This window comes from Vibrio campbellii CAIM 519 = NBRC 15631 = ATCC 25920, from assembly GCF_002163755.1.
Classification (GTDB): Bacteria; Pseudomonadota; Gammaproteobacteria; order Enterobacterales; family Vibrionaceae; genus Vibrio; species Vibrio campbellii.
The window spans coordinates 403,701-461,371 of the sequence record NZ_CP015863.1 but is presented as its reverse complement, the minus strand read 5'-3'; the positions used below and the strand labels follow the sequence as shown (position 1 = coordinate 461,371).

General features: G+C 45.8%; 51 protein-coding genes (1 of these 51 only partly in view). 22 read left to right on the top strand and 29 right to left on the bottom strand.

Features of this window, described 5'->3' with window-relative positions:
- Together glmS and A8140_RS02310 are read right to left on the bottom strand one after the other, a co-directional pair.
- Positions 1 to 791, bottom strand: the 5' portion of a protein-coding gene (gene glmS / locus A8140_RS02315; RefSeq protein ID WP_005528636.1) for a glutamine--fructose-6-phosphate transaminase (isomerizing). Its footprint begins 1,042 nt before the window's first position; the window shows 791 of its 1,833 coding nt (coding positions 1-791); it begins with the start codon at positions 789 to 791; its stop codon lies off the left edge, out of view.
- A gap of 115 nt (positions 792 to 906) precedes the next feature.
- Positions 907 to 1,668, bottom strand: a complete 762-nt coding sequence (locus A8140_RS02310; protein ID WP_005430429.1) for a DeoR/GlpR family DNA-binding transcription regulator — start codon at positions 1,666 to 1,668, stop codon at positions 907 to 909.
- A 433-nt stretch (positions 1,669 to 2,101) separates the two neighbouring features.
- Between A8140_RS02310 and pykF the strand changes: the two genes are divergently transcribed.
- Both pykF and A8140_RS02300 read left to right on the top strand, forming a co-directional pair.
- Positions 2,102 to 3,514, top strand: a complete 1,413-nt coding sequence (pykF, locus tag A8140_RS02305) for a pyruvate kinase PykF (RefSeq protein WP_005528633.1) — start codon at positions 2,102 to 2,104, stop codon at positions 3,512 to 3,514.
- 151 nt (positions 3,515 to 3,665) lie between these two features.
- On the top strand, positions 3,666 to 4,343 hold the full coding sequence (locus A8140_RS02300) for a GntR family transcriptional regulator (protein ID WP_080619496.1): 678 nt from the start codon (positions 3,666 to 3,668) through the stop codon (positions 4,341 to 4,343).
- 98 nt (positions 4,344 to 4,441) lie between these two features.
- On the opposite strand, the gene A8140_RS02295 is transcribed toward A8140_RS02300, so the two are convergent.
- The 8 genes from A8140_RS02295 to A8140_RS02260 all read right to left on the bottom strand — a co-directional run bounded on the left by A8140_RS02295 (position 4,442) and on the right by A8140_RS02260 (position 15,303).
- Entirely contained in the window at positions 4,442 to 6,322 is a 1,881-nt protein-coding gene (locus tag A8140_RS02295) for a sensor domain-containing diguanylate cyclase (RefSeq protein WP_005528628.1), read from the bottom strand.
- Between the two features lie 112 nt (positions 6,323 to 6,434).
- Positions 6,435 to 6,929, bottom strand: coding sequence for an acetolactate synthase small subunit (ilvN, locus tag A8140_RS02290; RefSeq protein ID WP_005430438.1), 495 nt, complete (start codon positions 6,927 to 6,929; stop codon positions 6,435 to 6,437).
- A gap of 1 nt (position 6,930) precedes the next feature.
- Positions 6,931 to 8,655: an acetolactate synthase 3 large subunit gene (locus A8140_RS02285; RefSeq protein WP_005528626.1), complete on the bottom strand. Its 1,725-nt coding sequence runs from the start codon at positions 8,653 to 8,655 to the stop codon at positions 6,931 to 6,933.
- A gap of 448 nt (positions 8,656 to 9,103) precedes the next feature.
- Positions 9,104 to 10,912, bottom strand: coding sequence for an AMP-dependent synthetase/ligase (locus A8140_RS02280; RefSeq protein WP_005528624.1), 1,809 nt, complete (start codon positions 10,910 to 10,912; stop codon positions 9,104 to 9,106).
- A gap of 299 nt (positions 10,913 to 11,211) precedes the next feature.
- Positions 11,212 to 12,171 carry a LysR family transcriptional regulator CalR gene (gene calR, locus A8140_RS02275; protein ID WP_005528622.1) on the bottom strand — a complete coding sequence of 320 codons (960 nt, stop codon included), beginning with the start codon at positions 12,169 to 12,171 and terminating at the stop codon, positions 11,212 to 11,214.
- Positions 12,172 to 12,701: 530 nt separating this feature from the next.
- Positions 12,702 to 13,748 carry an MJ1255/VC2487 family glycosyltransferase gene (locus A8140_RS02270; RefSeq protein ID WP_005528620.1) on the bottom strand — a complete coding sequence of 349 codons (1,047 nt, stop codon included), beginning with the start codon at positions 13,746 to 13,748 and terminating at the stop codon, positions 12,702 to 12,704.
- Between the two features lie 3 nt (positions 13,749 to 13,751).
- On the bottom strand, positions 13,752 to 14,300 hold the full coding sequence (locus A8140_RS02265; RefSeq protein ID WP_005528618.1) for a phosphatase PAP2 family protein: 549 nt from the start codon (positions 14,298 to 14,300) through the stop codon (positions 13,752 to 13,754).
- A 211-nt stretch (positions 14,301 to 14,511) separates the two neighbouring features.
- Positions 14,512 to 15,303 carry an SH3 domain-containing protein gene (locus tag A8140_RS02260; protein ID WP_005528616.1) on the bottom strand — a complete coding sequence of 264 codons (792 nt, stop codon included), beginning with the start codon at positions 15,301 to 15,303 and terminating at the stop codon, positions 14,512 to 14,514.
- A 570-nt stretch (positions 15,304 to 15,873) separates the two neighbouring features.
- On the opposite strand from A8140_RS02260, the gene leuA reads away from it, so the two are divergent.
- The 5 genes from leuA (at position 15,874) to A8140_RS02225 (ending at position 21,603) form a co-directional block, all read left to right on the top strand.
- Entirely contained in the window at positions 15,874 to 17,421 is a 1,548-nt protein-coding gene (gene leuA / locus A8140_RS02245) for a 2-isopropylmalate synthase (RefSeq protein WP_005528614.1), read from the top strand.
- An 86-nt stretch (positions 17,422 to 17,507) separates the two neighbouring features.
- Positions 17,508 to 18,599, top strand: coding sequence for a 3-isopropylmalate dehydrogenase (gene leuB, locus A8140_RS02240; RefSeq protein ID WP_005430431.1), 1,092 nt, complete (start codon positions 17,508 to 17,510; stop codon positions 18,597 to 18,599).
- A 73-nt stretch (positions 18,600 to 18,672) separates the two neighbouring features.
- On the top strand, positions 18,673 to 20,073 hold the full coding sequence (leuC, locus tag A8140_RS02235) for a 3-isopropylmalate dehydratase large subunit (protein WP_005528612.1): 1,401 nt from the start codon (positions 18,673 to 18,675) through the stop codon (positions 20,071 to 20,073).
- A gap of 11 nt (positions 20,074 to 20,084) precedes the next feature.
- Positions 20,085 to 20,687 carry a 3-isopropylmalate dehydratase small subunit gene (leuD, locus tag A8140_RS02230; protein ID WP_005528610.1) on the top strand — a complete coding sequence of 201 codons (603 nt, stop codon included), beginning with the start codon at positions 20,085 to 20,087 and terminating at the stop codon, positions 20,685 to 20,687.
- A gap of 133 nt (positions 20,688 to 20,820) precedes the next feature.
- Positions 20,821 to 21,603, top strand: coding sequence for a DUF547 domain-containing protein (locus A8140_RS02225; protein ID WP_005528609.1), 783 nt, complete (start codon positions 20,821 to 20,823; stop codon positions 21,601 to 21,603).
- 139 nt (positions 21,604 to 21,742) lie between these two features.
- On the opposite strand, the gene djlA is transcribed toward A8140_RS02225, so the two are convergent.
- Complete coding sequence (gene djlA, locus A8140_RS02220) at positions 21,743 to 22,603, bottom strand: co-chaperone DjlA (RefSeq protein WP_005528607.1); 861 nt, start codon at positions 22,601 to 22,603, stop codon at positions 21,743 to 21,745.
- 269 nt (positions 22,604 to 22,872) lie between these two features.
- Between djlA and lptD the strand changes: the two genes are divergently transcribed.
- The 6 genes from lptD (at position 22,873) to apaH (ending at position 29,632) form a co-directional block, all read left to right on the top strand.
- Complete coding sequence (gene lptD, locus A8140_RS02215; protein ID WP_005528605.1) at positions 22,873 to 25,218, top strand: LPS assembly protein LptD; 2,346 nt, start codon at positions 22,873 to 22,875, stop codon at positions 25,216 to 25,218.
- Positions 25,219 to 25,278: 60 nt separating this feature from the next.
- Positions 25,279 to 26,562, top strand: a complete 1,284-nt coding sequence (gene surA / locus A8140_RS02210) for a peptidylprolyl isomerase SurA (RefSeq protein ID WP_005528603.1) — start codon at positions 25,279 to 25,281, stop codon at positions 26,560 to 26,562.
- Positions 26,552 to 27,550 (top strand): 4-hydroxythreonine-4-phosphate dehydrogenase PdxA, encoded by a 999-nt coding sequence (gene pdxA, locus A8140_RS02205; RefSeq protein WP_005430439.1) that lies wholly within the window; start codon positions 26,552 to 26,554, stop codon positions 27,548 to 27,550. The genes surA and pdxA overlap by 11 nt, the downstream gene beginning before the upstream one ends.
- A complete protein-coding gene (rsmA, locus tag A8140_RS02200) occupies positions 27,547 to 28,356 on the top strand; it encodes a 16S rRNA (adenine(1518)-N(6)/adenine(1519)-N(6))-dimethyltransferase RsmA (RefSeq protein WP_005528601.1) in 810 nt (269 codons plus the stop codon). Before pdxA ends, rsmA begins: the two co-directional genes overlap by 4 nt.
- A 76-nt stretch (positions 28,357 to 28,432) precedes the next feature.
- Complete coding sequence (apaG, locus tag A8140_RS02195; protein ID WP_005528600.1) at positions 28,433 to 28,813, top strand: Co2+/Mg2+ efflux protein ApaG; 381 nt, start codon at positions 28,433 to 28,435, stop codon at positions 28,811 to 28,813.
- A gap of 12 nt (positions 28,814 to 28,825) precedes the next feature.
- Complete coding sequence (gene apaH / locus A8140_RS02190; RefSeq protein ID WP_005528598.1) at positions 28,826 to 29,632, top strand: bis(5'-nucleosyl)-tetraphosphatase (symmetrical) ApaH; 807 nt, start codon at positions 28,826 to 28,828, stop codon at positions 29,630 to 29,632.
- A gap of 73 nt (positions 29,633 to 29,705) precedes the next feature.
- Here apaH and folA read toward each other — a convergent pair whose 3' ends face one another.
- From folA to rplU, 6 genes are all read right to left on the bottom strand, one after another.
- Positions 29,706 to 30,185, bottom strand: coding sequence for a type 3 dihydrofolate reductase (gene folA, locus A8140_RS02185; RefSeq protein ID WP_005528595.1), 480 nt, complete (start codon positions 30,183 to 30,185; stop codon positions 29,706 to 29,708).
- A 9-nt stretch (positions 30,186 to 30,194) separates the two neighbouring features.
- Entirely contained in the window at positions 30,195 to 30,668 is a 474-nt protein-coding gene (locus A8140_RS02180) for a threonine/serine exporter family protein (protein ID WP_005528593.1), read from the bottom strand.
- Entirely contained in the window at positions 30,668 to 31,468 is an 801-nt protein-coding gene (locus tag A8140_RS02175; protein WP_005528591.1) for a threonine/serine exporter family protein, read from the bottom strand. The genes A8140_RS02180 and A8140_RS02175 overlap by 1 nt, the downstream gene beginning before the upstream one ends.
- Positions 31,469 to 31,584: 116 nt before the next feature.
- A complete protein-coding gene (gene cgtA / locus A8140_RS02170; protein ID WP_005430443.1) occupies positions 31,585 to 32,760 on the bottom strand; it encodes an Obg family GTPase CgtA in 1,176 nt (391 codons plus the stop codon).
- A 211-nt stretch (positions 32,761 to 32,971) separates the two neighbouring features.
- Positions 32,972 to 33,229, bottom strand: coding sequence for a 50S ribosomal protein L27 (rpmA, locus tag A8140_RS02165; protein ID WP_005383095.1), 258 nt, complete (start codon positions 33,227 to 33,229; stop codon positions 32,972 to 32,974).
- A gap of 20 nt (positions 33,230 to 33,249) precedes the next feature.
- The gene (rplU, locus tag A8140_RS02160) at positions 33,250 to 33,561 is read right to left on the bottom strand and encodes a 50S ribosomal protein L21 (RefSeq protein ID WP_000271393.1); all 312 of its coding nucleotides are present in this window, start codon (positions 33,559 to 33,561) and stop codon (positions 33,250 to 33,252) included.
- 257 nt (positions 33,562 to 33,818) lie between these two features.
- Here rplU and ispB point away from each other — a divergent pair, with 257 nt between their 5' ends.
- The gene (ispB, locus tag A8140_RS02155) at positions 33,819 to 34,790 is read left to right on the top strand and encodes an octaprenyl diphosphate synthase (protein WP_005528588.1); all 972 of its coding nucleotides are present in this window, start codon (positions 33,819 to 33,821) and stop codon (positions 34,788 to 34,790) included.
- An 84-nt stretch (positions 34,791 to 34,874) separates the two neighbouring features.
- Here ispB and A8140_RS02150 read toward each other — a convergent pair whose 3' ends face one another.
- Entirely contained in the window at positions 34,875 to 35,066 is a 192-nt protein-coding gene (locus A8140_RS02150; RefSeq protein WP_005430528.1) for a hypothetical protein, read from the bottom strand.
- A 123-nt stretch (positions 35,067 to 35,189) separates the two neighbouring features.
- Positions 35,190 to 36,125: a malate dehydrogenase gene (mdh, locus tag A8140_RS02145; RefSeq protein WP_005430569.1), complete on the bottom strand. Its 936-nt coding sequence runs from the start codon at positions 36,123 to 36,125 to the stop codon at positions 35,190 to 35,192.
- Between the two features lie 359 nt (positions 36,126 to 36,484).
- Between mdh and argR the strand changes: the two genes are divergently transcribed.
- From argR to A8140_RS02125, 4 genes are all read left to right on the top strand, one after another.
- The gene (argR, locus tag A8140_RS02140) at positions 36,485 to 36,955 is read left to right on the top strand and encodes a transcriptional regulator ArgR (protein WP_005430583.1); all 471 of its coding nucleotides are present in this window, start codon (positions 36,485 to 36,487) and stop codon (positions 36,953 to 36,955) included.
- Positions 36,956 to 37,338: 383 nt separating this feature from the next.
- On the top strand, positions 37,339 to 38,307 hold the full coding sequence (locus tag A8140_RS02135; RefSeq protein ID WP_005430525.1) for a TAXI family TRAP transporter solute-binding subunit: 969 nt from the start codon (positions 37,339 to 37,341) through the stop codon (positions 38,305 to 38,307).
- A 305-nt stretch (positions 38,308 to 38,612) separates the two neighbouring features.
- Positions 38,613 to 41,192, top strand: a complete 2,580-nt coding sequence (locus A8140_RS02130; protein ID WP_005528585.1) for a TRAP transporter permease — start codon at positions 38,613 to 38,615, stop codon at positions 41,190 to 41,192.
- A 44-nt stretch (positions 41,193 to 41,236) separates the two neighbouring features.
- Positions 41,237 to 41,674: a universal stress protein gene (locus A8140_RS02125; protein WP_005430588.1), complete on the top strand. Its 438-nt coding sequence runs from the start codon at positions 41,237 to 41,239 to the stop codon at positions 41,672 to 41,674.
- A 75-nt stretch (positions 41,675 to 41,749) separates the two neighbouring features.
- Here the strand turns inward: A8140_RS02125 and thiQ are convergent, their stop codons facing one another.
- From thiQ to mpl, 5 genes are all read right to left on the bottom strand, one after another.
- Positions 41,750 to 42,454: a thiamine ABC transporter ATP-binding protein gene (gene thiQ / locus A8140_RS02120; RefSeq protein ID WP_005528583.1), complete on the bottom strand. Its 705-nt coding sequence runs from the start codon at positions 42,452 to 42,454 to the stop codon at positions 41,750 to 41,752.
- The gene (gene thiP, locus A8140_RS02115) at positions 42,454 to 44,040 is read right to left on the bottom strand and encodes a thiamine/thiamine pyrophosphate ABC transporter permease ThiP (RefSeq protein ID WP_080619495.1); all 1,587 of its coding nucleotides are present in this window, start codon (positions 44,038 to 44,040) and stop codon (positions 42,454 to 42,456) included. The genes thiQ and thiP overlap by 1 nt, the downstream gene beginning before the upstream one ends.
- Positions 44,041 to 44,054: 14 nt before the next feature.
- Positions 44,055 to 45,047 carry a thiamine ABC transporter substrate binding subunit gene (gene thiB / locus A8140_RS02110; RefSeq protein WP_005528579.1) on the bottom strand — a complete coding sequence of 331 codons (993 nt, stop codon included), beginning with the start codon at positions 45,045 to 45,047 and terminating at the stop codon, positions 44,055 to 44,057.
- A gap of 251 nt (positions 45,048 to 45,298) precedes the next feature.
- Positions 45,299 to 45,937: a flavin prenyltransferase UbiX gene (locus A8140_RS02105; protein ID WP_005450501.1), complete on the bottom strand. Its 639-nt coding sequence runs from the start codon at positions 45,935 to 45,937 to the stop codon at positions 45,299 to 45,301.
- Positions 45,937 to 47,295 carry a UDP-N-acetylmuramate:L-alanyl-gamma-D-glutamyl-meso-diaminopimelate ligase gene (mpl, locus tag A8140_RS02100; protein WP_005528577.1) on the bottom strand — a complete coding sequence of 453 codons (1,359 nt, stop codon included), beginning with the start codon at positions 47,293 to 47,295 and terminating at the stop codon, positions 45,937 to 45,939. The genes A8140_RS02105 and mpl overlap by 1 nt, the downstream gene beginning before the upstream one ends.
- Positions 47,296 to 47,609: 314 nt before the next feature.
- Between mpl and fbp the strand changes: the two genes are divergently transcribed.
- Positions 47,610 to 48,626, top strand: a complete 1,017-nt coding sequence (fbp, locus tag A8140_RS02095; RefSeq protein WP_005528576.1) for a class 1 fructose-bisphosphatase — start codon at positions 47,610 to 47,612, stop codon at positions 48,624 to 48,626.
- 125 nt (positions 48,627 to 48,751) lie between these two features.
- Positions 48,752 to 49,282: an inorganic diphosphatase gene (ppa, locus tag A8140_RS02090; RefSeq protein ID WP_005528574.1), complete on the top strand. Its 531-nt coding sequence runs from the start codon at positions 48,752 to 48,754 to the stop codon at positions 49,280 to 49,282.
- An 80-nt stretch (positions 49,283 to 49,362) separates the two neighbouring features.
- Here ppa and A8140_RS02085 read toward each other — a convergent pair whose 3' ends face one another.
- The 4 genes from A8140_RS02085 to tamA all read right to left on the bottom strand — a co-directional run bounded on the left by A8140_RS02085 (position 49,363) and on the right by tamA (position 55,810).
- Positions 49,363 to 49,722 carry a DUF2799 domain-containing protein gene (locus A8140_RS02085; RefSeq protein WP_005528573.1) on the bottom strand — a complete coding sequence of 120 codons (360 nt, stop codon included), beginning with the start codon at positions 49,720 to 49,722 and terminating at the stop codon, positions 49,363 to 49,365.
- Between the two features lie 122 nt (positions 49,723 to 49,844).
- Positions 49,845 to 50,192, bottom strand: coding sequence for a gamma-glutamylcyclotransferase family protein (locus A8140_RS02080; RefSeq protein ID WP_005430563.1), 348 nt, complete (start codon positions 50,190 to 50,192; stop codon positions 49,845 to 49,847).
- A gap of 33 nt (positions 50,193 to 50,225) precedes the next feature.
- Positions 50,226 to 54,098: an autotransporter assembly complex protein TamB gene (gene tamB / locus A8140_RS02075; protein WP_005528571.1), complete on the bottom strand. Its 3,873-nt coding sequence runs from the start codon at positions 54,096 to 54,098 to the stop codon at positions 50,226 to 50,228.
- Positions 54,095 to 55,810, bottom strand: a complete 1,716-nt coding sequence (tamA, locus tag A8140_RS02070) for an autotransporter assembly complex protein TamA (protein ID WP_005528569.1) — start codon at positions 55,808 to 55,810, stop codon at positions 54,095 to 54,097. Before tamA ends, tamB begins: the two co-directional genes overlap by 4 nt.
- A gap of 166 nt (positions 55,811 to 55,976) precedes the next feature.
- Between tamA and msrA the strand changes: the two genes are divergently transcribed.
- Positions 55,977 to 56,615, top strand: a complete 639-nt coding sequence (gene msrA, locus A8140_RS02065) for a peptide-methionine (S)-S-oxide reductase MsrA (RefSeq protein ID WP_005528567.1) — start codon at positions 55,977 to 55,979, stop codon at positions 56,613 to 56,615.
- 49 nt (positions 56,616 to 56,664) lie between these two features.
- Here msrA and A8140_RS02060 read toward each other — a convergent pair whose 3' ends face one another.
- Positions 56,665 to 56,865, bottom strand: coding sequence for a DUF1107 domain-containing protein (locus tag A8140_RS02060; RefSeq protein WP_005528565.1), 201 nt, complete (start codon positions 56,863 to 56,865; stop codon positions 56,665 to 56,667).
- A gap of 216 nt (positions 56,866 to 57,081) precedes the next feature.
- On the opposite strand from A8140_RS02060, the gene A8140_RS02055 reads away from it, so the two are divergent.
- Positions 57,082 to 57,633, top strand: coding sequence for a YtfJ family protein (locus A8140_RS02055; RefSeq protein WP_005528563.1), 552 nt, complete (start codon positions 57,082 to 57,084; stop codon positions 57,631 to 57,633).
- Positions 57,634 to 57,671: the final 38 nt, after the last annotated feature.

Here is a 57,671-nt window from a genome sequence, read left to right as displayed (position 1 = left end):
AGCGCTGTTGGTTGCTCGTAAATTTCTTTCTGCATGAAGTGACGGTATTGACCTTTATCACCCGCATCGTGTTCAGCGTTTGATTCGATAATTTCACGCTCAACACGCTCACCAGCTGCGTCAAACACAGTCACTTCGCGACGAGTGATCTCTGCAACATCACCTTCTTCTAGATACATAAAGCGACGTGTCACGTTAAGCAGTGCAAGTTGGTCAGAAGCAAGGAAGTTTTCACCCACACCAAAACCAATAACGATTGGGCTACCTGAACGTGCTACTACAATACGTGAAGGATCTTTACGATCTAGCGCTACTGTGCCGTATGCGCCATCCAGTTGTTTTGCTGTCTTCTGTACCGCTTCTAGTAGCGTTTCTGAAGTGCGAAGTTCCCACTCAACCATGTGTGCGATAACTTCAGTATCTGTTTGAGATTCGAAAACGTAACCGCGAGATTGAAGCAGTTCACGTAGCTCTTCGTGGTTTTCGATAATACCGTTGTGTACCACCGCGATGTCACCAGACATGTGTGGGTGCGCGTTTGCTTCTGATGGCTCACCGTGAGTAGCCCAACGAGTGTGTGCGATACCCGTACCACCAACGACTTTCGCTTGGTCTACTGCGTCAGCCAACTCTTGAACCTTACCTAGACGACGAATACGCGTTAGGTTGGTTTCGCCATCAACAATCGCGACACCCGCAGAGTCATAACCGCGGTATTCCAGGCGGCGTAGGCCTTCAACCAAAATTTCTGCAACGTCTCGTTGTGCTACTGCACCTACGATTCCACACATGTGCTTATCTCCGTTTATTGTTTTGTTCTTCCCTGACCATGATTTCAAATAGAGGCAGCAAGCAAAGGCCTTTATCCAGAGGGAAGTGAAATATGAAACTGTTTACTTAATTAGATTAGGCGCAAATGACTTTTACGCCATGTTGTTCAATCTTTGCTCTGTGTTCTGGCTGCAACTCTGCATCAGTAACCAACACGTCAATTTGGTCCCAAGCGAGTTCTAAGTTCGGGATCTTGCGCCCCACTTTCTCAGACTCGATCATGACGATGACTTCACGAGACACCTCCGCCATGACTTTACTTAAGCCAACCAATTCATTAAACGTTGTGGTTCCGCGCTCTAGATCGATACCGTCGGCACCGATAAATAGCTGGTCAAAGTCGTAAGCTCTCAATACAGATTCGGCTACTTTGCCTTGGAAGGATTCTGAGTGCGTATCCCAAGTTCCGCCTGTCATTAACAGGGTTGGTTCGCTCTCTAATTCGTTAAGTGCATTGGCGACATGCAACGAGTTGGTCATAACAACCAAGCCTCGTTTGTCGTTTAATTGCTGAATCAGCGCCGCAGTCGTACTGCCACTGTCGATCACAATTCGGTTATGTTCACGAATCAGTGATGCGGCTGCTTTTGCTAGACTTAACTTTCGACTCGAAACAATTGGACTCAATTCTTCATGGATAACTTCCGTTGGAATAGAGATTGCGCCACCATAACGGCGCAAAAGTTGTCCGTTTTTCTCCAAAGAAGCTAAGTCCTTTCTAATCGTGACCTCTGAGGTTTCAAATTTCTGTGCTAGCTCATCAACGCTAACTTCCCCAAGCTCATTTACTAGGTTAGAAATGGCGTGTCTTCTTAGTTGAGTGTTTCGTTTCGACATTTATGCTTTGATTTTAAGTTTCGGTTTGAAATTTATTATAGTCAAAACGAAACTTTTAAGTCCATTTATTTCGATCCAAAAAATTAATATTTCTCGATAAAACCTTGTCCTAAGACAATTCTTAAACAGTGATATTGGATTCATTCGGTGGTAGAATTCGCCACCGAAAAGAAAAAAAATTACAGAATTGACGGTTATTTTTTTGCAACTTTCTGCATATAAAGTGGGATTAGTCACAAAAAGGTAACCATAATCGCCGATATTTTAGTCATAAAATGACTAAACTTGGTGAAAGACTTACAGAATCTGAAGTTCCAATAATGTGGCGGAAAATCGGTGGGTGGCAGGCACTAAATGTCACCAAAAACGCCCCTACTTCAGACTAAACAACCGACTTTCAAATTGTAACTATACTTACCGGAGAGTATCTTCCATGAAAAAGACCAAAATCGTTTGTACGATTGGCCCTAAAACTGAATCTGTAGAGAAGCTAACTGAACTAGTAAACGCAGGCATGAACGTAATGCGTCTTAACTTCTCTCACGGTGACTACGCAGAGCACGGCACTCGTATCGCGAACTTCCGCCAAGTAATGGAAGCTACAGGCAAGCAACTTGCAATCCTTCTAGACACTAAAGGTCCAGAAATCCGCACAATCAAACTAGAAGACGGCAATGACGTTGATCTAGTAGCTGGTCAAGAATTCACTTTCACAACTGACATCTCAGTTGTAGGTAACAAAGACAAAGTTGCAGTAACGTACGCTGGTTTTGCTAACGACCTAAACGTTGGTAACACTATCCTAGTAGACGACGGTCTAATCGAAATGGAAGTGCTTGCAACTTCTGAAACTGAAGTTAAGTGTAAAGTTCTTAACAACGGTGCTTTAGGCGAAAACAAAGGTGTTAACCTTCCTGGCGTTTCTGTAAACCTACCTGCACTATCTGAAAAAGATAAGAACGACCTTAAATTCGGTTGTGAGCAAGGCGTTGACTTCGTAGCTGCTTCTTTCATCCGTAAAGCTTCTGACGTTCAAGAAATCCGTGAAGTACTTGCTGCAAACGGCGGCGAGAACATCCACATCATCTCTAAGATCGAAAACCAAGAAGGTGTTGATAACTTCGACGAGATCCTAGAGCTTTCTGACGGCATCATGGTTGCTCGTGGTGACCTAGGTGTTGAAATCCCAGCAGAAGAAGTAATCTTCGCTCAGAAAATGATGATCGAGAAGTGTAACCGTGCACGTAAGATGGTTATCACTGCAACTCAAATGCTTGATTCTATGATCAACAACCCACGTCCTACTCGTGCGGAAGCAGGCGACGTTGCTAACGCTGTAATGGACGGTACTGACGCAGTAATGCTTTCTGGTGAAACAGCTAAAGGTAAGTACCCAGTTGAAGCGGTAACTATCATGGCTCAAATCGCGAACCGTACTGATTCAGCTCTAAAAGCTGAGCTAGGTTCTCGTCTAGACAGCCCACGTCTACGCATCACTGAAGCAGTATGTAAAGGCGCAGTAGATACAGCTGAGAAACTAGCTGCTCCACTTATCGTTGTTGCAACTGAAGGCGGTAAATCTGCACGTTCAGTACGTAAGTACTTCCCAACTGCAAACATCCTAGCACTAACTACTAACACTAAGACTGCTGCACAGCTAGTTCTAACTAAAGGTGTTACTCCAGTAGTTGTTGATTCAATCGACAGCACTGACGCATTCTACGTAGCAGGTAAAGAACTTGCTCTAGAATCTGGCCTTGGTAACAAAGGCGACATCGTTGTTATGGTTTCTGGTGCTCTAGTAGCTTCAGGTACAACGAACACAGCTTCTGTACACGTTCTATAAGACTGAAGAATTCAATCATCAGTTCAATAAAAAAGAGGGCTTCAGCCCTCTTTTTTTATATATTTAATCTTGCCCTCATAATCAGTACGCTGTATTATCAATCACAACCGAACCACGTACCGTTTAGTTGTCGTCACGATAATAAAATTTCATGAGGTTGCTTGTGTCTAGTCCTACCCTTACCGACAAAGTTTCGAAAATGATCTGTCAGGACATCCTGACGGGTGAATTAAAACCAGGTCAAAAGCTTGTGGTTGCTGAGCTGAAACAGAAATACAACGTTGGTGCATCACCTATCCGCGAAGCACTTGTGCAACTGTCCTGGAGCAAGTATGTCAAACTTGAACCACAAAAAGGCTGTTGGGTTGCACCTGTATGCAAAAAAGAATTGAACGACCTATACGAAAGCCTTCGTGTGGTCTCTTCTGTACTGCTTAAGAAAGCAATTTTAGCGGGGGATGAAAGCTGGGAGCTGGACGTGCTGACTTCATACCACAAGCTATCACGCCTGAACTTTGATGAGACATTCTGCTGGAAAGAGTGGGAAGAGCGTCATTATCAATTCCACGTTTCTCTACTCGAAGGTGCCGATTCAAAGAACATGTTTGAGTTCTTTAGCGATCTGATTAACCAAATCAAACGCTACCGCTATTTTGCAATGCAAGCGGTAAGCTCAGAGAAAGATGCCCTATTCAATATCGATGAGCATGAGATGATCATGAAGTTGGTGCTTGCAAAGAACAGCGAAGAAGCCATGGATCTTTTAGATAAGCACTTACTAAGCTCAATGCAACGCATTGAAACGGTACTAGAGCTAGAGCCTGCTTAATTATATCGCCCAATAGATAGTAAAAAATCGGGGCTATCCCGATTTTTTTGTTTTGGAGAAACGCCTTCAGTGATGAACGTTTCCCACGGCTTACTTAGCTAAGCAATGTCATCGAAACAGTGACAAATAGACACTCGGTTACGCCCTGCACTTTTTGATTCGTACAGGGCAATATCTGCGCACTTATAGCTACGAGTGCGATCGGCAGTTAAATCACTATAACCAACACTTACCGTCACTGAGCCATCACCACTCAACTCGACAGCCACTCTCAAGCGATTTAATACCACTTCCGCTTCTTGTATCGTCGTGTGCGGCATGAGCACTGCAAACTCTTCACCACCAACTCGAGCAACGAAGTCAGTATTCCTTACTCCGCTAAGTAATGTTTCCGCCACGCTGCAGATGACTCGGTCTCCTTCATCATGGCCCATCTCATCGTTGATACGCTTAAAATGGTCAATATCAAACAGCGCTAAACAAGTGGTTGGCGTATTCGGATAACGCTCTAGCATATTGGCATGCTGAGCCAACTGATCTTCAAACTTGCGTCGGTTCCAAAGATTGGTTAATCCGTCACGTTCACTTAAGTTACGCAACTTTTCTTCCAGTTCTTTACGCTCTGAGATATCCACTAACGAGGTTATGTAATAACTGACTTTACCCGACTTCACCATAATGGCCTGAATACGCATAATGGCCGTAAACACATGATTAAGCTTAGTGCGGCAACGCACTTCCCCTTCCCATACTTGCTCCACGCCCAGTTTGTTCCAAATCGCGAGAATGTTTTCTAGGTCTTCAGGAATAAAAATTAGATTATGGGCATTCCAACCTCGTAATCGAGAAGACGAATAACCCATCATGTCTTCAAACTCCTGGTTCACCATCATAATGCGGTGTGAAGTATCTGAAATAACGACGGCAGTCATCCCATCTAGCGCAGCTCTCGCTAATTTAGACTCGATACTATGGCGACGGTAATGCAGTGCAAGAGAGGTAACCGGAAGTGCAAACACCAGCATTAAGCTGAGCACAAAAAACGCTTCTTGGACTAAGTCATCAATATCACGGTCCGCTCTCTCGAGCAGTTGTTCTTGCGAAAGATCGATAATTAAGTGGAGAGGCTCACCTGGTACGAAGGCAATCGTATTGAATACAGTCAGGTTTTTACCGTTGTACTCATAGCCCATCTTCTCTGAGCCCATGTTTTGCCAAACATCGGGTTGCAATAAGCCAAAATTAAATCGAGAGCGATCTGGGATACTATCGCCATAAAGTTTTCCAGAGTATGGGCTTGCAACGTAGTAACCCGCTTGATTGAGCAACTCAATATTGAAGTCTCTGACCGGTGAGTAGTTCAAGCGAGACGATAGGTATTGCACATCGATATTCAGCACCAGGTAACCTTCACGTACACCATCCATTGCGACCGGCATCATAATGCGAACCGATGGTCTGTAAGGATATACAAGCGCGCCATTTTCTTGCTCTAGATCGATCCCCCAAGAGCCAATCTGATCATTTTCCAGATTCTGCGCATATTGGAAATATTCTCGGTCTGATTTGTCTTGTAGCGTGCGGGCTGCGGCGGCCGTTCCAGTTTTGAAATCGTAATTAATCCGTACATTCTCTCGACCTTCGAGGTTGAGAAAACGGATTTGCCGGTACCATTTTTGGTTTACGGCAACCGAACTCCACACCTCTTCTAAGATGGCGAGATTCTTTGGATTTGGATGACGTAAGTAGTCGTAAAGGCTTTGACTGTGACCGAGAAGATCACTAATGGAGGAGATCTGATCTTGAACGTTGTTATATTCGCGCTCAGAGTAAGCTAACTGGTGAAGGGCCTCTTTCGCGGTATTCTTGACGTTACTCGCTAGCAGAGTTTGATATTTCTGGTAGTAGTAGATTGAGATGAGCGCGCTAAAAAATAGCGTCGTCGCCAGCAAGGCGCTGACTAACTTCCTGACTTTCACGCGTTCTACTACTCACATTGTTTACGAAAACGTCAATTATATCATTATTTGTTGTTTTCTAAACAAAAAGCCATCGATGAACGATGGCTTTTCTGAAATACACTTGGTTTCATTAAGGTTTAAGGCAACGCTCTCCACGAGCAATACCAACCACACCACTACGAGCTACTTCCACGACTTCAGTTACTTCAGAAATCGCTTGGATGAAAGCATCCAGCTTCTCACTCGTGCCCGCTAACTGAACTGTATACTGAGAAGCGGTCACATCCACAATTTGGCCACGGAAGATATCAGCCGTGCGCTTAACTTCAGCGCGAGCAAAACCACTTGCTTTTACCTTCACCATCATCAGCTCGCGCTCAATATGCTCGAACTCTGTCACTTCTTGAACTTTCAGCACATCAATCAATTTGTGCAGCTGCTTTTGGATTTGCTCAAGCTGCATTTCATCGGATGTGGTCGTGATGTTCAAACGCGATAACGTTTCATCATCGGTTGGTGATACGTTCAAAGACTCGATGTTATAACCACGCTGCGAAAACAGACCAACAACACGAGACAAAGCACCAGGTTGGTTTTCCATTAGCAAAGAAATAATGTGTCTCATATTAAGTACGCTCCGTTTTGCTTAGCCACATCTTGTCCATACCCTCGCCTTTGATCTGCATTGGGTAAACGTGTTCGGTTTCATCTACGTTGATGTCGACAAACACCAAACGATCTTTCATGTCTAACGCTTTTTGTAGACCCGCTTCAAGCTGATCTGGCGTTTCGATACGAATACCGACGTGACCATAAGCTTCTGCAATCGCTGCAAAATCAGGAACAGAACTCATGTATGAATTGGAGTGACGACCTTGGTAAATAATGTCTTGCCACTGTTTTACCATGCCTAGGAATCGGTTGTTCAGGTTGATGATCTTCACAGGTATGTCGTATTGCATTGCAGTCGACAACTCCTGAATATTCATCTGAATACTCCCGTCACCAGTCACCACCACCACTTCTTCTTCTGGCATCGCGAACTTCACGCCCATACCAGCAGGCAGACCGAAGCCCATGGTGCCAAGGCCACCAGAGTTGATCCAACGGCGTGGCTTATTAAATGGGTAGTAAAGCGCCGCAAACATTTGGTGCTGACCAACATCAGACGCCACGTAAGCATCACCATTGGTCAGCTTGTGTAGGGTTTCAATCACCTGTTGAGGCTTGATACGCTCAGGAGAGGTTTCGTAGGCCAGACACTGACGATCACGCCATACTTGGATCTCTTCCCACCACTGGGTGATCGCACCTTGATCGTTGCTGCTGCCTTGCTCTTTCAATAGGCCCATCATGGTTGCCAAGACTTTATCCGCCGAGCCTACGATTGGCAGATCCACTTTCACGTTTTTAGAAATGGAAGAAGGATCGATGTCAATGTGCATCACTTTGGCATTCGGACAGTACTTCTCTAGGTTGTTGGTGGTACGGTCGTCAAAACGGACCCCAATACCGAAGATAAGATCCGCTTCGTGCATCGCCATATTGGCTTCATAGGTACCATGCATGCCTAACATGCCCAGCGAGTTTTTATGCGTACCAGGGAAAGCACCTAACCCCATCAATGTACTTACCACAGGCAAGTTCAATTCATCTGATAGCGCTTGGATGTGCTCATTGGCACCAGAAATAACGGCACCACCACCGATGTACAATACAGGCTTCTTCGCCTCAACAAGCGACTTCAATGCTTTTTTGATCTGACCTTTGTGACCTGATGTCGTCGGTTTGTATGAACGCATCGAAATGCTTTCTGGATACTCGTAAGGAAGCTTGATTTGCGGGTTCAAAATGTCTTTTGGCAAATCAATCACAACCGGACCAGGACGGCCAGTTGTCGAGATGTAAAACGCCTTTTTGATCGTCTCTGGAATGTCTTCTGCTTTTTTTACTAAGAAGCTGTGTTTCACTACTGGGCGCGATACACCCACGATGTCACACTCTTGAAAGGCATCATTACCAATCAGGTTGTTTGGCACGTTGCCTGAAATGACGATCATTGGAATGGAGTCCATGTACGCCGTCGCAATACCCGTGATGGTATTGGTCGCGCCTGGACCCGAACACACCAGTACTACACCCGGCTTACCCGTTGCTCGGGCATAGCCATCCGCCATATGAGTGGCAGCTTGTTCATGTCTTACTAGTACGTGTTTGATTTGATCGGTTTTGGCGTGCAGGGCATCGTAGATATCTAAAACGGAACCACCTGGGTAACCAAAGATTTGTTCTACGCTCTCTTCGATCAGAGATTGCACTACCATCTCTGCGCCTGACAACATTGCTGTCATAATTGCTCTCCTTACCAGTTTTCCTCACCGTAAGGCCAACGGTTTGGTCTGGTTTTACATAGTCTAGGTCTTATTCGTAGCCTAATAGAAATACTTCCACTTTTTCAGCTATGTCTTACGCCTGTCATAACAAAACGCAAGGTAACACAACAAATGTAACGTTTTATTATCAACGGGTCTAATGAGAGGTAAATCAAATTTTAAACAAGATGCTTTAAATTAGAACAAAGTCAGGGTTAGACGCTACCAATAGAGAGCATTTTAGAATCAACAAAATATATACACTGAAAATAAAGTGAATAATTTTACTAAAAATAGCGACCCAGAGTGTTTTTTTCTCTTTGTAGAGAGGAAAGAAGTGTGAAAAGCGGTCATAAAAAATCCCCAGCAGCACAATATTAGGCAACTGGGGATAATTTCATCAATCTGAAATCTAAGTCAGCTTAAGTTACTTTTTATCTGACTTTTCGTTGTACATTTCTTCGATTTCATCTTGGTATTTGTCGTTGATGACTTTTCGACGAAGTTTTTGTGTTGGGGTCAACTCACCATCATCCATCGAGAACGCTTTCGGCAACAGTTTGAATTTCTTAACCTGTTCAAACTTAGCCAGTTCTTTCTGAAGGTCATTAACACGCTTCTCAAGCATCTCGACAATTTGGTGGTGTTTGATCAACTCAACACGATCGTGGTACTTGATGTTCAGCTCTTTCGCGTACTGTTCTAGCGAGTCATAACAAGGAACGATAAGCGCGGATACAAACTTACGTGTATCAGCAATAACCGCGATCTGCTCGATGAAGTGGTCTTTACCAATCGCACCTTCTACGACCTGAGGTGCAATGTACTTACCGTTTGAGGTCTTCATCAGTTCTTTAATACGATCAGTAATGAACAGGTTGCCATTCTCATCAATGTAGCCTGCATCACCCGTCTTCAAGAAACCATGCTCGTCGAATGTCTTCTCGGTCTCTTCTGGCATTTTGTAGTAGCCACGCATCACCATTGGGCCACGAACTAAGATCTCATTATTTTCGCCGATCTTAACTTGCGCACCCGGCATTGCCATACCGATAGAGCTTGGATCAAAACATTGGTCATCCCAACATGAAACCGTTGCTGTGGTTTCTGTCATGCCGTAGCCAAGCTTCACGTTGATGCCAATTGCGTGGAAGAAGCGACCAATTGTTTCATCCAACTTCGCACCACCACATGGCATGAAGTTAATGCGGCCACCAAGTAATGCACGTAGCTTGCTCAGAACCAGTTTATCCGCCAGAGCATACGACTTGCGCAGCATCAACGATGGCTTGCGACCTTCTTGATGACATGCCGCCATCTTCGCGCCCATGTTTACAGCCCAAGTGAACATGATCTTACGCTGAACAGGTGCTCGAGACACTTTCTCATGAATAGCAGAGAAGATTTTCTCATAGAAGCGAGGTACTGCACTCATGACTGTAGGGCGTACTTCGCTCAGCGCATCACGCACTTGCATCGTGTCTTGCAGATAACAGTTAGTTCCGCCCTTGTAGAGCACGTAGAATGTCCACGCACGTTCAAATACGTGTGATAGTGGTAGGAAACATAGCGATACGTCGTCTTCCGTCAAGCTTAGGCGTTGATCGTGACCTTCAAGCTGCGCAGAGATGTTAGCGTAATCCAACATCACGCCTTTTGGCTGACCTGTCGTGCCCGAAGTGTAAATCAGAGTCAGTAAATCATCTTCTTGTGCTTGCTCTAAGCGAACCTCAAGCTCAGCGTGCTGGCTATTGTCCCCCTTGGCAATAAAGTCTTGCCAAGACATCGCAAAGGCATGCTCACCCAGATCAATGTCGTCTGACATTGCAACGATAAGCTCAAGCTGCTGACATTCGTCGTAGATGCTAACTGCTGCATCAAACTGTGGCTGCTCACCAACGAACAGCACTTTTACGTCTGCGTTATCGATGATGTAAGCAGACTGTGCTGCCGTGTTAGTTGGGTAAATCGGTACAGTCACGCCACGCAATTGCAACGCTGCAAAGTCAGCAATCGTCCACTGCGGCATATTGTTTGAGAAGATACCGATCTTATCTTGAACGCCCAATCCCTGAGCCAAAAGCGCAAGTGATAAAGCATCTACTTGCTGACCAAATTGCTCCCAAGTAATACCTTGCCATGTGTCGCCGACTTTATGTTTAAGCGCAACACGAGTACTACCCTTCGCAATTTGTTCACGAATACGTTTTACGATATGAAAATCTAACTTGGCCATTCTTTACATTACCTTTTGGCTTACAGGCGTAAGCTATTTGAGCGCACAAGTGTAACCTCGAAGCTTAAAAACGCAACTGACCATTATCAAACTTATTATTATAAAGAGACGACTATCACTAATGAGAGCATAGCTCATGTTTGAGTGATGAAGGTTTAATCAACTTAAGTCGCTGTTTCAGTTGTCATTTGGTGGATATAAAAAGACCCCGAAAGACGGCAATCTCTCGGGGCCAAGGAATTGTAAAAATTGATGATTACAAATCCAGTCTGACCAGTTAGTCAGGCTAAAAAATCGGCTTATTTAAGTGCTACCACTTCACCACAAGTGATCATTAGCTGATCACGTAGCCAGATGTGACCTTTGTCTTTCTCACTTGACTCGTGCCAGCTTAGATAACCGCTGATTTCTTTGTTTTCAAATGGGAAATCTAGGATTTGCAGTCGGTCGCTGTTTACTGCGTTTTCTGCCATCCAACGTGGTGCGATAGTTATAAGCTCAGACTGACTTACTACGTAAAGCAGGTTGCTTAGGCTTGAACCTTCGTACGCTGCTTGGCAATCAAGCTCGCGGTACGCTTGCTCAGAGAAGCTGCGTTGACCATGTACGCGTGAAAGTTTCGCGTGTTTTTCGTTGATCAGTTGCTCAGCTGATACACCACCTTGAATGCGAGGGTGCGTCTTAGAAGCAATCACAACTAACTCATCTTTGAAGATTTCAGTGCTTGAGAAACCTTGGTCATCGAAACGAGCGTAGTCGATTACGAAGTCGATTTCTTGGTAGCGCATACGCTCTGAAAGAAGGCGATCAAATTCCGCATCTAGGTGAAGTTGTACGCTTGGCGCCTGCTCATTGATGTTCGCCATAATGCGAGGTGCGAAACGCATGTCACATGGGCTACAAATCGCGAGCTTAAATAGACGAGTTGAAGACTCAGGTTGGAATACTGAGCTCGGCAATTCGTTGCGGATAAGTTGCAGTGCTTGGCGGATTGGGCCAAACAGCTGACGAGCGCGTTGAGTTGGTTGAATACCACGACCCTGACGCATAAATAGCTCATCATTAAACATCACTTTTAGGCGAGCAACCGCGTTGCTTACCGCTGGTTGTGACATACCTAGATTGTGTGCTGCACGAGTAATGTTTTGCTCTTGCATCACAGCATCAAATACAGTCAATAGATTTAAATCTACACCACGCAATGTGCTTTCCATACGGTAGCTAGCAATTGCGCTCATCGCGTCTTTTTTATCTAACATGGAGTGCGCCTCTTATGTAATCGTCAACTTGGTTCAATGAATTCTTAACGAATAGAATCCCTTCGCACACAGACGACCGTGGCTGGATTCGAATCATTTGTAAGGAATAGAAAACCGAATTTGTATTATATTTATCGTCCGGATATTTCCGGCTTGAACCGTACTATCAACTAATCGATTAAGGTTTATCAACTAGATTGATATTTAATCATTAAATTTTAGCCAATTAGGTATTTATTCGTTAATTATCATGGCCTTAAGAAAACATAAAAAAGTATAAAACAACGAATTCAGAGATTTCTGACAACTTATTTAGCAAGTAAATGACAATCTACAGGTAGCACTTTATTCATTTACTGAGATTATCTTTCGCATTTCGATTCAAAAGGCAGTATCAATAGTTCGGTTCACAAAATGCACAAATCAGTTAAAGAGGCAGCGAAATTACCGTGAATAGAAATGATCGTAGGGGCATAAAAATGCAGCCAATCAGGTCATGAATGACTGCGAGTATTCAATACCAAAAGCGGCTAAAGACTGGATACATAGCTAGGAAAATCGACCTGCTCCCAGAGCTGCTCAGAGAGCTTTTCAGTTGTATCCCAAGCCCCTTGCAATACCCAACTGGCAATCGCTTTTGCCACATCGGGATACTTCACACTTTCTGCTTGTTGTTCCTTTAGCCACTGACGCACTATCGAGATATCGAGATTGTCCATCGAAGTCGCCAGCCCAAGGTCTTCCAAAGTGGCGACATTACTCTGCTGTTCGAATTGCCCAGCTAACGGTTTGAGCAAAAGTTTCTTACCTAACGAAAGTGCCTCTGATGGCAGTTCAAAACCACCATTGGCAATCACACCACTGCAACGCTGCAGATGATGTTGGAAGTTGGTATGGCATAAAGGTCTCAACTCGATGTTTTCAATTCGCTCACACTCAATCACATTCGGGTGATAGCAAACAAAACTCTGCTGATTGAAATGAAACAGCAAGTCACTGATGTCTTCTATAGATTCAAACGGCAGATAAACCAACACAAAATCTTCATTGCCTGAGGCATGGTCAAGAGTATGTACAATCGGAGGAAGAATAGGTTGGTCAAAGTGATACCAATGTAGCCCTAGATGATGCTGAGAAGGGGCAAAATGTTCGATCACGGATTTATCAAACCAACTCGCCCCTTTCTGTGGTACAGGATAGCGAAAGGCATTCTGGTGACTGATGCCGATACATGGCTTGTTTTGCTTGCGTGCAGCCCAAGCAGAGACTGGCTCAAAGTCGTTAATAACTAGATCATAAGAAGAGAGATCAAGATGCTGTACTTCTTTGAAAAACTGGAGCAGATTGTTGTTCAGCGCCGTTTTGGTGTAGTTCACTGAGCCCTTTTCTGTGACAAAAGTGAAACCACGCCTTGTCTGATAGTCACCAAATGCTTCCATCGAGAAGTACTTGTCTGGTTCACGGCCTGAGAAGAGAAAGTCCACCTGCACCTCGTGTGCTTTAAATGCCTCACTCATTGCTCGTGCCCGAGCAATATGGCCGTTTCCTGTACCTTGGACACCGTAAAGGATTTTCATCAATTAGCCTCCCACTATGGCTAGCGCAATGGAACCACAAAGGCTGCCTAACAGCGCGCCGATGATGATATCTGTGAAAAAATGCACTCCAAGCAGAATGCGAGAAATACCAATTAGCCCTGCCCAAACAAAAGCAAACGTGCCCAGTTCAGGATAAAAATGATTGATGAGCGTCGCCATCACGAAACCTGCAGCCGTGTGGCCTGAGGGGAGACTGTAGCGATCAGAGGGGGTTATAAACGCAGGAAGCAATGCGCTAAGTTCTTCAGGACGACGGCGTTTAAAACTGTTTTTTAACGCCCAGTAGATTGGCAGCTCTATGGCAAACGCAATGAGTCCAGCGAGCAAGAACCATTGCCCTTGCTGCTTATCAAGAAACCACGCTAGCAGGCCCAGCACCAAGTAGAGATGCCCATCTCCACTGTGTGATACGCCTTTACTGATATTAGCGACTTGTTGATTGAAGCGGTGCTGCAAACACACACTGGAGAATGCCAAATCGAATTTAGCAATACTTGCTATTGGTTGGGTTATTGTCTCTAAAGCTCGCATGTAACTGTCCTTTACTTTGACAACGACTTTGTATGAAAAGTAGGCGTTGAAAGTGACAACTACATGACGGGAACTTGGACAATTAATGACAACGACCAAGCATAGAGAGAAGAGCAGAAAAAAGGGACAAAAATAGCTTTATAGAAAAGCTCGGCGATAACTGAATTATCGACCGAACTTGCCACCCTAGGGTGTTATCTATGATTTGTCGTTAGGACGGGTTGGCGTTCGCCACTGGCACATCGATATACCAGACTTTGCGTTGCTTTCGACAAGCTCTCAGCGCGCCCTTCGTGATGTGACCATCTTTGGTCAACTCGTAGCTCAGGTCACGGCAAGTGTAGCTACCGAACAACTCATTATCTTTGGATTTCTCTGCTGATGGAGCCTCACTACTTAGCAAAGGGTTCGGCTTGATGGAAAGAATATCGCGATTTACGACGTTACTGCGCGCATAGTCTTTATGTACATAACCGCAGATCATGCCTTTTTGTTCAACCAAGAGCCAAGGTTCACCCTCCACTTTCGCTAAGGCATTAAACACTTCCCCTTTACTTAACTCCCCCAACTTCTCTCCTTGTAAGTTCGGTTCAGCGCGCAGGTTGAGTGTGGTTTTAGAACGATAGGACACATCCATAAATTCAAGTGTACTGGAGGTATCCACCCCCTCGACAACCGGGCGACTCACTTCAGCCTCTTTCCATTGATTTGGCTGAACGCGAATCTTCCACCAGGTGTAAGTGTCGGGATCTTTGCCTTTAAACTTATCACGGTTATCTGATTCCAATGCCACCAGCATCTGGTTCAAAAATGACTCTCGACCATCTTCACTCAAATACTGATCCATTTGATGATTGATCGCCATAACACTTTTTGCATGGTCATCTTTCATCACAGAAGAAGTCGTTTGTGTCGGTGCTCCAAACTGCAACAGCTGGCAACCAGACAAAGAGATCACCGCTAAAGCCAGAGCAGAACGTCCAAATTGTTTTGCCAAATTCATTAATCCCTAACCTGTTTGTGCTAAAACTCTACAAATGCAACCGCTCTACTATAAAACGCTCTGATAGAAAGATACCAACCAATTGATCCCTTTGTGTGATAGCTCGCAAAGCATGCGGTATAAAACCGTCCTCTCCAGCGCTCTTCTCATCATTAAGACACCAGCCCCACGGCTTTGTGAGACTCACGCACCTCACCTTCTGAACGAAATAAAAACAATTCATGCTACGAATACTCACCAACATCTGAACTGCCTAAGAAAGTCATTAACAGAAATCCACTCATCCGATATGAATAAAAAATCGACTTTAGGGTTGACGTGTTCCATTGAGTGCGGTACTAATTTGTTAACTTTATTTTGTGGAATGCTTAACAACTATGTCAGCACGTTTTTCTATCCTGCTTAGCCTCCTCCTGATCGTGACCAATTCGCGCGGGTAGGCTGTGGAAGAAAAATAACCACACCAATTTCTAAGAAACCCGCATGCAAATGCGGGTTTTTTTATATCTAAATACCGGAAGTAAACGATTAAATTGCACGAAAAGTGCAGAAATCATGAAGGAAGCAAACATGAACGATCAGGTCATTATATTCGACACCACATTGCGTGATGGCGAACAAGCGTTGTCAGCAAGCTTGACGGTTAAAGAAAAACTGCAAATTGCCTATGCGCTGGAAAGGCTAGGCGTTGATGTTATCGAAGCGGGTTTTCCTGTTTCTTCTCCGGGTGATTTCGAGTCCGTACAAACCATCGCAAAACACATTAAAAACAGCCGAGTTTGTGCCCTTTCGCGTGCCGTTGCGAAAGACATCGATGCTGCCGCTGAAGCACTAAAAGTCGCAGATGCATTCCGAATCCACACTTTCATCTCAACTTCGACTGTTCACGTTCAAGACAAACTGCGCCGCAGCTACGACGATGTTGTAGAAATGGGCGTGAAAGCCGTAAAACACGCACGTAACTACACCGATGACGTTGAGTTTTCTTGTGAAGATGCTGGTCGCACCCCTATCGACAATCTATGTCGTATGGTTGAAGCGGCTATCGATGCTGGCGCAAGCACCATCAATATCCCAGATACCGTTGGCTACACAGTACCAAGTGAATTTGGCGGCATCATTGAGACCCTATTCAGCCGCGTACCAAACATCGACAAAGCGATCATCTCTGTTCACTGCCACGATGATTTGGGTATGTCTGTTGCCAATTCTATCGCTGCCGTTCAAGCGGGCGCTCGTCAGGTAGAGGGCACTATCAACGGTATCGGTGAGCGTGCGGGTAACTGTTCTCTTGAAGAAATCGCGATGATCCTAAAAACACGCCAAGAGTTCATGGGTGTGCATACCGGTCTAAAACACGACGAAATCCACCGTACCAGCAAGTTGGTCAGCCAGCTTTGTAACATGCCAATCCAGAGCAACAAAGCTATCGTTGGTGCTAACGCGTTCAGCCACTCTTCAGGTATTCACCAAGATGGCATGCTAAAGAACAAAAACACTTACGAGATCATGACGCCTGAGTCGATTGGTCTTAAGAACCAAGCATTGAACCTAACCAGTCGCAGTGGCCGTGCTGCGGTTAAGAGCCACATGGACGCGATGGGCTACAAGGAAGAAGAGTACAACCTAGATGCGCTGTACGAAGACTTCTTGAAGCTTGCTGACCGCAAAGGTCAGGTGTTCGACTACGATCTAGAAGCGCTAATGCACTTCTCGAACTTGCGCGAAGAAGACGACTTCTACAAGTTGAACTATCTAAGCGTGCAATCTGGCAGCGTAATGGCAACCACCAGCGTCAAAATGCAATGTGGCGATGAAGAAATGTGTGAAGCTGCCGTCGGTAATGGCCCAGTTGATGCGCTATACCAATGTATCTACCGCGTGACAGGTTACGAAATCGTCCTAGACAAGTTTGACCTAACCGCAAAAGGCGAAGGTGAAGATGGCCTGGGCCAAGCAGATATCATCGCCAACTACAAAGGCCGCAAGTACCACGGCACTGGCGTTTCTACCGACATTGTAGAAGCATCTGGCCAAGCGCTATTACACGTTATCAATAGCATTCATCGTGCCGATAAGATTGAAGAGATGAAGCAAAAGAGAATTGCAACGGTTTAATCATTAATTCAAGGAGCTTGAGTCCCGCAACGCAGGCTCCAACCAAATTCATTTTTAGACAAGCTCAAAAAATTTAAAGGATTAACATGACAGACAAATCATACAAAATTGCCGTTTTACCAGGCGACGGCATCGGCCCAGAAGTAATGGCGCAAGCACATAAAGTGTTGGATGCAATCGAAAAGAAGCACGGCATTGCGTTTGAGCGTGACGAGCACGATGTAGGTGGTATCGCGATCGATAATCACGGTTGCCCACTTCCAGAAAGCACAGTAAAAGCGTGTGAAGAGTCTGATGCAGTCCTATTCGGCTCAGTTGGCGGTCCTAAGTGGGAACACTTGCCACCAAATGACCAACCTGAACGCGGTGCCCTACTACCACTACGCAAGCACTTCCAACTGTTCTGTAATCTACGCCCAGCACAAATTCACTCAGGTCTTGAAGCTTTCTCACCACTACGCGCAGACATCTCAGGTCGCGGCTTTGATATCGTTGTTGTTCGTGAACTAACAGGCGGTATCTATTTCGGCCAACCGAAAGGTCGTGAAGGTGAAGGGCCGACAGAAAAAGCGTTCGACACTGAGGTGTACCACCGCTACGAGATTGAACGCATTGCAAAAATTGCCTTTGAGTCTGCTCGTCTACGTCGTAAGAAAGTGTGCTCAATCGACAAAGCGAACGTTCTACAAAGCTCTATCCTATGGCGTGAAGTGGTCGAAGAAATCGCAAAAGACTACCCAGATGTCGAGCTATCACACATGTATATTGATAACGCAACCATGCAGCTTATCAAAGACCCAGCACAGTTCGACGTAATGCTATGTTCAAACATCTTCGGCGACATCATTTCTGATGAGTGCGCGATGATCACTGGCTCTATGGGTATGTTGCCATCAGCAAGCCTAAACGAAAGCAAATTCGGTCTGTACGAGCCAGCTGGTGGCAGTGCACCAGATATCGCAGGTAAGAACATCGCTAACCCAGTGGCGCAAATCCTATCTGCGGCACTGATGCTGCGTTACAGCCTAGGTGAAGAAACGGCGGCACAAGACATCGAAACGGCCGTTTCAAAAGCACTATCTGCAGGTGAGCTAACGGGTGACCTTGCCGGTGACAACCCAGCACTTTCGACGTCTGAGATGGGCGATAAGATCGCTGAGTACATCTTAAACTCTTAATACAGCACGACTTAATAATAATTATTTGCTCCTGATGAGCCGTTGTCGGGAGCTATACACGAGATAGCAAACAATGGGCAAAACACTATACGAAAAAGTCTACGACGCACACGTTGCCGTCGCAGCAGAAGGGGAAAACCCAATCTTGTACATCGACCGTCACTTGGTACATGAAGTGACGTCTCCGCAGGCATTTGACGGCTTGCGTGAAAAAGGTCGTAAAGTGCGTCAGGTCAGCAAAACTTTTGCCACCATGGACCACAACGTTTCCACAACCACCAAAGACATCAACGCATCCGGTGAGATGGCACGTATCCAGATGGAAACGCTATCGAAAAACTGTGAAGAGTTTGGTGTTACGCTTTACGACATCAACCATAAGTACCAAGGTATTGTCCACGTTATGGGCCCAGAGCTTGGTATTACCCTACCGGGCATGACCATTGTTTGTGGTGACTCGCACACAGCTACACACGGTGCATTCGGCTCTCTAGCATTTGGTATTGGTACATCAGAAGTTGAGCACGTATTAGCAACTCAAACGCTAAAACAAGCGCGCGCTAAAACGATGAAGATAGAAGTGAAAGGCAAAGTGGCTCCAGGCATCACGGCGAAAGACATCGTGCTAGCGATCATCGGTGAAACCACAGCTGCTGGCGGTACAGGCTACGTAGTTGAATTCTGCGGTGAAGCGATCACAGACCTTTCAATGGAAGGCCGTATGACCGTATGTAACATGGCAATTGAGCTAGGTGCGAAAGCCGGTTTGATTGCGCCAGATGAAACCACATTCGAATACATTAAAGGCCGTAAATTCTCACCTCAAGGTGCGGACTTTGATGCAGCAGTAGAATACTGGAAGACGTTAAAAACTGATGATGAGGCTCAGTTTGATGCGGTTGTGACTCTAAACGCAGCAGATATTAAACCACAAGTCACTTGGGGAACTAACCCAGGCCAAGTTATCGCAGTAGATCAACCAATCCCAGCACCAGAAAGCTTTACTGATCCAGTGGAAAAAGCCTCTGCAGAAAAAGCGTTGGCTTACATGGGTCTAGAAGCGGGCAAGTCATTATCTGATTACAACGTCGATAAAGTCTTCGTTGGTTCTTGTACTAACTCACGTATCGAAGACATGCGCGCAGCCGCTGAAGTAGCGAAAGGTCGCAAAGTCGCGTCTCACGTTCAAGCGCTAATCGTTCCTGGCTCTGAGCAAGTAAAAGCGCAAGCGGAAGCGGAAGGCTTGGACGTTATCTTTAAAGAAGCGGGCTTTGAGTGGCGCCTACCAGGTTGCTCGATGTGTCTAGCAATGAACAACGACCGTTTGGGTCCACATGAACGTTGTGCGTCTACTTCAAACCGTAACTTTGAAGGCCGCCAAGGTCGTGATGGCCGTACCCACCTAGTGAGCCCTGCGATGGCAGCGGCGGCAGCAATTGCTGGTCACTTTGTAGATATTCGTGAACTAGACTAAGGAGCAAACAAATGTCAGGCTTTAAACAACACACAGGCTTAGTTGTTCCTCTAGATACAGCGAACGTTGATACTGATGCCATCATTCCAAAGCAGTTCCTACAAAAGGTCTCTCGCCTAGGGTTTGGTAAGCACCTATTCCATGACTGGCGCTTCCTAGACGATGCTGGCGAACAACCGAACCCAGAGTTCGTGATGAACGCTCCTCGCTACCAAGGCGCTTCTATCTTGCTAGCGCGTGAAAACTTCGGTTGTGGTTCTTCTCGTGAACACGCACCATGGGCACTGGCGGATTACGGCATCAAAGCGATGATCGCACCAAGCTTTGCCGATATTTTTTACAGTAACTCGATCAACAACCAAATGGTGCCAGTTCGTTTGACTGAGCAAGAAGTGGATGAAATCTTCCAGTTTGTTGAAGCTAACGAAGGCGCAGAAGTAGAAGTGGACCTAGAAGCGAATGTGGTTCGCGCCAACGGCAAAGAATATGGTTTTGAAATCGATTCGTTCCGTCGTCACTGCCTGCTAAACGGTTTGGACAATATCGGTCTTACCCTTCAACACGAAGACAAGATTGCCGAGTACGAGGCGAATATCCCGAGTTTCTTGAGCTAATTCAAATCGCAATTGAAACAAATACAAGGTTGGCATTGGCCAACCTTTTTTCTTTATATTCATTGTGCCAGGAAAGAAATCCCATCTTAGACAGGTCTACACTATCAACAAGGTTTAACCCAAAGGTCTCTCTATGAAGCGTCTGTTATTGCTATTTTGTGCTCTGGTTTCTTTACCAACATTTGCCGCGCCTAAATCCGACTTATGGCCGTATTGGAAACAATCGAATCAGGCTAATCAAAGTCAAATATCTCATCAAGATTGGCAGCAATTGCTCGATACTTACTTAGTTGAACAAGGCGAGAATACCTTGTTTCGTTACAGCCAAGTCACCTCGACGGATAAAACGAAGCTGAAACAGTACATCCAACGTTTGGCAAAACTCAACCCTCTACAATACAACCAAGCAGAGCAATACGCCTACTGGATAAACCTTTACAACGCCATCACGGTTGATCTGATTTTGGATAACTATCCCGTCCAATCGATAACCAAACTGGGTGGCTTATTTAGCTTTGGACCTTGGGGAGATGATGTGGTCGAGATAAATGGGAAGAACTTGACTTTAAACGACATTGAACATCGAATTTTGCGTCCAATCTGGAATGATCCAAGAACCCATTACGCGGTGAACTGTGCCAGCTTAGGCTGCCCTAATCTGCAGGTTCAAGCATTCACTGCCGAAAACACGCAAGCTCTACTAGATAGTGCCGCCAAAACATTTATCAACAGCAGTAAAGGCGTATCCATCCAAGGTAACACGGCACAGCTTTCTTCCATTTATGATTGGTTTGCCAATGACTTTGGCGGTGAGAAGCGAGTATTCAACCACATTGCTCAATATGCCCCGCAATACAAAAATTTCTCTGGCAAAGTGAAATACGAATACGATTGGGACTTGAATCAAGCCAACTAAACTGGGGAATTTGAGGTCAGTTAGCACTAGGATCATGATAGGTCAAAAGCTAAAGACATCGGTAACTCAAAGACTAAGACATGAAAAAAGGGCACGCTGTGCCCTTTTTAAAATCCAATACTTGATAGAAAACTTCCGGCTACTTAAAGCCTTTGACTTTCTTGATCAGATCGTAAGCGTTTTGAATCTCTTGCGACTTTTCTTTCGCGACGTTCATCATCTCTGGTGGCAAACCTTTAGCCATCAACTTATCTGGGTGATGTTCATTCATTAACTTACGGTAAGCACGCTTCACCGTTTTGCCGTCTGCATCTGAAGACACATCCAGAATTTTATAAGCGTCCGCCAACTGATCCGCTTGTGAAGCTTGCTGCCAACCTGCCCCTGAAGATTGATATTGTCCTTGCTGCTGGCCATGGAAGCCACCATGGCTTTGGAAACGGAACGCCGCTTCTTGCATGTGCAGGCGACGCTCTAATTGCTCTGAAGAGAAGCCCAAGCCACGGGCAATTTTATGCAGGACATTACGTTCACTCGGATGAATCGAGCCATCAGCAAAGGCTGCCGAGATTTGCAGTTCTAGGAAGAATTGCAACAGGTCAAAGCGCCCTGCTGAAGAGATTTTCACGCGAACCAGTACATCTTCTAATGGGAAATCGCTCTCTTTGCCTTCACGAAAAGCATCTTGTGCAGCACGTCGTTGCTCTCCGTGGAGATGCATACGATCCATCATGGTCGAAGCCAATTGGATCTCTTCTTTGGTGACTTGACCTTTGGCTTTTGCCACGTGTCCCATTACTGCGAATGCAGCTTTAAAAAACTCTTCTTGGCGCTGAGCTTGGCTAGGCCCTTTACCGAAACCACCTGTAGAAAATCCAGCTTGGCTTAAACGACGAGCTTTATCGAATTGGTGACCGATAAATAGGCCAAACAATAAACCGAATGGGCCACCGAGTAACAAGCCAAAAAAGGCACCCAAAATTTTGCCAAAAATATGCATTATGTGTTCTCTATCAATGAATTTTTATCGACGACGGCGGTCTTATAGTGCCGGACGCAACGATTTCCTTTATGATAACGGAATTAGTTTTTTTCAGATCAGGCTATTTAGCCTGGCTATCTTTGCAGCTATTTTATATCGGCATTATGCCACAGCGAATCCATGCTCTGGGATAATTGCAAACTATAGTTGATTCATTTGGCTATAACGCGAGGGTACAACAAACCCTATAGCCATCGAGTAGCAGTGACACAGGAAAGTTCAATTCAATGCAACATTTCTCCCGCACATGTTTAGCGGCCTCTATCAGCACCGCCTTGTTTGTACCTACCACTCAAGCTGAAGCGAATATCAATGATAGTGTGCAGGAAATGCCCACCACAGATCAATGTTTGGTCGAAACAAGTGGTGAGGAGGACGCGCTTAACTCTGAAGTCGTCGTACAAGCCGACCGCTTACAAGCCATCAATGGCGATAAAGCTCAGTACTCTGGTAACGTTGAAGTAACGCAAGGCCCGAAGAAAATCACCGCGGATAGCGTAACACTTCACCAACAAGACAACGTGGTTGTGGCCGAAGGTAACGTGACCTTCAACGATGGTAAAGTGAAAGCACGTTCTGATCGTGTGACCAACGACATCAACCGAGATACCTTCTCACTCGAAAACACCGATTATCAGTTCCTTTGCCAACAAGGTCGAGGCACAGCGGCATACATCGCGCGTACTGGTCAGTCAGTGTATGAGTTAGAAGATGGATCGATTACCTCTTGTCCTCAGGGCGATAACGCTTGGCGCCTAGTTGCATCGGGCATTGATGTCGACCAAGACGAAGAGACAGCAACCCTGCACCACCCACGTTTCGAAATATTGGATGTGCCCGTTTTCTACGTACCGTATATGACCATGCCAATTGGCGACACACGTAAAACGGGTTTCCTATTCCCGTCTATGTCGTATGGCTCGAGTGATGGTATGGAGGTCGAGCTTCCATTTTACTGGAATATCGCGCCACAGTACGACATGACGATTACACCTATGTACATGCAAAAGCGTGGTAATAAGCTGGATACTGATTTCCGCTACCTAACCGATGGTTGGGGTGACGGTGAGATCAAAGGCGAATACATGGGCAGCGACAAAAAGTACTTTGATGAGTCGCGCTGGGGTTACCAATTTAAACACGATGGTATTATCAACAAGCAATGGGTAGTCAGCCTTGATTACTCCAAAGTGAGTGATATCAACTACTTCCGAGATCTAGATTCCGACATTGGTAACCGTGAAGATGGCCAATTGCTCCAAGAAGGTGAAGTGAAATATCGCTCAAACTTCTGGGATGCATCATTACGAGTCCGTGACTTCCAAATCCTGCTAGAAGAAGACAACCAACCATACCGTCTTCTGCCTGAACTTGAGTTGAACTACTACACGCCACTTTGGGGTAACTACGTAAACTTCGATGTGAAGAGCCAACTTAGCCGCTTCGATACCGATGATACTGCGAAGCCAGATGCAACCCGTGTTCACGTCGAGCCAGGCATTACTATTCCTCTATCGAACTCTTGGGCAACTTGGACTACAGAAGCTCGCGTCTTGTCGACATACTACTCGCAAGACTTAGAAGGACTGACTGATCCAGACCTACGCAATACACTGGATGAAAGCGTTTCACGTGTCATCCCAGAATTCCGTACCCATGCGCGTATGTACCTAGAGCGTGATACAAGTTGGATTGAGGGCTATACCCAAACACTTGAGCCACAGTTGCAATACTTGTATGTGCCGGATGAAGACCAGAGCAACATCTACAACTACGACACCACCTTGCTGCAAACCGACTACTACGGTCTATTCCGCAGCCGTAAATACAGTGGTATCGACAAGATCGCTTCTGCAAACCAGTTAAGCTACGGTGCAAGTACTCGTTTCTTCGATGATGATTACAAAGAACGATTGAACGTTTCGTTTGGTCAGATCTACTACTTCGACAAGAAGACTAAGCTCAGCAATAACCCAAGCATGCCCGATGAAACGTCAAACTACTCGTCATGGGCAATTGAAACCGATTTCAACTACAACGATTACCTGTTCTACCACGGTGGCCTCCAGTACGACATCGACTTGAGCTCAATGCAACTGGCAAACAGTACCTTGGAATACCAATTTAACGGCGGTTTTATTCAAGGTAACTACCGCTACGTAACGCGTGAGTACATCGAAGATACGATCATTGTCGAAAACTTAGATACGATCACTCGTAAAGGCATTTCACAAGCGGGTATCGTAGCGGCATACGAGTTCAACCCGAGCTGGTCTGCAAGCGGTCAGTACTACTACGACCTAAATGAAAATATTGATATGGAGTGGCTAGCCAGCTTGCGCTACCAATCAGATTGTTGGTACTTCGGTCTAACCTACTCAAACCAACTATTGGGCTGGGATGAAAAAGCGATCGGTAGCGATGGTTCATCACCGAAATATGAAAATAACATCAGTGTTAACTTCGGTATTCAGGGTTTTGCGACCAACCAACGTGCAGATACCGCCGCGAAAGAACTTGATGGCTCAGACAATGCGATCAAATACGGTCGACCATTCTATTTGAACAATTAATCAAATTAAGCGTCTTACCTATAACAAGACGCTTAATCACTATTACTGACGGAATTTTTAATGAAAATTTGGAAATCACTCTTATTCACCACCCTACTTTCTTGTGGTGTAACAGCAGCGCCAGTAGAGCTTGATAAGGTTGCAGTCATCGTAAACGATGGTGTGATTCTGCAAAGCGACATCGATACCGCGATGAAAACGCTTCAGGCAAACGCTCGCCAAAGTGGCAAGAGTCTACCTTCAGCAAGCGTGCTGAAAGACCAAGTGGTAGAAAAGCTTATTATCGACACGCTTCAAGGCCAAGAAGCTGAGCGTATCGGTGTACGTATCGATGACAACCGCCTCAATCAAGCGATTGCAGAGATTGCTCGCAACAACAACCAAAGCGTGGAACAGTTGGCAGCCTCTGTACAAGCAGAAGGTCTAAGCTACTCTGAATTCCGCGAACAGATTCGTAAAGAAATTGCCGCTTCTGAAGCGCGTAATGCACTGGTTCGTCGTCGTATCAACATTCTTCCTGCTGAGGTAGATAGCCTTGCAGACCAATTGGCGAAAGAAACTAACGCAACCGTTCAGTACAAGATTGGCCATATCCAACTTCGTTTCTCTGACGACAAAGACAAGTCAGAAGTCGAAGCAGAAGCCAATGCATTGGTTAAGAAACTCAAAGACGGTGCAGATTTCTCTGAAATGGCGTACACCTACTCAAAAGGCCCGAAAGCACTACAAGGTGGTGATTGGGGTTGGATGCGTAAAGAAGAAATGCCGACCATCTTTGCTGACCAAATCAAGATGCAAAACAAAGGCAGTATCATTGGCCCATTCCGCAGCGGCATCGGTTTCCACATCCTAAAAATTGAAGATGTGAAAGGTCTTGAAACCGTAGCGGTCACAGAAGTAAATGCTCGCCATATCCTTATCAAACCAACCGTTATCTTAAGTGACGACGGTGCGAAGAAAGAACTAAACGAGTTCATCCGCCGCATCAAAGCAGGCGAGGCGACCTTCGGTCAATTGGCAACGCAATACAGCCAAGACCCAGGTTCAGCCGCTCAAAATGGAGAACTGGGTTACCAAACACCTGACTTATACGTACCAGAATTTAAACACCAAGTAGAAACACTACCAGTAGGCTCAATCAGTGCACCGTTCAAAACCGTACACGGTTGGCACATTGTTGAAGTACTAGACCGTCGCCAAGTCGACCGCACAGACTCAGCAATGAAGAACAAAGCTTACCGCATTCTATTTAACCGTAAGTTTAATGAAGAAGCTGGCGCATGGATGCAAGAGCTACGCGCAAGCGCATTCGTTGAAATCGTGGATGACAATGATGGCAACTAATTCGATTCGTAGAATCGTCGTGACCGCAGGGGAACCTGCGGGCATCGGCCCTGATTTGGTGCTGGCCCTATCTAAGGAAGACTGGGCGCACCAAATCGTCGTATGTGCAGACAAAAATGTATTGGCAGAAAGAGCCAATCAACTTGGCATAAACGTTCAACTGTTTGATTACAATCCAGAAGAAGCACCCAAGGCGCAACAAGCTGGCACCCTAATCGTAGACCACATCGAAATCGCAGAGACTGCGGTAGCCGGTCAACTTAATGAAGCCAACGGCCACTACGTATTAAAAACGCTAGAAAGAGCCGCTTTGGGCTGTATGAATGATGAATTTGATGCTATTGTCACCGGCCCTGTACATAAGGGGGTGATCAATCGCTCTGGTGTTGCGTTCAGTGGGCATACTGAATTCTTCGCCGAGAAATCCAACACACCGTTGGTCGTGATGATGCTAGCCACCGAAGGACTGCGAGTTGCTCTAGTAACGACGCATATTCCTTTGGCTTACGTATCTAAAGCCGTCACGGAAGAGCGATTAGAAAAAATCATCGATATTCTTCATAAAGATCTTGTAGAAAAATTTGCCATCTCCCAACCAAACATCTATGTTTGCGGGCTAAATCCACATGCGGGAGAAGATGGCTGTTTGGGTCGCGAAGAGATCGAGACCATCACTCCGACATTGGAAAAGATTCGACAAGAAAAAGGCATCAATCTGATCGGCCCATTGCCGGCAGACACCATTTTCAATGAAAAGTATTTAAACGATGCTGATGCTGTTTTAGGTATGTACCACGATCAAGTGTTGCCAGTATTAAAATACAAAGGCTTTGGTCGTTCAGTAAACATTACGCTTGGTCTACCATTTATAAGAACCTCGGTGGATCACGGTACTGCATTAGAGCTGGCAGGGACAGGTCAAGCGGATACAGGGAGCTTCCGAACAGCGCTCACGCATGCGATAGAATTGGTAGAGAAGAAACAATGAGAAATGATGTCCATTTAGGACACAAAGCGCGTAAACGTTTTGGTCAAAACTTCCTGAACGATCCGTACATTATTGACGGTATCGTATCAGCAATTAACCCAAGACCAGGTCAGAACCTTGTTGAGATCGGCCCGGGCCTTGGTGCAATAACCGAACCTGTTGGCCGCGAAGTCGATAAGTTCACGGTTATAGAATTAGACCGAGATCTAGCAGAGCGTCTACGCAACCACCCAGAATTGGCTGACAAGCTTACAATTCATGAAGGCGATGCAATGCGCTTTGACTTCACTCAGTTGGTGAAGCCAAACAACAAGCTACGTATCTTCGGTAACTTGCCATACAACATCTCTACACCATTGATGTTCCACTTATTTGAATTCCATAAAGACATTCAAGACATGCACTTTATGCTTCAAAAAGAAGTGGTAAATCGTCTGGCAGCAGGCCCTGGCAGCAAAGCTTACGGCCGTCTAACGGTTATGGCTCAATACTACTGTAAAGTTGTACCTGTACTAGAAGTACCGCCAACGGCGTTTGTTCCGCCACCAAAAGTAGACTCTGCTGTTGTTCGTCTTGTGCCTTACGAAGAGCTGCCACATCCTGCAAAAGATTTACGTTTGCTAGAGCGAGTATGTCGTGAAGGCTTTAACCAACGCCGTAAAACAGTACGTAACTGTTACAAAGCACTGATAAGTGCAGAAGTGTTGGAAGAGCTTGGTGTCAATCCAAGCATGCGTCCAGAGAACCTGACGCTACAACAATTCGTCGCCATGGCGAACTGGCTCGCGGATAACCCGCAGCACTAAGAACTCAAACGATAAGCCAAACCCCTGCCGGTTTGGCTTATTATTATTGGGATATTACGTTTCTCTAGGAGTGCACATGGACGTCATTCAACCCTGCATCAAAATTCAAGTTCATACTAAATACATTGAAGAACAGTCCAACCCTGAACTGCAACGCTACGTTTTTGCTTACGTCATTACTATAAAAAACCTCAGCCAACAAACCGTGCAATTAATCAGCCGCCGCTGGTTGATTACCGATTCCAATGGCAAGCAAATGACCGTAGAAGGCGAAGGTGTCGTCGGTCAGCAACCTTTTATTTCCGGCAACGACGAATACACCTACAGTAGTGGCACCGCACTTGAGACGCCGGTTGGAGTAATGCAAGGACACTACATTCTGCTGGATGAAAAGGGCAATGAATTTATCACCGAGATCGACCCATTCCGTTTGGCGATACCAAACGTGTTAAATTAATTAGGAGACTCAGTGGCTACCTATATTGTTGGTGATATCCAAGGCTGTTTTGATGAACTGCAACAACTGCTAGAGCGAGTCAATTTTTCTGCGTCACATGACCAACTTTGGTTGGCTGGCGACCTTGTCGCTCGAGGGCCTAAGTCTCTAGAGACATTGCGTTTTGTTAAGTCTCTTGGTGACAGCGCAAAAGTCGTTTTGGGGAACCATGACTTGCACCTAATGGCCGTTTCTCAAGGGCTAAAAAAGGTCAAAGACAAGGATAAGACGGCGCCAATCTTCTCTGCTCCAGACAAAAAAGAACTGCTGACTTGGCTATCACAACAACCACTGTTGGCAGAACACGATGACTTTGCCATGTGTCATGCAGGCATCTCTCCACTATGGGATCTTGATACTGCTAGAAGCTGTGCACGTGAAGTGGAAGCGATCATTCGAAGTAAACAATTGCCTTGGCTGCTAGAAAATATGTACAGCAACCAGCCTGATCTATGGGATGAATCCCTTTCAGGACTCGACCGCTATCGCTACACCATCAATGCATTTACTCGCATGCGTTTTTGCTTCCCTGATGGTCGCTTAGATATGGATTGCAAACTACCACCGCAAGAGGTCTCGGAAGATGAGCTCGTGCCGTGGTTCAAACTGCCACAACGTGTTCCTTTAGAAAAAGCGGTGTTGTTTGGCCACTGGGCTGCACTGCAAGGTCATATAGATGAAAGCATCATTGGTCTTGATACTGGCTGCGTTTGGGGAGGCTCGCTCACCATGATTCGTTGGGAAGACAAGCAAGTTTTCACTCAACAAGCACTCAGTTAACAGCCCCCGATTGCCGGGCTAGAAAACAAAAAGCACCGCATTTGCGGTGCTTTTCTTATTCGGCTCAATTTGATTATTTTTCTAAAATCGTAAAACGCATGTTGTAAGCGTTTTTCTCATCCGCTTGATACGCTTCAGAGTATGTTTCTTTAAACTCATTTCCCCAATCTGGGAACTGAGTATCGCCCTGAATTTCGGCTTCAATATGCGTGATATACAGTTTGTTAGCCATCGGTAAACACGCAGCATAAATCGCCCCACCACCAATGATCATCACTTCTTCCACTTCAGCAGCAACCTCAAGCGCTTGCTCAACCGACGTAACGGTCGTGACACCTTCGATGAAAAGTGAAGCATCACGGCTGATGACAATATTCAAACGGCCAGGTAAAGGACATCCGATTGATTCATAAGTTTTACGTCCCATCACAACAGGCTTACCCATTGTACAGCGCTTAAACCATGCAAAATCTGCCGGAAGATGCCAAGGCATCTGGTTGTCTTTACCGATGATTCGGTTGTCTGCCATCGCGGCAATCATGCTGATGATCATACTGTGTCCTTAAACTATTGGTCGACGGCGATAGAATAGCAGCCCCGGAACCGCCAAGCCAACCGCTAAGCCTGCAATAATAAACATCGCTTTAAGAAAGTTTTCCATGCACGTCGCAATAAGTTCAGGTGAGTAACCTAAGTGGTTTATCTCCACCATGGCAATCATTGCTTTATAAGCGAATACACCCGGAACCATAGGAATCAAAGCTGCCACAGTGAAGACTTTTGGGTGGGCAAGAAAACGATGAGACCAGTGAACACCGATTAAACCTACTAACGTCGCCGCAAAAAACGTTGCCCACTCAATTGGTAAGCCGAAGTGCATCATTAAATAGCGGCTGCCGTGACCAATCGCACCGCCTATCGCACAGTACTTCAGCGCCTTCTGTGGCACGTTAAACACCACTGCAAAACCAACGGCAGGAATAGCGGCAAAGAACAGATCGTTTAAGAGCCCTAAGGCCAAATCAAACACACTCATTAGCTCATCCACCCCCAGATACCAGTGACTTCCATTGCCGCTACAATGCCAAGGCAAGTTGCGAGAGTAAGCAAGCTCGCCATAGTGAATCGTGCGATGCCCATGTTGATATGGCCTTTCAGCATATCGGCGACCGAGTTAATCAATGGAAAACCAGGAACCAGCATTAATACTGAGGATGCCATAGCAACGGTTGGCAAGTTACCAATGTCAAAAATCACCGCTTGAGCTGAGATTAGTGTGGTCACAAACGCCGTGACAGCGAAGTTGAGAAGAGGGTTAAAGTGGCGATGGCCAATTTCTTGTCTAACGGTCATACCGCCAGCAGAAGCAAGAAACGTCATGACAAACACACCTAAGTCTCCTCCAGCTAAATGGCTGAAGGCCGCGCACGAAAGGCCGATCATAAACACCACTAACCAACGGTTATAGCGCTCAGGGCTAATGGTGTTGAGTTTCTTCTGCGCCATTCTCACATCGAGCAAGCCGCGCTCCATCATGATACAAATGCGTTGGATCTGGGTGATCACTCGCATGTTGATCCCGCGATCGGCGCAACTTCTGGTTGTTGTAATGCAGTGATCGTCTTTGACTGTCGTGACCACCAAAGCATTCGCAGATAATGCCACTGCCACTTCGCTGACACCACAGGCAATACCGATGCGCTGCATGATGTCACTCACAAGCGTGCTCTCTGCCCCGTGTGCTAATAGCATTTGCCCAGCTTGGGCAACGAGCCGAGAAATAGCCCTTTGGTTGGATGCCGTCGTTGCACAAGACGATATAACTTCCGATGTCATAAATACTTCCTAAGTCCGTTAAGCTCATTATTGTGCCGCAAATCACATCGTCTAAACATGATTTAGATACAAAAAAAGCCGCAATAAACATTGCGGCTTAATAAATTAGCTAGCGATTAGTCGCGGACGTAAACAACGTGACCGTCGTCTTCTTCATCGTCCCAATCATCCCAATCGTCGTCATCTTCTTCAGTGATAACGTCTTTGCCAGCGATCGCGTCTTTATGGTAGTCATCCCACATGAAGTTTACTTTATCTTCTTCAGCAACTTCTTCCTCTTCACGAGGTAGGTTTTCCATAAAGTCAGCTAACTTGTAGCAAAGCTCTTTTGTACCGTTACGGTTGATCGCCGAGATCTTAAAGTACTCGTCTTCCCAACCTAGCGCATCCAAGATCTCTTGGATCTTTTCATTCGCTTCTTCTTCTGGCATCAGATCTGTTTTGTTGAAGACTAGCCAACGAGGTTTGCCTGCTAGTTTTTCACTGTACTGCTCCAGTTCATCAATGATGGTTAGGGCATTTTGAATTGGATCTGACTGATCGATAGGCATGATATCAATCATGTGCAGCAATACGCGGCAACGCTCTAGGTGCTTAAGGAAGCGAATACCTAGACCAGCACCGTCAGCTGCGCCTTCGATTAGACCGGGAATGTCTGCAACCACAAAGCTCTTCTCAGGAACCACACTCACCACACCCAAGCTTGGGATTAACGTAGTAAATGGGTAATCTGCTACTTTTGGTTTTGCTGCTGATACTGCGCGGATAAAGGTTGATTTACCTGCGTTAGGTAGACCAAGCATACCAACATCAGCCAATAGCAATAGCTCTAGACGGATTTCACGGATTTCACCTTTAGTACCCAGCGTTCTCTGACGAGGAGCGCGGTTTACTGAAGATTTAAAACGCGTGTTACCAAGACCGTGCCAGCCGCCTTTAGCGACCATCACTTTCTTACCGTGTTCTGCTACTTCTGCAACGATTTCATTGGTATGGATATCAACTGCGCGAGTACCTACTGGTACGCGAAGTGTGATGTCTTTACCACGTTTACCAGTACAGTTACCGCCGCGACCGTTTTCACCGCGTTCTGCTTCGTAAAAGCGTTGGAAACGGTAATCGATCAGGGTATTTAGGTTTTCATCGGCTTGGATATATACATCACCACCATCACCACCGTCGCCACCATCTGGGCCACCTTTAGTGATGAATTTTTCACGCCAGAAACTTACAACGCCGCTACCGCCGTCACCAGCCTGAACTTTTACTACCGCTTCATCTACGAACTTCATCTTTTACTCCGACTACTTCGTGCGTGGATTAAATCTGACTTGTCATCAAACAATTTTAGCAGATGACAGATCTAAGCTCCCAGATACCTACCGTTCGAGGTAAGGACGAGAAACTTCGATATGTCGACTGCTACAAATAAAAAACCCCGCCGAATCGGCAGGGCTTTTGAATTCAGCTTTAAAGCTTTAGTAATTAACCTAAAAGGTAAAATTACTCAGCTTCGATGCTTACAAACTTACGGTTCTTAGGACCTTTAACCTCGAACTTCACTTTACCTTCAGTAAGAGCGAATAGAGTGTGGTCTTTACCGATACCTACGTTGTTACCAGCGTGGAACTTAGTACCACGTTGACGAACGATGATGTTACCTGCAAGAACAGATTCACCACCGAAACGCTTAACACCTAGACGTTTGCTTTCTGAATCGCGGCCGTTACGAGTAGAACCACCAGCTTTTTTGTGTGCCATTGTTAAACTCTCCTAATAGATTAAGCGTTGATACCAGTGATCTTCACTTCAGTGAACCACTGACGGTGACCCTGTTGCTTACGAGAGTGCTTACGACGACGGAACTTAACGATTTTAACTTTATCGCCACGACCGTGTTGTACAACTTCAGCAACAACTTTGCCGCCCTCTACAAGAGGAGCACCAACTTTGATGTCTTCGCCGTTAGCAACAAGAAGAACTTTATCAAATTCTACAGTTGCACCAGTTTCAACGTCTAATTTCTCTAAACGAAGAGTTTGACCTTCGCTTACACGGTGTTGTTTACCACCAGATTGGAAAACAGCGTACATATTTTACTCCGCTTTTTCCGCACAGCCTTTTCATGAGGGTGTGCGCTAAACTAATCATCAATAGGGCGCAGATTCTACAGAAGAGATGCCCCTATGACAAGCCATATTTTGAAAAAATTGGCGAAAAGCTAATCGCCAAAGAAAAGTGCGGCAATCATGCCCTTTAGTAATGTATTAATCAACGTTTTTTAGTGTATTATTCGACAATTATATAAATCGAATAAGCCTTGCAGGGTCTAACTTCAGCCGGATATACGATGGATTTTAAAACTATCCAAGCGCTTACTGCCGATGACATGGCAAAAGTGAATGAAACAATTCAAGCCCAACTAAATTCTGATGTCTCTTTAATCAACCAACTCGGTTTCTATATCGTAAGTGGTGGAGGCAAACGCTTGAGACCACTTCTGGCGATATTGTCAGCACGTGCTCTTGGTTACCAAGGTAACGGCCATACTATGGCGGCGGCATTTATCGAGTTCATCCATACAGCAACTCTGCTGCACGATGATGTAGTTGATGAGTCAGACATGCGTCGTGGTAAAGCGACGGCGAACGCTGCATTTGGTAATGCGGCGAGCGTATTAGTTGGGGACTTTATTTACACTCGCTCATTCCAAATGATGACTGAGCTAGGATCAATGAAGATCCTTAAACTAATGAGTGATGCAGTAAATGTGATCGCAGAAGGTGAAGTTCAGCAGTTAATGAACTGCAATGATCCTGACACCACTGAAGAAAGCTACATGCAGGTCATCTACTCGAAAACGGCTCGTCTGTTTGAGTCGGCAACGCAAATTGGTGCGATCTTAAATGACGCTCCAGAAAACGTAGAAGTTGCGCTGCAAAACTACGGCAAATATCTGGGTACCGCATTCCAACTTATCGATGACGTTATGGACTATACGTCTGACGGTGAAGACATGGGTAAGAATGTTGGCGACGACCTAGCAGAAGGCAAACCAACGCTCCCTCTTTTGCATGCGATGCGTAATACAACGCCAGAGAACACAGCGATGATTCGTGAAGCAATCGAGAAAGCCAACGGCATGGATCGATTAGAAGACATCTTAGCAGTCATGCAAGAAGCTGGTTCTCTTGAGTACACGACACACAAAGCACTAGAAGAAGCTGATAAAGCGATTGCTGAACTGTCTGTTCTGCCTGAATCCGATTATAAGCAAGCATTGGTTACTCTCGCTCACATGGCCGTGAAGCGAACTAGCTAAGGCTGAATAGAAAGATCCTAAAGTAAAAAGGAAGAGCTGAGCTCTTCCTTTTTTTGTCTGTGGTTTGTTGGATGGGTGTTAAACCTAATAGTACTGATCACAATTACCATGTAGTTGAGGGTTGTCTTCGATCTCGTCAAAGCTTACCGCCAATTGCTCTTCCGAGCCCTGCTTAGCCAACAATACCGTTTCTGCTTCTTGGTCAACCACTAAGATGGTTCCCACCCCTTGCTGACACTCTACAACCATACCTTTACGGATTCGACTCGCTTCCATCATCTTCTCCTTCACAAAATGGCTTGATACTGACTCTGTTACGCGCTTTGGGATGAAAGGATCAAAAAAGCCGATCGTACGATCGGCTTTCGTCTTTTATATGGCTTCTACAGAGCAAGAAGCTTACTTGGCAAACTCAACACCAATGTTAATGTCGCCATTTAGCGTTTCTAACATACCGTCAAGCGCCGACTTTTCGTAGTCGCTCAATGCGCCGTAGCTTAGTACTTCTTCTACGCCGTCTTTACCTAGCTTCACAGGTTGTGCGAAGTATGGTGCATGCTCGCTGTCGCCTTCAACGTACGCACACTCAACCACGCCTTCTTCACCTTGAAGAGCGCGAACTAGCGCTAGACCAAAGCGACACGCCGCCTGACCCATAGATAGAGTTGCGCTACCGCCACCCGCTTTCGCTTCTACAACTTCTGTACCTGCGTTCTGGATACGCTTCGTTAGCGCTTCCACTTCTTCAGCAGTAAACTCAACGCCTTCAACTTGAGAAAGTAGAGGAAGAATGGTTACGCCAGAGTGGCCACCGATCACAGGAACGCGAACGTCACCTGGATCTTTGTCTTTCAGCTCTGCGACGAATGTTTCTGAACGGATAACGTCTAGTGTTGTTACACCGAACAGTTTGCGTTTGTCGTAAACGCCCGCTTTTTTCAGAACTTCAGCAGCGATTGGCACTGTCGTGTTAACTGGGTTAGTGATGATACCTACACATGCTGTAGGGCACACAACGGCGATCTTTTCTGCTAGCGATTTAACGATACCAGCATTTACATTGAACAGATCTGCACGATCCATACCAGGCTTACGAGCTACACCAGCAGAGATCAGTACTACGTCTGCACCTTCAAGTGCAGGCGTTGGATCTTCACCAGCGTAACCTTTGATAGAAACCGGAGTTGGGATATGGCTAAGATCAGCAGCCACACCAGGAGTTACTGGAGCAATATCGTATAGGGCTAAATCAGAACCTGCAGGAAGGCGGTTCTTAAGTAGAAGGGCCAGGGCTTGACCGATGCCACCTGCGGCACCAATAACGGCTACTTTCATGTAGTTCTCCTTGAGAGTATTTCTCTTATAAACGTATTCGTCGGGTATTTTGTAACCAGCTGAAACAAAGCTATCGGAATCACAACTTGATTACAATCAATTAACGTCAGCTTTGCGACCTCGCGCAACTCAGTGTTACCGTGCTACAAACAGAGCGCTGATTATTCGGTTATTCTGTTGAAATGACAAGAAATTCAGTGCAATAAATAGGTCAGTATTTTTACACATAAAGAACCCTGTCCTGTATAGGGTTTACAGTGATGGAATTAACATATTACCGTGACTTTTTGGCACTGCATGAATATATATGCGAGAATATGCAAAATTTCTGACCCTTGAATAAGAGAATCATAACGACTATGCGCAATTCAGAAAAACAAGATAACTTAGTTCGCGCTTTTAAAGCCTTATTAAAAGAAGAGAGCTTCGGTTCACAGGGCGAGATCGTAGATGCACTAAAACAACAAGGTTTTGAAAGCATCAACCAATCTAAAGTCTCCCGTATGCTGACAAAGTTTGGTGCGGTTCGTACACGTAATGCAAAAATGGAGATGGTTTACTGTCTACCAGCAGAATTAGGTGTACCTACAGTAAGTAGCTCTCTACGTGAGTTGGTCTTAGATATCGACCACAACGCAGCATTAGTAGTCATCCACACTGGCCCTGGTGCAGCTCAATTGATTGCCCGCCTACTGGATTCTTTGGGTAAATCTGAGGGTATTCTTGGCGTAGTAGCAGGCGATGACACCATCTTCATTACCCCAACAATGCCAGTTTCTACAGAACAATTGTTCAAGTCAGTGTGTGAACTTTTCGAATACACAGGCTAAGTAACTGTTTGTGGGCTATGAAATTCGTTGAGTTTTGTAGCCCATGAAAAATGTAAAATTTTTGATTTCTCAGATTATTTTTCACCCACCACTTTTGTGATTAACATCACGCTATTGATTTTTTTAATACTCCTATCAAAACCGAGCATAAGTATTTGTTCTGGAAAGAATTAAATATCAAATTCATCTCCGGCACTTGTCGCATGATTTAGACTTATTCGCTATAAGTTTTAACAATCGGATAATTTTCTGCCAATTTTTTGTTATGATTCGCTCGCTTTTTCAAACGATTGGATTGGAAAAGATGCCGTTTCCGAATAGGAAACTCCTGAAATAATTTAAGGTTATTTCCGGGTTAATAATGAATATAAGGAAGGAAATTCATGGCATTTAACAAACTTCTAAAAGTAGGCGCTATCGCTGCAGCAGTTATGGGCGCAGGCGCAGTTAACGCTCAAGAGTTTATTACTATCGGTACTGGCTCTGTTACAGGTGTTTACTACCCTACTGGTGGTGCTATTTGTAAATTGGTAAACAAAGGTCGTAAAGATCACAACATTCGTTGTTCAGTAGAATCGACTGGCGGCTCAATTTATAACGTCAACACTATCCGTGCTGGCGAGCTAGACTTTGGTATCGTGCAATCGGATTGGCAATACCATGGCTATAACGGTACGAGCAAGTTTGCTGAACAAGGCCCGTACAAAAAGCTACGTGCAATGTTCTCTCTTCATACAGAACCTTTTAACATCATCGCACGTGCAGATTCTGGTATCGAAAACGTTCAAGACCTTAAAGGTAAACGTGTCAACATCGGTAACCCAGGCTCTGGTGACCGCGCGACAATGGGTGTAGTGATGGATGCAATGGGCTGGACAAACGACAGCTTCAAACTGGCATCTGAGCTAAAAGGCTCTGAGCGTTCACAAGCACTATGTGACAACAAGATCGACGCATTCATCTACATGGTTGGTCACCCGAACGGTTCAATCAAAGAAGCAACAACCTCTTGTGATGCGAAACTTGTCCCAGCGACAGGCGCTGAAATCGAAAAGATCGTTGCTAACAACCCTTACTACGCATTCAGCACAGTACCTGCTGGCATGTACCGTGGTACAGATAAAGACGTAAACAGCTTCGGTGTTGCGGCGACAATGGTAACGACCTCTGATGTTTCAGATGACGTTGCTTACAATGTTGCAAAAGCAGTATTCGAAAACTTCGATACATTCAAACGCCTACACCCTGCATTTGCAAACCTGAAGAAAGAAGACATGGTGAAAGCTGGTCTTTCTATCCCTCTTCACCCAGGTGCGGAAAAATACTACAAAGAAGTAGGCCTGCTTAAGTAAGCAACTACTGACTTCAAGCTCGGGCAGAAAAGGATGGTTTTCTGCCTGATTAAGTATGCTGGTAACGATCGTTTGCCAGCATGCTTTGTTCAACTTGCATAATGCAATCTGCCGATTTCTTTCAGAAATCGCGCTCACACCTAAAAAAAGAAACCGCACATTTCCTTTACCCACAAATCAATGGGTTACAGATTTGTAGCGATTCACTCGAAAGCAAACTTCGCTCTATTCACTACACTGTTATAGCGAAGCGGGGTTCTCGATACACAATACAGACAGGACCATCAATAATAAGGAAAAAGTACATGGCGACGAACAACACTCCGTCACAAGATGTGCAAGAAATGGTGGCTCAGGCAGACACTGGTGCGCGTAGCCCAATGGGCTTGCAAGGTAGAATCTTATGGTTCGTACCACTGTGCTGGTCGCTATTTCAATTATGGTATGCCTCTCCGCTACCATTTATTTTTAATTTTGGCGTACTCAACGATACTGAAGCGCGAGCAATTCATTTAACTTTTGCCACTTTCCTCGCTTTCACTGCTTACCCAGCAATGAAGAACTCTCCGCGTGACCATATCCCATTAATCGACTGGGTATTGGCATTAGCGGGTAGCTTTGCTGCAGCTTACATTTATATTTTCTATACAGAACTGGCCGGGCGCTCTGGTGCACCGACAACCGTTGACATCGTAGTCTCAGTAACGGGTATGGCTCTATTGCTTGAAGCAACGCGTCGTGCACTGGGTCCACCGTTGATGGTCGTTGCTGCAGTATTTCTGACCTACACCTTTGCCGGTCCATATATGCCAGATGTTATTGCTCATAAAGGTGCAAGCTTAAACAAAGCAATGTCACACTTATGGCTAACCACAGAAGGCGTATTCGGTGTTGCACTTGGCGTATCGACTTCGTTTGTATTCTTGTTCGTACTTTTCGGTGCCATGCTAGAACGCGCGGGCGCAGGTGCTTACTTCATTAAAGTCGCCTTCTCACTGCTTGGTCACATGAAGGGCGGTCCTGCAAAAGCGGCTGTCGTTGCATCCGGCCTATCTGGTCTGGTTTCGGGCTCATCCATCGCAAACGTAGTAACCACAGGTACCTTTACGATTCCACTGATGAAGCGAGTAGGCTTCCCGGGTACAAAAGCTGGTGCGGTTGAAGTTGCTGCGTCGACGAATGGCCAGCTAACGCCGCCTATCATGGGCGCTGCGGCCTTCCTAATGGTTGAATATGTGGGTATCTCTTATGTTGAGGTAATCAAAGCAGCCCTACTTCCTGCACTTATTTCATACATTGCTCTGATTTACATCGTTCACCTTGAAGCATGTAAAGCAGGCATGACCGGCCTTCCTCGTCGCCACAACCCAACCATGCTACAAAGCCTATTGTCATTTACTGGCACTATCCTTGGCTTGTGCGTCATCAGCGCCTTGGTTTACTACGGTGTGGGTTGGACTAAAGACGTATTTGGCGATGCAGCAACAACCATTGTAACCGTCGCCCTATTAATTGCTTACGTCGGTCTGGTGAAGATTTCAGCAAACCACACCAAAGACGGCGCAATTGAAATTGATGCAGAACTCACAGAGGTTCCAGATCCAGGCCCAACGATTAAATCTGGTCTGCACTATCTGCTACCAATCGTTGTGCTGGTTTGGTGTTTGACTGTAGAACGCTTCTCACCGGGTCTGTCAGCATTCTGGGCAACCGTGTTCATGATCTTTATCTTGCTAACGCAGCGCCCACTGATTGCTTTGCTATCAAAACAAGGTGACTTGGTTGAGCAGACCAAAGACGGTTTTGTTGATCTCGCTGAGAGTTTGGTATCCGGTGCACGCAACATGATCGGTATCGGCGTGGCAACCGCTGCAGCAGGTACGGTAGTTGGTGTAGTAACACTAACCGGTATTGGTTTGGTTATGACAGACTTCGTCGAGTTCATCTCTGGCGGTAGCATCATCCTTATGTTGCTGTTTACGGCAGTAATCAGCTTGATCCTGGGTATGGGTCTGCCAACGACGGCAAACTATATCGTGGTATCAACGCTAATGGCACCGGTTATCGTAACTCTGGGTGCGGCTCATGGCCTGATCATCCCACTGATTGCGGTGCACTTATTTGTGTTCTATTTCGGTATCCTTGCAGATGATACACCTCCTGTAGGTTTAGCTGCCTTTGCCGCTGCCGCAATTGCTAAGTCAGATCCAATTCGTACAGGTATTCAAGGCTTTACCTACGATATTCGAACCGCAATTCTGCCATTCATGTTCGTCTTCAACACTCAACTCTTGTTGATGGGCATTGATTCATGGTGGCACCTAGCGTTAACCGTGATCTCTTCCATTATTGCGATGTTGATCTTCTCCGCGGCAACACAAGGTTGGTGGTTCACACGTAACAAGTGGTGGGAAACGATCCTACTATTAGTATTAACCTTCTCGTTCTTCCGTCCTGGTTTTTGGTGGGACATGCTCTACCCAGCGAAAGTTCTTTCTCCTGGTGTTGAGATAGCTCAAATCACAGAAGGGTTAAATGTAGGAGAATCCATAGAGTTACGTGTCGCTGGAGAAAACCTTGAAGGTGACTACGTTGAAAAAACGGTACGTCTTCCGTTCGAAGATAAAGCGGCAACCGCTGAAGAACGACTTTCTTCAATGGGCCTAATGCTGACCGAGAACGACGGCAAAATGATCGTAGACATGGTTGAATTTGGCAGCCCGGCAGAATCTTCAGGAATCGACTTCGATTGGGAGATCAAATGGGTAGTTCAAGATGCTGAACGACCAATGAAAGAATGGGTATTTGTGCCTTGTTTGATGATTTTGCTGGTACTTGCCCTGAACCAAAAACGTCGTGCTCGTAAGGAACAGCTGAGCGCATAACCGATTTGGCCCCGAGGATAAGGGGCCTTAATGAGAGACATTGAATGTACAAGCAAATTCTTGTTCCGGTTGATCTAAATGACCAAGGCTTTTCTGACCGTGCCGTTGAATTAGCGGTATGGCAGGCAAAGCAAGCCAACGCTGAAGTTCACTTGCTTACTGTCTTACCTGGTATTCATATGTCGATGGTCGCGACTTACTTCCCGAAAGACGCGGCGGCGAAAATGAAGCAAGATGTGAAGCAACAGCTCAAAGCCTTTGCAGACCAACATATCGATGATGAAGTCATTTACAAAGTCCACGTGGCAGAAGGCAAAGCGTATGCAACCATCCTTGATTACGCTGAACGCTTAGGTGCTGACCTTATCATTATGCCAAGCCACAAACGCTCAAAGATCAACAAAGTGATGCTGGGCTCTGTAGCAAGCAAAGTAGTTGAGAACTCACCAATCAACGTTATGGTAGTGAAGCCTCAAGGCTAATACGCTCATTCAAACTCCCAAAACCAAAAAAGGTTGATGCTTGCATCAACCTTTTATTTTTCTATCTCAGGGTAATCACCCTGCCGCTTTAACAAAAGCCTTCAATGCTTTACTGCTATGTTGAGCGTTAAGCTCACCAATCTCTCCTGCAGCTTCAACCTGACCACCAGCCACAAAAGCAAAATGACTAGCAATCGCTCTGGCGTCACTTAAGTGGTGCGTCACCATCAAAACGGTAATGCCACGCTCAGCAGCAAGTTGTTTAACCAGTGTCAGCATCTCTTCTCTCAATACTGGGTCTAACGCAGAAAAAGGTTCATCGAGTAACCACATTGGGTGCGGCTGAACAAAACAACGCGCAAGTGCCACACGCTGACGCTGACCACCAGAAAGATGTTCAGGTAAACGGTCCAGATACTCAGCAACCCCGACCTGCTTGGCCGCTTGCTCAACAAGCAGCTTTTGGTCTGCCGTGAGCTTTAGTCCCGGATGTAGGCCCAAACCGATGTTGTCTCTTACTGACAGGTGAGCAAACAGATTATGCTCTTGGAACAGCATTGAAAACGGACGCTGATGCGGCTCTTTACGCACGATAGACTCACTATCAACCAGAATATCGCCATGGTCTGGATTAATAAAACCAGCAACTAATGCCAATAGGGTTGATTTGCCCGCCCCACTCGGCCCCATCAGTGAAACGATTTGTCCACGCTGAATAGCTAACTCAAAACGAAACAGTTCACGTTGATAGGTGTACTGCACATCATCCAACACTAACATTACGCTCTCTCCTTCGTTTTCAACACTTTCTCAATCAAAGCAAAACAGCCGACGCTGAGTAACAGCAAAGTAACCGATACCACGGCAGCGGCATCCATCTGGTAACTTCCCAACAATTGGAATAGGTACAACGGCAAGGTTCTAAACTCTTGCCCACCGAACAAGGCAATCGCACTTAAGTCGCCAATTGCAAACATAAAGCTGATAGCAAAAGCATGGGCAAACGGCTTGCGCAGCGCTTGCCATTCCACGACTTTAAATCGTTGCCAACCACGCATGCCTAAGCTGGCACACACGTACTGATACTGCTGCTCGATGTGCAACATAGGTTGAGATAAAGTCTTAATGACATATGGCAATGCCATCAAGCCATTAACTAAGATGACAACAAAAAACGCCAAGCTGAATACATCGGTAAACGATCGCAGTAATAGGAACAATCCGGTGCTAATCACCAATCCCGGCGTTACTAAGATAATGGTTCCGATAAGCTCAATTTGATCGGCGCGAGTATTTTTATACTGCAATCGCCAACGTCGACTGGTCAGCAAAATCGACACACCAGCAGCAACAGCAAGAGAGCTCGCCAGTATCGCAACTTTGAGAGAATTGAACAGTGCGGACCAAAAGCGCTCATCGGTCAGTACCGACCAAACTTGCTGGTTGATGCCACTGAACACCACCATCATAAGTGGTGGTATTACTAGTAAAAAGGCACCTATGATCCAAAAACTATCCCAAGCTTTTGACCACCAATGATCCTTCGTTAAATATTGCTGTACCGATGTACTGCCAGCGCTAACTGAAACTGGCTTCGTCAACTTCTGCACGCCAATCGCTAACAAGCCACATAGTAGCATTTGCCACAGTGCCAAAAGCGCCCCAGCCTGCAGATCAAAATCGAACTTAATCGCCTGATAAATGGCAAGTTCAATGGTGGTCGATTTCGGTCCGCCGCCTAACGCCATCACGGTGGCGAAACTGGTAAAGCAAAGCATAAACACCAAGCCGCTTACGTGTGGCAGTTGTTGTCTTAAGCGAGGCAATTCCACCCAGCGGAATTTGTCCCAATGGCTCATTCCAAGGTGCGCACACAGTTTATGTTGCTCTGCGGGGATCGACTCTAATGCCTGCAAAAGTAGCCGCGCTGCATAAGGCATATTAAAGAACACATGCGCAAGTAAAATACCGTTCAGGCCATAGATGGAAAACGGCAGCTCCGAATCGATGCTTTTCAGCCATTGTGCTAATAAGCCGCTGTTACCGTAAATCGCCAATAAGCCAAATACACCAACTAACACCGGCAGAACTAAGGTAGACGCAAACAACTTTAGTAGTAGAGACTTCCCAAAGAACTCACGTCGAGAAAGTGCGTGAGCAACAGGAATAGCAAAGCCAACACTCAATAGTGTAGAAAGGAAAGCTTGGTAGAAACTGAACTTGGTGACGTGTTGATAGTATGGGTCTCCCCACATCATAGACACATCAAGTGAAGGCGCTTGAACAATCAAAGCACCGAGGGCAGAAACAACAAAGGTCGCAATAATCATCGCGACCCCTAACCCGATTTTCGGAACAGAATTCAAAAGTAGAACCTATATTAGAACGTCAATGCGCTTTGCCACTCGCGAATCCAAGTCTTGCGCATTTTCGCTACTTCATCTGCACTAAAGCTAAGTGGCTTGCTTGGTACGCTTAAGGTTTCAAAGCCTTTTGGTAATTCAACGTCAGTCACTGGGTACATCCAGTTACCTGTTGGCATCGCAGATTGGAACTCATCACTCAAGATGAAATTCATAAACTCATCCGCAAGTTCCGCATTCTTTGAACCTTTGACCTTAGCCGCCACTTCCACTTGCATGTAGTGGCCTTCGGTAAAGTCTGCGCTGGCGTATTTCGCATCACCTTCTGCAATCAAATGGTACGCTGGAGAAGTCGTGTAAGACAGCACGAGGTCGGACTCACCGTTCAAGAACATCGAGTAAGCTTCTGACCAACCTTTGGTAACCGTAACTGTTTTCGTTGCCAGTTGCTTCCACGCTTGAGTCGCATCATCGCCGTAGATGGACTTCATCCACAGCATCAAACCTTGACCCGGCGTCGAAGTACGAGGGTCTTGGTAAATCACTTTCAGATCATCACGCTCTTCCACTAGCTCTTTCATGCTTTTTGGAGGATTCGCCAACTTATCCTTGTTGTATACAAACGCAAAGTAGCCGTAATCGTACGGTACGAAGGTCTTATCATCCCAACCATTAGGCAAGGTCGTCTTCGATGTATCAACATTGTGCTCAGCCAGAAGTCCAGTCTTTTTCGCTTCCGCCATCAGGTTGTTATCCAAACCTAACACGATATCCGCTTTGCTATTGTTTCCTTCCAAGCGAAGGCGGTTAAGGATTGAAACACCGTCATCCAGAGCAACGAAATTAACGTCGCAACCGCATTTGGCTTCGAACGCTTTTTCAACTTTAGGACCAGGTCCCCAATCGGCAGCGAAAGAGTCGTAAGTGTAGACAGTTAGGGTGTTTTCAGCGGCAAACGCTGAAGTAGAAGTGATGGCTGCAAGGGCAATCAGACTAAGAGTGGTTTTCACTGCTCGCTCTCCATTTGCATTAGTAAACATGAGTTGAGCGGCACAGGGTTGAGGCGGTATCTAGGACTTCCAATATCCAGACTCAATTCCTACGCCAGCATTATCTGGTTCAGGTAATACGGGTCCCTGTTTGCTCAACAACGTTAAGCGATTAGGTCTCAGCGCCCAATGGTATTGATAAGCTCAATGCCAAGTGGGTTTGCTCCCCGATGAGTTGGATGGATTGTAAAGGTCTTTTATTAATTACACAATCAACGTTGGTCATAACCCCAACGTGGCACTAAACCTTGCTCAATGCCAAGGTGATCCAGAATTCTCGCCACCATAAAATCAACCAAGTCTTCAATGCTCTTAGGCTGATGATAGAAGCCCGGCGCTGCAGGCATAATGGTGACACCCATTTGCGAAAGCTTGTGCATGTTTTCAAGATGCAACGTCGAGAATGGCGTTTCACGCACTACAAGCAGCAACTGTCCGCGCTCTTTCATTACCACATCAGCAGCACGCTCAATCAAGTTATCCGACATGCCGTGTGCAATGGCCGCAACACTACCTGCAGAACATGGACAAACCACCATTTGCTTAGGCGCCGCAGAGCCAGAAGCCACCGGCGAAAACCAGTCGTCTTTGCCACAAACTGTGATGTTATCTGGATTGCAATTAAGGTGCTCAACCAGCGCTTTTTGCGCCGCTTCAGGGCCACTTGGGAGTTTCAGGTCATGTTCGGTCGCCATTACCACGCGCGCAGCCGAAGAGATCAACACGTAGACGTGGTAATCCGCTGCCACTAAACATTCAAGAAGACGAAGTCCATACGGGGCACCAGAGGCGCCCGTTAATGCGAGTGTGATGGCTTTTTTAGGGGTTACTTTTTGCTGCATAGATGTCATTAAGCTTTTTGTTTCAGTTGTTCCAGAAGCTTGCCGTGAATACCACCAAAGCCACCGTTACTCATCACGAGGATTTGGTCACCTGGCTGCGCTTGCTCTACGATTTTTGCGACGAAGCTGTCCATCTCTGCACCAACAAACACAGGCTGTTTACACTGGTCTGCAATATCCTGTACCGACCAATCAATGTTATCCGGTTGGAAGAGGAACACTTCATCGGCACTGTGCAATGAAGCCGCTAAAGTATTCTTGTGCACACCACGTTTCATGGTCGCAGAGCGTGGCTCTAAAACGGCAAGGATACGTTTTTCGCCAACTTTGTTACGTAAACCACCTAGCGTCAGTTCAATCGCCGTTGGGTGATGAGCAAAATCATCATAAACCGTCACGCCCTGCTCTTCGCCTTGTAACTCTAAGCGACGTTTGGTATTGATAAAACGACCAAGAGCCTGACAAGCCAGTTCTGGTGCAACACCAACATGACGCGCAGCAGCGATAGCCATCAAAGCGTTATCCACGTTGTGATCACCAACAAGGTCCCAATCAACAATGCCCACTTTCTCACCTTGCAGTGACACTTCAAATTTTGAGCCATCAACAACCAGTTTGTGTGCTTGCCAATCACCATCGACACCCGAGAACTGCTTTTCAGTCCAACATCCGCGCTCAATCACGTCTTGTAGCGAATGGTCTTGCTTCGGCGAAAGGATCAAACCGTTACCTGGAACAGTGCGAACTAAGTGGTGGAATTGACGCTTGATCGCTTCGAGATCGTCAAAGATGTCTGCATGATCGAACTCAAGGTTATTCATGATCAGCGTGCGTGGGTGGTAGTGAACAAACTTAGATCGTTTATCGAAAAAAGCACTGTCGTATTCGTCTGCTTCAACGACGAAAAACATACTTTCACCCAAGCGTGCTGACACACCGAAGTTACCCAACACACCACCAACTAGGAAGCCCGGTTGGTAACCACAGTCTTCTAAAATCCAAGCTAGCATACTTGAAGTTGTCGTTTTGCCGTGGGTACCTGATACCGCTAGAACCCAGCGATCGTGCAATAAGAACTCTTGTAACCATTGTGGACCAGAGGTGTAACGCATATTGGTATTCAGCACATGCTCAACACATGGGTTACCACGGCTCATCGCGTTACCAATCACCACGAGGTCGGGTTGTGGGTTAAGCTGAGAAGGGTCAAAGCCTTCAATAATTTCAATACCTTGAGACTCCAACAGGGTGCTCATTGGTGGATAAACGTTGGCATCCGAACCCGTCACTTTATGACCTAGCTGACGCGCTAAAATTGCGGCACCGCCCATAAACGTGCCGCAGATACCCAAGATATGAATGTGCATAAACTTAACCTTGTAATGCGTTCTTTAATCCTTTCATTATCGTGATAACCACCAGAAAAGCGAGTGCCTTTCGCTGTGTTCTTGCAGTCTCTTTCACAAATCTGACAAGGCTTGGGGCGGACTGACCAAGCATTAACCAAGCGGTTCACGTCTTATGCAATAAGACAAATAAATTGAGATCTCAGTCGGTTACTTCATTACCATTAATAAGATCTGCGACTTAAACTTACACCTAGCGCAATCGTTTAACATCCATAAAGAGATGCCCCCGTTGCGCGACACCCCCAACGAAATGAAAAATGTAAGGATAAACCATGTCAGGACTGCGCACCCTAGGCGAATTCATTGTTGAGAAACAAGCGGATTTCCCCCACGCTAGCGGTGATCTTTCATCTCTATTAGCTTCTATTCGTTTAGCTGCAAAAATCGTAAACCGCGAAATCAATGCGGCAGGTCTTGGTGATATCACTGGCGCTGTAGGTACAGAGAACGTACAAGGCGAAGATCAGCAAAAGCTTGATTTATACGCGAACGACAAGTTCAAAGCAGCGCTCGAAGCACGCGACCAAGTGTGTGGTGTAGCCAGTGAAGAAGAGGATGAAGCGGTTGCGTTCAATAAAGAACTTAACCAAAACGCAAAATACGTTGTACTAATGGACCCACTCGATGGCTCATCAAACATCGATGTGAACGTATCAGTCGGTACGATTTTCTCTATTTACCGTCGAGTTTCTCCGATTGGTACCCCACCAACAGAAGAAGACTTCCTACAACCAGGTCACAAACAAGTGGCAGCGGGCTACGTGATTTACGGCTCATCCACCATGCTGGTTTACACCACAGGTAATGGTGTAAACGGCTTCACCTACGACCCATCGATTGGCAGCTTCTGTCTATCTCATGAAAATATGATGATCCCAGAAGATGGTAAAATATACTCAATCAACGAAGGCAACTACATCCGCTTCCCGCAGGGCGTGAAGAAGTACATCAAGTACTGTCAGGAGAATGTGCCTGAAGATGGTCGCCCATACACTTCTCGCTACATTGGCTCATTGGTAGCTGACTTCCACCGTAACCTGCTAAAAGGCGGCATTTACTTGTACCCAAGTACGCAAAGCCACCCTCAAGGCAAGCTACGCTTGTTGTACGAGTGCAACCCGATGGCATTCTTAATTGAGCAAGCTGGCGGTTTGGCGTCTGACGGTGTAAACCGCATTATGGATTTGAAACCTACCGAACTGCACCAGCGCGTGCCTTTCTTTGTTGGTTCAAAGAACATGGTCAACAAAGTCGAAGAGTTTCTTGAACTGAATCGCGAAGAAGACTAATTTCAGACCTTTGTCCAACGCGGCGGGTGTTTACCTGCCGCGTTTTTGTCGTTAAAGTGAACTTCGTAAATGTTAGCCAGATTAAGCCTCTCCAAGCTTAATCCTCAATGAAAAGGAATATTCAAATGAGCTTAAATAACGTACCAGCAGGTAAATCACTGCCTGAAGATATCTACGTCGTCATCGAAATCCCTGCCAACGCGGATCCAATCAAATACGAAGTAGATAAAGACACTGGTGCTGTGTTTGTTGACCGTTTCATGTCTGCACCTATGTTCTACCCATGTAACTATGGCTATGTGAACGATACTCTTTCTCTAGATGGTGACCCAGTGGACGTATTGGTTCCAACCCCTTACCCATTGATGCCAGGCTCTGTGATTCGCTGTCGTCCAGTCGGCGTACTGAAAATGACGGACGAATCGGGTGAAGATGCAAAAGTGTTTGCTGTACCGCACTCAAAAATCTCAAAAGAGTACGAAGACATTCAAGATGTCGATGACATCCCTGAATTGTTGAAAGCACAGATCACACAATTCTTCGAACGCTACAAAGAGCTTGAAGCGGGCAAATGGGTCAAGGTCGATGGCTGGGATGACGTTGCTGCAGCAAAAGCGGAAATCCTAGAGTCTTACGAGCGTGCTCAAAACAAATAATCGTAAGTTACAAATAACAAAAGAGCTGCCAATTGGCAGCTCTTTTTCGTTTTCGTAACTTTATTTAATCGCCACCCGGTTTAATAGCCACCCGCCGTCGACAATCTGCCTGATTCATAATCGTTGTGGAAAAATGGGTCTAAATCATCGCAGATGCCATAGTAAGGAGCACCTTGTACGCCGAGAATATAAGCGCTTTGCTGACAATACTCTTCCTTACCCTCCTGGTAGCCAGTTTGGTAGGCCATGATGAGTTCAGGAGTGGCACGGTTAGTGTCATCTAACTTGGCAATACGGTCTTCGGACAACTCAAGCGAACCCTTTAGTGCTGTTTGTTTGCCGAAAGCTTGCCAGTCTGTCGCGTTAACAGAGCTGGGTAGTGTGGTTTGCGCACAAGCGTTGAGAAATAGAAGCATAGCGCCGATGATGATGGATCTCATAAGTTCTCCTTAGGCCTGAAATAAAAGGCCGTCGGAAACACACCTATATCCCGTTATCGAGTACCCATTCGACAGCCATAAACTTTCACTACTCATGCTTACGCGTACTCGCGAAGTATAGTTCACACCCTTTGGCACCAATCGCCAGAAGCAATCTCTTCTGTGAGTTGCTCAGTATCTTGGTATAAGTAGATCCAAGCTTGGCCAAATGGTGTCGCAATACTCTCTCTGCGGTACTCCACCGGCACATCTTCAAGCTTATCTAACTCGCTGAGTGTATCGTTATCAATTAAATACACTTCGCCTTGTATCGCTTTTTGCCCAGTCGACAACGCGGGATAACGACCTAAATCGTACAAAGCAAATTGGGCATCAGTCTCATGATGCCCGAGAAACTCAGCGGTTTTCAAAAAGTGATGATTGCACTCTCCTTTGCGTAAGGTGCCATACACAAATACCAAATGCTGCATAACCACTCCTTAGTTATGTTTTAAAAGCTAAGCTTAGTTGAATTCAAACTGGTAGAGCAGATCAACCGCACTATCGACGCCCGATACCGCCTCTAGGTACAGGTCTTTCATCAAACGATAACGAACAGTAAATTCCCCCAAGGAGTTAAAAATACCTACACCATACTTCACTTGCAGACCTGGTAAGATATAACCACTTACCGTGACCTGAGAGTCATCACCCGATCCAGCCGTGTCCAATTGCAGGTCTTGTATTCCAAAGGCTTCACCGATCTCACCCACGACCTTACCGCTCTTAGCCAAACTCAGACCAATCAACGTCGTCGTCATTGCGTTGCCACCTGACTCCGCATCAATATCTTGACCGCGCAACAGATAAGACAGAGCATTCGCTTGTGGCATTGCCGGGGTCGAGAAAATTTCTAAGGTCGGGTCACTTGCCGGGCCTGTAACTCGAACACCGGCTGTCACATCATCTTGAGTGTTATCCGGGTTACGAATCGCTTTGATGGATAAGTAAGGTTGATCTGCTGGGCCATTCATCATGATCTTCCCTTCTTCTATCACTAAATCTTGGCCGAAAGAACGATAAGAACCATCAATGATATTCACTTCACCAACGATAAATGGTCCTTTGTCTTTTTGGGTAACATTAAGCTTACCTTGTAGATTTCCGTTGAACCCAAAAGCTGAGAGTTCAAAGTCGTCACCAATATCGATATCAACATCTGTGACAACCTTGAAAGGTAATTTTGTTGTGTTGTTGAGAGGACGAACATTAGCACTCAAAATAACGGTATCAGAAGACACTTTTACCGCAGTTGGAGGTAACTCATCGATCAATACTCGCCCCCAAGGTAAATCGATTTTACCGTCAATTTTAGCCATATTTGGCTGAATTCTTATCGTCATATCAGGCTTTACAATCGCTTTACCCATCGGAGATAAGTCTACTTTTAACTCTTCAGCAAAAACATGAGCACTTGAGTTCCAATTATATAGGTCCTGCCAATCAGCCGCACCATCAACGGATAGTTTTCCATCTGGGGTCAAAATATTGGCATTTAACTCAGCTTGATGTCCCTTAAACTCCAATGCCACCCGACCTGAATTAATGTCAATCGGTGTAATATCACCTTGAACCTTAAGCTTATCGATCAAAAGCTGACCATTCACTTTCGGATGCATCACGTCACCAGAAAGAGCCAGATCTGTATTCATGTTGGCTTTGAATAGGCTGTACTCACCGAGCAGTGGCGCTAAGAAGTCTAAATGGAACGTCGAAAGCGACACTTTACCGTCAATAGTTGGGCTCTCTGACGAGACATCATTTAACGACACCTTACCGGATAAATCGCCGTTGTCTGTAACATCAAATAACCACTCAGCATTCAGTTTATCTTGGGCTAACTTAGCTTTCAGGCTGACACTGTCCCAGCCGACCTTAATTGGCTGTTCTAGCGCTTGCTCAACCTGACCTTTTGGCATATCCACATTCACCGTCACTTCCGGTTTCATGTCTGGTGACCATTTTGCGTCAGCATTCGCGTTCACCGAGCCTTGAAGCTTGGTCTCTGCTGGTAAGAACTGTTTAATTTGGTCAAAGTCAAAGTTAGTGATAGCTAACTTTGCTTCACCGCTCTTACCAACACTGATGTCTTCCGTTAGACACACTTTTGAGTTTGCTTGCAACCAACAATGTGCCTGTACATTTGCAATCTGCTTATCGATGTTAACCTTAACTGCCGTCGATTTTTGTAGCGCCCAAGGGCCTTGGGGGGTACTTAGCGTTAAGCGACGCAATGCTCCATCCCAGATCATTTCTGGCTTTTGCTTGAAGGTACCTTCGATCTCTAAACTACTTGAAACAACGTCTGAAACCACATCCAACGTGAGTTGGTGCAGCTTCTCATCGCCTGTCACTTCAAGGTCCGCACTATCGATTTTGATGTCATCGTAAGTGATGTTTTTCGCAATTAAGCTGACATCGGCTTTTGGCGCAGGCAGTGGAGTCACATCGCCTTTCAGCGTAATGGTTTCTACCTTCGCTTGTTGTTGCCAATTCACTTGGTTAAGCGCGAGATCTAAGTTGATGTCTGGCTGTTTCAGACTACCGCGAAGTGCGATATTACCATTCATATTACCGCCAAGATCCGGTACACTTTTCGCGAAATCGGGGAAGTTAACCTCAACATCCATTAAGATTTGCTTGTCGATCTTACCTTTTGCTCTCAATGAGTTGGGGCCGTGGGAAAAAGCTAAACCTTGTGTGTTAAGCTGAATATCCTCGCCTTTACCCGTCTTGTCAGACGCCTTTAGCTGACCTTCAATATTTAGCGGGTAGCCACGCAGAATACCGTCGATGTCCAGTTTAGGCAGACTTACTTGCCAGCCACCTTGATCGGTTAGTGAACCTGAAGTCGATAGACTACCGCTGATATCACCTTCAGCTTCTGGCCATTGTAAACCTGGCTGAATGTTCTTAAGGTTTAGATCGGCTTGCCAGTTGATTGGCGCAGCCCAGTTGGCCATCACCTTACCCGCTAACTCACCGCCTAGCGTTTTGACAACAATGCTGTCTAAATCAATCTGTTCTAGGGTGCCTTTGCCGTTTAACGCCACATCCACAGCAGGAATATCTTTACCCGACGCCTTGGTATCTAACGCAACGGTGTAGCCCTCTAGTGAACCTTTGGCGACTAGGCTAGGAACAGAAACTTGATAATCGCTCTTACCAGTCAATGGCCATTGCGCAGCAACATCTTTCAGCTTGATATCAAATGGCAACTCAGGTTTAAGCGATTGAATTTGACCTTCAATCGTCGCTTTCACCAAATCAGACAGCGTCGCCTGCAATGATAAATCGCCAACCGAGCCAGACGCAGAAAGCGATAGTTTCTGCCCCTTTACGTCCGCTTGTTTAACCAGAGCGTCAATCTGCGCTTGAATTGGGTAATCGGCCGATAATGTCACTTGCGTACTTAGCTGGCCCTCGACTTCTGGCATATCAAGCTTTAGCGTTTTGACATCGACTTTATCACCACCAGCCGTTGCCTCTAGCCCTAAGTGGTGAACAATCACAGGTGTGTCACCCACTAATTTAAAGTCATGAATATCGAGACGTTTTGCTTCAACGGTCAGTGGAATCCATACCTCAGGTAGCACAATCCCTTCAGGCTTCGTTTCAGCCGTAGGTTTAGCTTCCTCTGCGGTTGGCGTTTTCGCCTCTTTAGGCTGGCTTTCAGTTGCCTTTGGTGTCGCTTTAGCTTGCTCGCTCTTGGCCTTTGGTTTCGAATCTGCTGCTTGTGATGGCTTCTCTTCTGCGGCTTCGTCACTTCGTGCAAGTGCCACATTAATCGCTTTCAATGCCGTTGGAGCAATCACCAAGCGGTCACCTTGCATCGACAATGCGGTAGAGAATTCTTGCCAATCAACCTTGTTACCTAAGATGTTCAGGTTAATATCGTTAAAGCTGACTTTATTGACGAAGATTGGCACTGGTGTGCTGATGGAGCGCAGCGGTGGTGTTTCTTCTTCCGGCTCATCACTTGCCGGTGGCAACTCTGGCATTTGGAAGTTAACACCCTGTAGCGCGAGCTCATCCACACACACTTTAGGGTCAAAGAAACAACGGAAGTTCATCGCTAAGGTTAAGCTTTCCACCTTAGCATCAACATGGAGAGACTCATCCACAAAGCTGACGTTATGCAGCGCAAAGCGTGGGAATAGTGAGCCTTGAATTTGCTCGACTTTAAGTTGCGGTAACGCTTTTTCTGCCCCCCAAAGTGCCAACTTTAGACCTGGGTGGGTAAATAGAATGGTGCCGACTAAAATCGCCAGCAACACAATAAGAGTCAGTAGGCCGATTGAGAACCATTTCGTCCACTTCAGTGTTATTCTCATCATAGCTCTGGCCCCAAAGAGAAGTGGATACGGAATTCTGGAGCTGGATTGGCGTCTAGGCCCCAAGCAAAGTCAAAGCTCACCGGGCCGACCGGTGATGCCCAGCGGACACCAACACCCGTACCCGATTTCCATTCAGGTTTTTTATTAAACGCGTCACCAATGTCATAAAATACCGCGCCCCACCAGTTGCCGTATACACGATATTGGTACTCTAAGGTACTGGTTACTATGTACTTTGCACCGGTCAGTGAATTACTTGAATCTGTTGGCGAGATCGATTCGTAGCCGTAACCACGAATGTTGTTGTCACCACCAGCGAAAAAACGCAGCGATGGCGAGAGTTTTTCAAATTCATCAGTGATGTTGGCGCCGCCTTCAAGACGGAATAGACCCCGGTGATTTTGCCCGATACCACGAATCCAAGATGTGCGACCTAGCAAACGAAGTACGCGAGTTTCAGACAGCAGCGCTGGGTCACCGTACTCAACCGTTACACTCTGTTTGTCGCCCCACATTGGCATGTTACCACCACGAGTCCGTGTACGGGAGAACGAAGCACCAGGTAAGACAAACTGCACACCATCTTCTTGCAAGCCTTGCGAAAAGTTTTCGTACAAGTGGCGTACATACAGTGTTTTATGCCAGCCGCCATCAGTAAGCCAGTGGCGCTCTACCGCAAGACTCGATTCCAAGCTTTCCGTATCTCGGTTATCGAGATGCTTCAAACCAAACTGAAGTTGATAGTATTCGTGCAATACGTCATCAAGAGGGATCTTATAGCCAGCGGTGATGGTCTGCTCAGGTTTAGACAGAGAAAGCGCGGTATCAAAGCTGTGGCCTCGCGCACTCACCCATGGTTTTTTCCATTTCAACGTACCGCGCACACCAGTATCAGTTGAGTAACCAATACCCGTTTCAATTTGGTTTTTCGCAGCAGGTGCAAGTGAGACTTTGATTGGTAGGTCTCGACCATCGTCTAACTTGGTGAGATCAGGCTCAACAAACACCGATGAAAACCAATCCGTATTCGAAAGGTTCTGGTTGTATTCACCCACTTCAGAGACTAAGTAAGGCTGACCCGTTTTGAATGGTCGCAATGAGTCAACGCGATCTTCCCAGATCTGGCTACCTAAAATTTCAACCGAACCAAAGTGATAACGGATCCCACTGTCATAATGCAGACGAACGTTAGCTTCATTGAGCTCTGGTACCACCTCTAGACGACTCAATTTAAAGTCACCATTAAAATAGCCACGCTGCAACGCTAAATTTCGAATACCTGATTTCAAACTATCGTAATCACCTTGATTGAGTACTTTACCTACTTTCAAAGGGGTTTCTTTGATTAACCTTACAAAAGCCTTGTCTTCCTTTGCTTCCCCCTCTAAAACAATATCCATTGTTTTGATCCGAACTGGCTCTCCGGGTGTAACATGAACAACCAGATCGTCATTTTTTTCAGAGAACAAACCATAGGCAATTTTAGGGTCATAAAAGCCCAGAGCATTCAAAGCCTCTGTAATGCTTTGTTCGACTCGAGAACGAAAACGCAAAGTGTTCGCATACTCTTTTTCGGGGATAGAAGACAGATAGGCGTCAACATTATCTTTTAACTCACCGTCTATCCCTTTAATATTTAGAGACATTTTGGCATGAGCGCTGTAAGAAAAGATAAGCGAGCTGGCGATTATTAACAAAGCTTTTTTTATCATGCTTTTTTAGCTAAAAGAGTTAAGTAAACATAAACAATAATAACGCCAATTAAAGGCTAAGTCTGTAATATTAATAGGTTTACCACGGTCTATGTCATGACAACATCATATTCAGACTGAATACAATCATTCGCAAAATTAAGACTCGTATTGAAGGACAAATACCATGCTCAACAAACAGATAATGATCAGTATAGAAGATGCGCTGCCAGGTAGAGAGGCATCAATGCAAATCGATGACACGCATTTTGTAAATCAGTCGAGTTTAACGGCACAGCCGCAAGCTCACCAACAACAGATTGTATTAGGAATGGGTTGCTTCTGGGGAGCAGAGCGATTGTTCTGGCAAATTGAGGGCGTGGTATCCACATCCGTCGGTTACGCAGGGGGTTACACACCAAACCCAACATACGAAGAAGTGTGCACAGGCAAGACAGGCCATACCGAAGTGGTCCGAGTGGTCTTTGATGAGCGCGTGATTTCTCTTGAGCAATTGCTCGCCACATTTTGGGAAAAGCACGATCCAACACAAGGGATGCGCCAAGGCAACGACTTAGGAACTCAGTACCGCTCTGCGATTTACACCTATTCACAAGAACAGCAAGACGCAGCCGAACGTTCAAAGGCCCAGTATCAGCAAGCTCTGCAAGAAGATCAACGCTCAGCCATCACGACAGAGATTGAACCTGCTGGTCCGTATTACTTCGCTGAAACTTACCACCAGCAATACCTAGCGAAAAACCCGAACGGCTACTGTGGTTTAGGTGGCACTGGGGTTTGCTTCCCACCAAGCCTTCAAGGTTAAGCCTAAACTAAAAAGAGCGACGAAAGTCGCTCTTTTACAATTCTTGTCATTACACTGGGAGAGATAAAATTGCTTGATTTACTTCTCTAAATACAGAGAGTTGTTGGGGGTTTTTGATATCAGGCAACAGCACTTTTCCGTTATCAAAACGGAACTGACCAACACCTGCAATTGAAAACTGGCCTTTGAATAAAGTCTTAACGAAACGCGCCACCTGACGTGGACGGTAAACAGCAAACTCACGTAGCATAACCACCTCAATATCCTTTTGAGAAAACACCGATTGCTCTTTCCATGGCAACCTTTATGCGCAATTTGCGACAGGGTTCATTCTATCAAATTCCGTTCTCAAAGCAACAAAATTAAAACACCATACGTTAAAGAATTGTTATAAACGGTTCTACATTTTTATTAACTGTAAGTATATACTTGGGAAGTCTCACACACCCATATGGAACATAACAATATGAAAACTAAGACTCTCCTCCCTTTTTTCCTTGCTCTTGCTCCGGGTCTAGCACTGGCTCACAACTTATCAGTTGGTGAAAGCGTGCCAGCGGCGAAAGTAGACGCCTACGGTGAAATCGTATTACAAGGTGAAGGCGTGGCTTATCAACCTTGGGCAACGCAACAAATGCTTGGTAAAGTTCGTGTCATTCATGCAATCGCAGGACGCAGTAGTTCAAAAGCAATGAACGCTCCACTAATGACAGCGCTCACTGAAGCGAAATTCCCGGAAGATGCTTACCAAACCACGACCATCATTAACCAAGATGATGCAGTTTGGGGAACGGGGTCGTTTGTCAAATCATCGGCGCAAGACAGCAAACAAGAATTTCCTTGGTCATCAATGGTCCTAGATGAAAATGGTGTAGTGGCAAGTAGCTGGGCTCTACAAGAAGAAAGCTCAGCCATCATTGTGCAAGACAAGCAAGGTAAAATTCTCTTCATCAAAGAAGGGGCTCTCAGCACGGATGAAATCAACCAAGTTCTTGGTCTAATCAAGCAAAATATATAATCTTAATTGCTCCTTGCCGTCTTTAGGTGAGGAGCAAA

Bases quoted from the DNA above. Each gene is read 5' to 3' on its own strand.
- A8140_RS02260 (WP_005528616.1), bottom strand. From the start codon at position 15,303: ATGAATTTGGCAAAACAATTTGGACGTTCTGCTCTGGCTTTAGCGGTG.
- A8140_RS02300 (WP_080619496.1), top strand. From the start codon at position 3,666: ATGAGGTTGCTTGTGTCTAGTCCTACCCTTACCGACAAAGTTTCGAAA.
- A8140_RS02085 (WP_005528573.1), bottom strand. From the start codon at position 49,722: ATGAGATCCATCATCATCGGCGCTATGCTTCTATTTCTCAACGCTTGT.
- A8140_RS02060 (WP_005528565.1), bottom strand. From the start codon at position 56,865: ATGCTACGTGAGTTTGCTGTTTACCGTCCACGTCAGGTGGCGCGTTTC.
- folA (WP_005528595.1), bottom strand. From the start codon at position 30,185: ATGATCATCAGCATGATTGCCGCGATGGCAGACAACCGAATCATCGGT.
- A8140_RS02180 (WP_005528593.1), bottom strand. From the start codon at position 30,668: ATGAGTGTGTTTGATTTGGCCTTAGGGCTCTTAAACGATCTGTTCTTT.
- pykF (WP_005528633.1), top strand. From the start codon at position 2,102: ATGAAAAAGACCAAAATCGTTTGTACGATTGGCCCTAAAACTGAATCT.
- calR (WP_005528622.1), bottom strand. From the start codon at position 12,171: ATGTTAGATAAAAAAGACGCGATGAGCGCAATTGCTAGCTACCGTATG.
- A8140_RS02080 (WP_005430563.1), bottom strand. From the start codon at position 50,192: ATGCAGCATTTGGTATTTGTGTATGGCACCTTACGCAAAGGAGAGTGC.
- lptD (WP_005528605.1), top strand. From the start codon at position 22,873: ATGCAACATTTCTCCCGCACATGTTTAGCGGCCTCTATCAGCACCGCC.
- pdxA (WP_005430439.1), top strand. From the start codon at position 26,552: ATGGCAACTAATTCGATTCGTAGAATCGTCGTGACCGCAGGGGAACCT.
- msrA (WP_005528567.1), top strand. From the start codon at position 55,977: ATGCTCAACAAACAGATAATGATCAGTATAGAAGATGCGCTGCCAGGT.
- A8140_RS02225 (WP_005528609.1), top strand. From the start codon at position 20,821: ATGAAGCGTCTGTTATTGCTATTTTGTGCTCTGGTTTCTTTACCAACA.
- A8140_RS02125 (WP_005430588.1), top strand. From the start codon at position 41,237: ATGTACAAGCAAATTCTTGTTCCGGTTGATCTAAATGACCAAGGCTTT.
- A8140_RS02130 (WP_005528585.1), top strand. From the start codon at position 38,613: ATGGCGACGAACAACACTCCGTCACAAGATGTGCAAGAAATGGTGGCT.
- A8140_RS02135 (WP_005430525.1), top strand. From the start codon at position 37,339: ATGGCATTTAACAAACTTCTAAAAGTAGGCGCTATCGCTGCAGCAGTT.
- cgtA (WP_005430443.1), bottom strand. From the start codon at position 32,760: ATGAAGTTCGTAGATGAAGCGGTAGTAAAAGTTCAGGCTGGTGACGGC.
- argR (WP_005430583.1), top strand. From the start codon at position 36,485: ATGCGCAATTCAGAAAAACAAGATAACTTAGTTCGCGCTTTTAAAGCC.
- A8140_RS02285 (WP_005528626.1), bottom strand. From the start codon at position 8,655: ATGACAGCAATGTTGTCAGGCGCAGAGATGGTAGTGCAATCTCTGATC.
- A8140_RS02150 (WP_005430528.1), bottom strand. From the start codon at position 35,066: ATGGAAGCGAGTCGAATCCGTAAAGGTATGGTTGTAGAGTGTCAGCAA.
- leuD (WP_005528610.1), top strand. From the start codon at position 20,085: ATGTCAGGCTTTAAACAACACACAGGCTTAGTTGTTCCTCTAGATACA.
- rsmA (WP_005528601.1), top strand. From the start codon at position 27,547: ATGAGAAATGATGTCCATTTAGGACACAAAGCGCGTAAACGTTTTGGT.
- A8140_RS02280 (WP_005528624.1), bottom strand. From the start codon at position 10,912: ATGGCCAAGTTAGATTTTCATATCGTAAAACGTATTCGTGAACAAATT.
- djlA (WP_005528607.1), bottom strand. From the start codon at position 22,603: ATGCATATTTTTGGCAAAATTTTGGGTGCCTTTTTTGGCTTGTTACTC.
- A8140_RS02055 (WP_005528563.1), top strand. From the start codon at position 57,082: ATGAAAACTAAGACTCTCCTCCCTTTTTTCCTTGCTCTTGCTCCGGGT.
- leuA (WP_005528614.1), top strand. From the start codon at position 15,874: ATGAACGATCAGGTCATTATATTCGACACCACATTGCGTGATGGCGAA.
- A8140_RS02270 (WP_005528620.1), bottom strand. From the start codon at position 13,748: ATGAAAATCCTTTACGGTGTCCAAGGTACAGGAAACGGCCATATTGCT.
- A8140_RS02265 (WP_005528618.1), bottom strand. From the start codon at position 14,300: ATGCGAGCTTTAGAGACAATAACCCAACCAATAGCAAGTATTGCTAAA.
- ispB (WP_005528588.1), top strand. From the start codon at position 33,819: ATGGATTTTAAAACTATCCAAGCGCTTACTGCCGATGACATGGCAAAA.
- mpl (WP_005528577.1), bottom strand. From the start codon at position 47,295: ATGCACATTCATATCTTGGGTATCTGCGGCACGTTTATGGGCGGTGCC.
- fbp (WP_005528576.1), top strand. From the start codon at position 47,610: ATGTCAGGACTGCGCACCCTAGGCGAATTCATTGTTGAGAAACAAGCG.
- mdh (WP_005430569.1), bottom strand. From the start codon at position 36,125: ATGAAAGTAGCCGTTATTGGTGCCGCAGGTGGCATCGGTCAAGCCCTG.
- ilvN (WP_005430438.1), bottom strand. From the start codon at position 6,929: ATGAGACACATTATTTCTTTGCTAATGGAAAACCAACCTGGTGCTTTG.
- leuC (WP_005528612.1), top strand. From the start codon at position 18,673: ATGGGCAAAACACTATACGAAAAAGTCTACGACGCACACGTTGCCGTC.
- tamA (WP_005528569.1), bottom strand. From the start codon at position 55,810: ATGATAAAAAAAGCTTTGTTAATAATCGCCAGCTCGCTTATCTTTTCT.
- rplU (WP_000271393.1), bottom strand. From the start codon at position 33,561: ATGTACGCTGTTTTCCAATCTGGTGGTAAACAACACCGTGTAAGCGAA.
- leuB (WP_005430431.1), top strand. From the start codon at position 17,508: ATGACAGACAAATCATACAAAATTGCCGTTTTACCAGGCGACGGCATC.
- rpmA (WP_005383095.1), bottom strand. From the start codon at position 33,229: ATGGCACACAAAAAAGCTGGTGGTTCTACTCGTAACGGCCGCGATTCA.
- A8140_RS02105 (WP_005450501.1), bottom strand. From the start codon at position 45,937: ATGACATCTATGCAGCAAAAAGTAACCCCTAAAAAAGCCATCACACTC.
- surA (WP_005528603.1), top strand. From the start codon at position 25,279: ATGAAAATTTGGAAATCACTCTTATTCACCACCCTACTTTCTTGTGGT.
- tamB (WP_005528571.1), bottom strand. From the start codon at position 54,098: ATGATGAGAATAACACTGAAGTGGACGAAATGGTTCTCAATCGGCCTA.
- ppa (WP_005528574.1), top strand. From the start codon at position 48,752: ATGAGCTTAAATAACGTACCAGCAGGTAAATCACTGCCTGAAGATATC.
- A8140_RS02310 (WP_005430429.1), bottom strand. From the start codon at position 1,668: ATGTCGAAACGAAACACTCAACTAAGAAGACACGCCATTTCTAACCTA.
- apaG (WP_005528600.1), top strand. From the start codon at position 28,433: ATGGACGTCATTCAACCCTGCATCAAAATTCAAGTTCATACTAAATAC.
- A8140_RS02175 (WP_005528591.1), bottom strand. From the start codon at position 31,468: ATGACATCGGAAGTTATATCGTCTTGTGCAACGACGGCATCCAACCAA.
- thiQ (WP_005528583.1), bottom strand. From the start codon at position 42,454: ATGTTAGTGTTGGATGATGTGCAGTACACCTATCAACGTGAACTGTTT.